The sequence below is a fragment of the Acinetobacter legionensis genome, assembly GCF_048551735.1.
Taxonomy (GTDB): Bacteria; Pseudomonadota; Gammaproteobacteria; order Pseudomonadales; family Moraxellaceae; genus Acinetobacter.
Window position 1 is genome coordinate 1 of the sequence record NZ_JBIMBV010000013.1, and the last position, 57671, is coordinate 57671.

The 57671-nt window shown below is 36.7% G+C and carries 49 protein-coding genes (1 of these 49 running past the window's edge); 18 read left to right on the forward strand and 31 right to left on the reverse strand.

The genetic code is table 11. From position 1 onward, the window contains the following. Positions 1–300 precede the first annotated feature (300 nt). The 4 genes from ACG9ZL_RS12690 to ACG9ZL_RS12705 form a co-directional block, all read right to left on the reverse strand. The gene (locus ACG9ZL_RS12690) at positions 301–621 is read right to left on the reverse strand and encodes a nucleoside triphosphate pyrophosphohydrolase family protein (RefSeq protein WP_419360286.1); all 321 of its coding nucleotides are present in this window, start codon (positions 619–621) and stop codon (positions 301–303) included. 165 nt (positions 622–786) lie between these two features. Beyond that, positions 787–1422, reverse strand: a complete 636-nt coding sequence (locus ACG9ZL_RS12695; protein ID WP_419360288.1) for an SMI1/KNR4 family protein — start codon at positions 1420–1422, stop codon at positions 787–789. Between the two features lie 386 nt (positions 1423–1808). Further along, complete coding sequence (locus ACG9ZL_RS12700) at positions 1809–2903, reverse strand: fatty acid desaturase family protein (protein WP_336954690.1); 1095 nt, start codon at positions 2901–2903, stop codon at positions 1809–1811. 12 nt (positions 2904–2915) lie between these two features. Next, the gene (locus ACG9ZL_RS12705; protein ID WP_419360289.1) at positions 2916–3983 is read right to left on the reverse strand and encodes a ferredoxin reductase; all 1068 of its coding nucleotides are present in this window, start codon (positions 3981–3983) and stop codon (positions 2916–2918) included. A gap of 142 nt (positions 3984–4125) precedes the next feature. On the opposite strand from ACG9ZL_RS12705, the gene fabR reads away from it, so the two are divergent. The 3 genes from fabR to ACG9ZL_RS12720 all read left to right on the forward strand — a co-directional run bounded on the left by fabR (position 4126) and on the right by ACG9ZL_RS12720 (position 6972). Next, entirely contained in the window at positions 4126–4821 is a 696-nt protein-coding gene (gene fabR, locus ACG9ZL_RS12710; protein WP_004721706.1) for an HTH-type transcriptional repressor FabR, read from the forward strand. Positions 4822–4865: 44 nt separating this feature from the next. Then, positions 4866–5696, forward strand: coding sequence for a 4-hydroxy-tetrahydrodipicolinate reductase (dapB, locus tag ACG9ZL_RS12715; protein WP_419360290.1), 831 nt, complete (start codon positions 4866–4868; stop codon positions 5694–5696). A 259-nt stretch (positions 5697–5955) separates the two neighbouring features. After that, a complete protein-coding gene (locus ACG9ZL_RS12720; protein ID WP_419360292.1) occupies positions 5956–6972 on the forward strand; it encodes an AI-2E family transporter in 1017 nt (338 codons plus the stop codon). A 145-nt stretch (positions 6973–7117) separates the two neighbouring features. Here the strand turns inward: ACG9ZL_RS12720 and ACG9ZL_RS12725 are convergent, their stop codons facing one another. The 3 genes from ACG9ZL_RS12725 to ACG9ZL_RS12735 all read right to left on the reverse strand — a co-directional run bounded on the left by ACG9ZL_RS12725 (position 7118) and on the right by ACG9ZL_RS12735 (position 12909). Beyond that, complete coding sequence (locus ACG9ZL_RS12725) at positions 7118–8812, reverse strand: AMP-binding protein (RefSeq protein WP_336954694.1); 1695 nt, start codon at positions 8810–8812, stop codon at positions 7118–7120. Positions 8813–9287: 475 nt separating this feature from the next. Continuing rightward, a complete protein-coding gene (rapA, locus tag ACG9ZL_RS12730; RefSeq protein ID WP_419360295.1) occupies positions 9288–12125 on the reverse strand; it encodes an RNA polymerase-associated protein RapA in 2838 nt (945 codons plus the stop codon). A 139-nt stretch (positions 12126–12264) separates the two neighbouring features. Further along, on the reverse strand, positions 12265–12909 hold the full coding sequence (locus ACG9ZL_RS12735; protein WP_419360297.1) for an RluA family pseudouridine synthase: 645 nt from the start codon (positions 12907–12909) through the stop codon (positions 12265–12267). A 307-nt stretch (positions 12910–13216) separates the two neighbouring features. Here ACG9ZL_RS12735 and ACG9ZL_RS12740 point away from each other — a divergent pair, with 307 nt between their 5' ends. Both ACG9ZL_RS12740 and ACG9ZL_RS12745 read left to right on the forward strand, forming a co-directional pair. After that, positions 13217–13918 (forward strand): YidX family protein, encoded by a 702-nt coding sequence (locus ACG9ZL_RS12740; RefSeq protein WP_336954697.1) that lies wholly within the window; start codon positions 13217–13219, stop codon positions 13916–13918. 357 nt (positions 13919–14275) lie between these two features. Continuing rightward, a complete protein-coding gene (locus tag ACG9ZL_RS12745) occupies positions 14276–15004 on the forward strand; it encodes a hypothetical protein (protein ID WP_336954698.1) in 729 nt (242 codons plus the stop codon). Between the two features lie 617 nt (positions 15005–15621). Here ACG9ZL_RS12745 and ACG9ZL_RS12750 read toward each other — a convergent pair. Then, on the reverse strand, positions 15622–16203 hold the full coding sequence (locus ACG9ZL_RS12750) for a TetR/AcrR family transcriptional regulator (RefSeq protein WP_419360298.1): 582 nt from the start codon (positions 16201–16203) through the stop codon (positions 15622–15624). A 261-nt stretch (positions 16204–16464) separates the two neighbouring features. Here ACG9ZL_RS12750 and ACG9ZL_RS12755 point away from each other — a divergent pair, with 261 nt between their 5' ends. Next, positions 16465–17313: a hypothetical protein gene (locus ACG9ZL_RS12755; protein ID WP_333667007.1), complete on the forward strand. Its 849-nt coding sequence runs from the start codon at positions 16465–16467 to the stop codon at positions 17311–17313. A 72-nt stretch (positions 17314–17385) separates the two neighbouring features. Here ACG9ZL_RS12755 and ACG9ZL_RS12760 read toward each other — a convergent pair whose 3' ends face one another. Continuing rightward, positions 17386–18021, reverse strand: coding sequence for a cation efflux transmembrane domain-containing protein (locus ACG9ZL_RS12760; RefSeq protein ID WP_105714259.1), 636 nt, complete (start codon positions 18019–18021; stop codon positions 17386–17388). A gap of 169 nt (positions 18022–18190) precedes the next feature. On the opposite strand from ACG9ZL_RS12760, the gene ACG9ZL_RS12765 reads away from it, so the two are divergent. Then, the gene (locus ACG9ZL_RS12765) at positions 18191–18595 is read left to right on the forward strand and encodes a Cd(II)/Pb(II)-responsive transcriptional regulator (protein WP_004721728.1); all 405 of its coding nucleotides are present in this window, start codon (positions 18191–18193) and stop codon (positions 18593–18595) included. 477 nt (positions 18596–19072) lie between these two features. On the opposite strand, the gene arsB is transcribed toward ACG9ZL_RS12765, so the two are convergent. Both arsB and ACG9ZL_RS12775 read right to left on the reverse strand, forming a co-directional pair. After that, the gene (gene arsB, locus ACG9ZL_RS12770) at positions 19073–20119 is read right to left on the reverse strand and encodes an ACR3 family arsenite efflux transporter (RefSeq protein ID WP_419328941.1); all 1047 of its coding nucleotides are present in this window, start codon (positions 20117–20119) and stop codon (positions 19073–19075) included. Positions 20120–20125: 6 nt separating this feature from the next. Beyond that, complete coding sequence (locus ACG9ZL_RS12775) at positions 20126–20449, reverse strand: ArsR/SmtB family transcription factor (protein WP_419360301.1); 324 nt, start codon at positions 20447–20449, stop codon at positions 20126–20128. Between the two features lie 98 nt (positions 20450–20547). On the opposite strand from ACG9ZL_RS12775, the gene arsC reads away from it, so the two are divergent. The 3 genes from arsC (at position 20548) to ACG9ZL_RS12790 (ending at position 22802) form a co-directional block, all read left to right on the forward strand. Then, complete coding sequence (arsC, locus tag ACG9ZL_RS12780) at positions 20548–20958, forward strand: arsenate reductase (glutaredoxin) (RefSeq protein WP_419360303.1); 411 nt, start codon at positions 20548–20550, stop codon at positions 20956–20958. 182 nt (positions 20959–21140) lie between these two features. Then, positions 21141–22541 (forward strand): prephenate-dependent tRNA uridine(34) hydroxylase TrhP, encoded by a 1401-nt coding sequence (gene trhP, locus ACG9ZL_RS12785; RefSeq protein WP_419360305.1) that lies wholly within the window; start codon positions 21141–21143, stop codon positions 22539–22541. A 9-nt stretch (positions 22542–22550) separates the two neighbouring features. Further along, positions 22551–22802 (forward strand): YfhL family 4Fe-4S dicluster ferredoxin, encoded by a 252-nt coding sequence (locus tag ACG9ZL_RS12790; RefSeq protein ID WP_004721738.1) that lies wholly within the window; start codon positions 22551–22553, stop codon positions 22800–22802. 273 nt (positions 22803–23075) lie between these two features. Here the strand turns inward: ACG9ZL_RS12790 and ACG9ZL_RS12795 are convergent, their stop codons facing one another. Beyond that, positions 23076–23933: a LysR substrate-binding domain-containing protein gene (locus tag ACG9ZL_RS12795; protein ID WP_419328935.1), complete on the reverse strand. Its 858-nt coding sequence runs from the start codon at positions 23931–23933 to the stop codon at positions 23076–23078. A gap of 153 nt (positions 23934–24086) precedes the next feature. Here ACG9ZL_RS12795 and ACG9ZL_RS12800 point away from each other — a divergent pair, with 153 nt between their 5' ends. Next, positions 24087–24743: an FMN-dependent NADH-azoreductase gene (locus tag ACG9ZL_RS12800; RefSeq protein WP_336954710.1), complete on the forward strand. Its 657-nt coding sequence runs from the start codon at positions 24087–24089 to the stop codon at positions 24741–24743. 176 nt (positions 24744–24919) lie between these two features. Here ACG9ZL_RS12800 and ahpF read toward each other — a convergent pair whose 3' ends face one another. Continuing rightward, a complete protein-coding gene (gene ahpF / locus ACG9ZL_RS12805) occupies positions 24920–26485 on the reverse strand; it encodes an alkyl hydroperoxide reductase subunit F (RefSeq protein ID WP_336954712.1) in 1566 nt (521 codons plus the stop codon). A gap of 406 nt (positions 26486–26891) precedes the next feature. Between ahpF and ACG9ZL_RS12810 the strand changes: the two genes are divergently transcribed. Next, a complete protein-coding gene (locus ACG9ZL_RS12810; RefSeq protein WP_336954714.1) occupies positions 26892–27512 on the forward strand; it encodes a DsbA family oxidoreductase in 621 nt (206 codons plus the stop codon). Positions 27513–27611: 99 nt separating this feature from the next. Here the strand turns inward: ACG9ZL_RS12810 and ACG9ZL_RS12815 are convergent, their stop codons facing one another. The 7 genes from ACG9ZL_RS12815 to cxpE all read right to left on the reverse strand — a co-directional run bounded on the left by ACG9ZL_RS12815 (position 27612) and on the right by cxpE (position 37061). Further along, positions 27612–28529 (reverse strand): hypothetical protein, encoded by a 918-nt coding sequence (locus tag ACG9ZL_RS12815; RefSeq protein WP_419360308.1) that lies wholly within the window; start codon positions 28527–28529, stop codon positions 27612–27614. Positions 28530–28574: 45 nt separating this feature from the next. Beyond that, positions 28575–29699: a toxic anion resistance protein gene (locus tag ACG9ZL_RS12820; protein WP_419328929.1), complete on the reverse strand. Its 1125-nt coding sequence runs from the start codon at positions 29697–29699 to the stop codon at positions 28575–28577. Positions 29700–29708: 9 nt separating this feature from the next. Then, positions 29709–30491 carry a tellurium resistance protein gene (locus tag ACG9ZL_RS12825; protein ID WP_336954717.1) on the reverse strand — a complete coding sequence of 261 codons (783 nt, stop codon included), beginning with the start codon at positions 30489–30491 and terminating at the stop codon, positions 29709–29711. 221 nt (positions 30492–30712) lie between these two features. Continuing rightward, a complete protein-coding gene (locus ACG9ZL_RS12830; protein WP_419360310.1) occupies positions 30713–33142 on the reverse strand; it encodes a CSLREA domain-containing protein in 2430 nt (809 codons plus the stop codon). Between the two features lie 10 nt (positions 33143–33152). Next, the gene (gene rbtA, locus ACG9ZL_RS12835; protein WP_419328926.1) at positions 33153–34964 is read right to left on the reverse strand and encodes a rhombotarget A; all 1812 of its coding nucleotides are present in this window, start codon (positions 34962–34964) and stop codon (positions 33153–33155) included. 171 nt (positions 34965–35135) lie between these two features. After that, positions 35136–35843, reverse strand: coding sequence for a DnaA regulatory inactivator Hda (hda, locus tag ACG9ZL_RS12840; protein ID WP_336954720.1), 708 nt, complete (start codon positions 35841–35843; stop codon positions 35136–35138). Between the two features lie 15 nt (positions 35844–35858). Then, a complete protein-coding gene (gene cxpE, locus ACG9ZL_RS12845; protein ID WP_336954722.1) occupies positions 35859–37061 on the reverse strand; it encodes a chloramphenicol efflux transporter CxpE in 1203 nt (400 codons plus the stop codon). Between the two features lie 135 nt (positions 37062–37196). Here cxpE and purM point away from each other — a divergent pair, with 135 nt between their 5' ends. Further along, a complete protein-coding gene (purM, locus tag ACG9ZL_RS12850; protein WP_336954723.1) occupies positions 37197–38267 on the forward strand; it encodes a phosphoribosylformylglycinamidine cyclo-ligase in 1071 nt (356 codons plus the stop codon). Between the two features lie 9 nt (positions 38268–38276). Continuing rightward, complete coding sequence (gene purN / locus ACG9ZL_RS12855) at positions 38277–38909, forward strand: phosphoribosylglycinamide formyltransferase (protein ID WP_336954724.1); 633 nt, start codon at positions 38277–38279, stop codon at positions 38907–38909. Between the two features lie 687 nt (positions 38910–39596). On the opposite strand, the gene ACG9ZL_RS12860 is transcribed toward purN, so the two are convergent. Both ACG9ZL_RS12860 and sppA read right to left on the reverse strand, forming a co-directional pair. Beyond that, positions 39597–40409 carry an alpha/beta fold hydrolase gene (locus tag ACG9ZL_RS12860; RefSeq protein WP_419360312.1) on the reverse strand — a complete coding sequence of 271 codons (813 nt, stop codon included), beginning with the start codon at positions 40407–40409 and terminating at the stop codon, positions 39597–39599. Between the two features lie 316 nt (positions 40410–40725). Next, entirely contained in the window at positions 40726–41757 is a 1032-nt protein-coding gene (sppA, locus tag ACG9ZL_RS12865) for a signal peptide peptidase SppA (protein WP_419328865.1), read from the reverse strand. Between the two features lie 137 nt (positions 41758–41894). On the opposite strand from sppA, the gene ACG9ZL_RS12870 reads away from it, so the two are divergent. Next, positions 41895–42845, forward strand: coding sequence for a lysophospholipid acyltransferase family protein (locus ACG9ZL_RS12870; protein ID WP_336954760.1), 951 nt, complete (start codon positions 41895–41897; stop codon positions 42843–42845). Here the strand turns inward: ACG9ZL_RS12870 and ACG9ZL_RS12875 are convergent. The 3 genes from ACG9ZL_RS12875 to ACG9ZL_RS12885 form a co-directional block, all read right to left on the reverse strand. After that, positions 42804–45278: a DNA internalization-related competence protein ComEC/Rec2 gene (locus ACG9ZL_RS12875; RefSeq protein ID WP_419360314.1), complete on the reverse strand. Its 2475-nt coding sequence runs from the start codon at positions 45276–45278 to the stop codon at positions 42804–42806. The two genes, ACG9ZL_RS12870 and ACG9ZL_RS12875, sit on opposite strands and share 42 nt — an antisense overlap. 114 nt (positions 45279–45392) lie before the next feature. Further along, on the reverse strand, positions 45393–46091 hold the full coding sequence (gene lolD / locus ACG9ZL_RS12880; RefSeq protein WP_419360315.1) for a lipoprotein-releasing ABC transporter ATP-binding protein LolD: 699 nt from the start codon (positions 46089–46091) through the stop codon (positions 45393–45395). Next, on the reverse strand, positions 46084–47319 hold the full coding sequence (locus tag ACG9ZL_RS12885; protein ID WP_336954758.1) for a lipoprotein-releasing ABC transporter permease subunit: 1236 nt from the start codon (positions 47317–47319) through the stop codon (positions 46084–46086). The genes lolD and ACG9ZL_RS12885 overlap by 8 nt, the downstream gene beginning before the upstream one ends. 23 nt (positions 47320–47342) lie before the next feature. On the opposite strand from ACG9ZL_RS12885, the gene ACG9ZL_RS12890 reads away from it, so the two are divergent. Together ACG9ZL_RS12890 and ACG9ZL_RS12895 are read left to right on the forward strand one after the other, a co-directional pair. Next, the gene (locus tag ACG9ZL_RS12890; RefSeq protein ID WP_004721776.1) at positions 47343–47918 is read left to right on the forward strand and encodes a PilZ domain-containing protein; all 576 of its coding nucleotides are present in this window, start codon (positions 47343–47345) and stop codon (positions 47916–47918) included. A gap of 10 nt (positions 47919–47928) precedes the next feature. Next, positions 47929–48552: a LysE family translocator gene (locus ACG9ZL_RS12895; protein ID WP_336954757.1), complete on the forward strand. Its 624-nt coding sequence runs from the start codon at positions 47929–47931 to the stop codon at positions 48550–48552. Positions 48553–49150: 598 nt separating this feature from the next. Here ACG9ZL_RS12895 and ACG9ZL_RS12900 read toward each other — a convergent pair. Together ACG9ZL_RS12900 and ACG9ZL_RS12905 are read right to left on the reverse strand one after the other, a co-directional pair. Then, a complete protein-coding gene (locus tag ACG9ZL_RS12900; protein ID WP_419360316.1) occupies positions 49151–49987 on the reverse strand; it encodes an SDR family oxidoreductase in 837 nt (278 codons plus the stop codon). Between the two features lie 87 nt (positions 49988–50074). Then, entirely contained in the window at positions 50075–51595 is a 1521-nt protein-coding gene (locus ACG9ZL_RS12905; RefSeq protein ID WP_419360317.1) for a flavin-containing monooxygenase, read from the reverse strand. Between the two features lie 110 nt (positions 51596–51705). Here ACG9ZL_RS12905 and ACG9ZL_RS12910 point away from each other — a divergent pair, with 110 nt between their 5' ends. Then, the gene (locus tag ACG9ZL_RS12910; RefSeq protein WP_336954753.1) at positions 51706–52344 is read left to right on the forward strand and encodes a TetR/AcrR family transcriptional regulator; all 639 of its coding nucleotides are present in this window, start codon (positions 51706–51708) and stop codon (positions 52342–52344) included. A gap of 507 nt (positions 52345–52851) precedes the next feature. Here ACG9ZL_RS12910 and ACG9ZL_RS12915 read toward each other — a convergent pair. From ACG9ZL_RS12915 to ACG9ZL_RS12930, 4 genes are all read right to left on the reverse strand, one after another. Continuing rightward, on the reverse strand, positions 52852–54429 hold the full coding sequence (locus tag ACG9ZL_RS12915; protein ID WP_336954752.1) for a sensor domain-containing diguanylate cyclase: 1578 nt from the start codon (positions 54427–54429) through the stop codon (positions 52852–52854). A 675-nt stretch (positions 54430–55104) separates the two neighbouring features. Continuing rightward, positions 55105–55620: a hypothetical protein gene (locus ACG9ZL_RS12920; RefSeq protein WP_419328853.1), complete on the reverse strand. Its 516-nt coding sequence runs from the start codon at positions 55618–55620 to the stop codon at positions 55105–55107. A 105-nt stretch (positions 55621–55725) separates the two neighbouring features. Beyond that, a complete protein-coding gene (locus tag ACG9ZL_RS12925) occupies positions 55726–56151 on the reverse strand; it encodes a lysozyme inhibitor LprI family protein (RefSeq protein WP_419360320.1) in 426 nt (141 codons plus the stop codon). 536 nt (positions 56152–56687) lie between these two features. Beyond that, positions 56688–57671 carry the 3' portion of a Glu/Leu/Phe/Val family dehydrogenase gene (locus ACG9ZL_RS12930; protein WP_336954749.1) on the reverse strand. It continues 288 nt past the right edge of the window, so the window shows 984 of its 1272 coding nt (coding positions 289–1272); its start codon lies beyond the right edge, outside the window; it ends in the stop codon at positions 56688–56690.

Sequence of the window (57671 nt, forward strand, 5' to 3'; positions counted from 1 at the left end):
TATCAGGCAAATTATAAGGCATGAATCCTTAAATAATTTGCTTGACAGTTAAGACGGTATCTTTTCATCTCTGAAAAGTGAGGCATCGCCTACGCAATGGTATTTAAACTTTGAATTTAAGGTATGGCATTGCAAGCTTTTTATAATCAAACAATTTATTTTTCCATGCAATTGATTTAATTTAAAATATTAATTAAGAAGAATTATATTCTTGTGTCTGAGTTTTTGACAGGTTGACTATATAATTAATGATCAAATGCTTGGTCATAAAAAATGTTCAATAAACATTTTTCCAAAAATTTAAATCTTTTCAGCTTTATCTAAAAAGTATTGTGTGGCTTCAGTTAAATCCATATCTAATTCATTGGCAATAATGGCTAACCACCAGACACATTCACCTAACTTATGCTGCAACTCTTGCTGAGCATCGCCTTTGTGTAACCACTTCCCCGTCTGCGCCATCACTAATCTCCCAACCAATCCAGCATCAGATAAAAATGCCAACGCATCCTCTTGCACTGTCCATTCAGCATGATGATTTATTCGCTCTAGCTCATGATAACGTTCTCTGATTTTTACTGAACGTGCTACAACCTCACCAACCGTTATTTTATGATCCATCATTTTGCTCGTTTAAAAATTAGAGCTTACTTGATTTTGTAAAATTGATTCGATTAGAAATGTAATGCGTTCAAAATTGAGTGTGTAGCAATAATCGCCATTGATACACTTTTTACTAGTAAAGCTTTCAAACATAATTTTATAAAATGATTTTTCTAAAAAAAGCTAAGTAAAATCAGGACGCGCCCAGCGTTCACTCATATGCCAATTGACCAGATCAATAGCTGCATCACTTTCTAAAAACTCATTTTCATCTTCTAAAGAATCTTCATTCAACTGATACAAGTCATTATTTAAATCATCTGAAAATTGTTGAAGAAAATTGGTAATCGAGTTAGCGACCAAAATCCCAACATCATATTCATGATCAATAAAAATCACTTGCCCAATTTGACCTACGGCGGTGGGTGCTAAATCCATATACAAACCCGTCCGCCCACCATCGTGCGCAAACTGAACCCAATCATGATGGTGAGCATTGGTTGGATTGATTTGTGGGTCAGCATGTTGAAGTATAAACAACTCATCAACGAGATCCGCAAGATCGTCGCGTTTAGTTTCAATATTAGTGAGCGATAAAAATTCCATGCCATAAAATAAACTGCCTAAATTTTCCTCTTCATTCATCCCATTATGCCAACAGTATAACTGTTTAAAATCATCAGGTAAGTGTTTAGAAAGCCTTTGTTCAAATTGTTCTATATCAGCAATACTTGCCGCGGGATTAAGTGATTGATTTGCAATCTTTGCCGCATGTTGCACTAACCAATTTTGTATATTTTCTAATTGTTTTTGAATCATGTTCTTCTCATTTATCTTAGGGTCTGTTGACATTTCATAAATGGCTTGCGTTGTAGGCTAAAATTGAGCAGGCAAGGCATGAAACGAAGAGAATAGCGAGACTATTTTCGAGTTTCATAACACAGGCTGAGATAATTTTAGCCACAACCCTTCGGGACTAGAGTGTTTTTTGCCGTTACGAGTTACCTTGCGAAACGTTGTTTCTCATCATTTAGAATGACTAAATTTCATACTCCGCGCCTAGTATCGCCTAAAAAACACTCGCAGTCGCAAACGTAGACGAATTGTCAACAAACCCTTATAACAGTCAAATAAACTTTACTGAAAAACCCAATCATTAACAATAAAAAAGCCACTTAAAAGTGGCTTTGGCTTTAGGAAATCAACTACTTTTTAAATGGAAATGCATATTTCACAATACGTCCAAGGACTTGACCATACTGCTTAAACAAACTTGCATTGTTGTAGTTTAAACCATACTTTTTACATACCGCTTCAACTTTGGGCGCCATTTTGCGATAGCGACGAGCAGGCACTTCGGGGAATAAATGATGCTCGATTTGATGGCTTAAATGTCCGGTCAAAATATGAAATGCTTCTGAACCGGTTAAATTCGAAGAACCGCGAATTTGGCGCATATACCAATGTCCACGACTTTCATCCTGTAAAACAGTTTTAGGGAATACTTCAACATCTTTGGTAAAGTGACCACAGAAAATGATACTAAATGTCCAAATATTACGGATACCGTTGGCGACTAAATTACCTGTAAATACAGGTAAAGCTGCGGGGCCAGCAATCAGAGGGAAGAACAGATAATCTTTAAAAAATTGTCTACCAATTTTCTTCTGGGTCGGCTTCCACTCTTCTTTAAACTGCGCCCAAGTTTTGCGTTTATAAACCAATTTACCAATTTCAAGATTTTGAATCGCAACGCCCCATTGGAACAATAGACAGAACGGAATTGCATATAAAGGCTGCAATAAAAAACCCGGTTTCCAGCGTTGTTCTGGGAATAAACGCAATAAACCATAGCCGATATCATCATCCATCCCTTTGATATTGGTATAGGTATGATGCTTATAATTATGGGTCTGGCGCCAGTTGTCAGAGGTTCCAACAATGTCCCATTCGTAAGTTGTACCTTTAAAGCGTGGATCATTCATCCAATCATATTGCCCATGCATAACATTATGACCGAGTTCCATGTTTTCCATGATCTTGGCAAAGCTTAGTAAGCCTGTACCAAGTAACCATGCAGGTGGAAACCAACCCGCAAATAAGCATGCTCGGCCTAAAATACTGCTATAACGAATCGCGGCATATACTTTTTTGATATATTTGGCATCTTTTTCGCCAATATCATCTAACACTTCTTGCTTAATTGCATCCAACTCACGCGCTAAAGCATCCAGCTCAGTCTGGGTCAGTTCACGGTTTTTGGTGTTTTTAAAATATTGAATTTTAACTGGCATATTCATGATAAAACTCGCTTAAAGATCAATAACTAAATCAGTTTTGGCAGTATTCACACAAATTCTCAGTAAATTATTCGGTTCAAAATTTTCTTGACCATTGACTAAGTTTTTTGTGGCACCCTGTGCTTTATTACACGCGCATTTATTGCAAATCCCCATTCTGCAACCATGTTCTGGTTTGATATTTTGTTGTTCTAAGCCAACTAAAATGGCTTGACCTTTAGGGATTACAACCACTTTATTGGATTTGGTTAAAGTGACATTGATAAAGCCTGTGTCATCAGAAATCGCTGGACTTAGACTAAATGCTTCGCTTTTAAGTACTTTGGCCTGTTGAAACAATTGTTCAGCTGTTGCTACAAAACCTGAAGGGCCACATACATACACTGTGCTTTGCTCAAGATTTTTAATAATATGTAAATATTCATTATTTAAACGTGCATCCGCAGGTACTTCTTGGGTATAAAATACATCAAATTTAAAATCGGGATGTTGTTGGGCTAATTGCTCAAACTGTTGTTTAAAGGCAACGTCTGCATTTTTTTTAACCCAATACATTAAATGTACTGGTTGACGATCAAGCTGCTGGTTCGCTGCCAATGCCTGAATCAAACTATACATCGGTGTAATACCGCTGCCCGCAGCGACCAGAATCAATGGACTGACAACTTGAGGCAATAACATATCACCATAAGGTCGGCCAAATTCAATCACCTCACCCACTTGGGCATGTTCAAATAACCAGTTACTCACAACGCCTTTTTCTACTTTTTTTGCCGTGAGTAATACATGTTGCGTATCTAATTGAGTCAGACTATAGGTACGTTCATAACGACGACCATTGATTTCGACAGTGATCGGATGATGTTGCCCTGCTAACCCCATTTCAAACAAGCGGTTAATTTTGATGGTTAAGCTGATCGTATCTGCAGCGGATTGTTCTTTTTCAACAATTTTCCCCAAAGCTTGTTGAACTGACCATAATGGATTAATTTTCTGTAGCCAAAAATTAGTCGCATTATTACCTAACACCATATCAAATATAGTGTTTACGGGAGATTTTTGCTTTTCAATAGCGTGCATACTAGGCTCACCATCTGAGTGATTTTTAATTATTATACACATGTATATATATTTGTATATACGTGTGTATTGTATCTAGACATTTCATTTATGTAATGACAAAGGCTATAATGAAAAAAATATTTTAACTATTTGATACTTTATGAATCCAACGTCCGTATTACCTCAGAACCCAGCTACCCTTCAAGATCAAATTCATGAGCTTGAAAAAGTTTCTGTACGTACTGTTGGACGCAAAGCGACTATTACTAAAGAAGAATTATTCCAAGCTGCCTTAAATCTGATTGGACCGCAAAAAAGTATTTCCTCTTTAAGTTTAAGAGAAGTTGCCCGTGAAGCTGGGATTGCGCCAAATAGTTTTTATCGTCACTTTAAAGATATTGATGAGTTGGCGATTGAACTGATTGATCGTTCAGGTGTGGTGCTCCGTCAAATTTTGCATGAAGCTCGAATTAAGGCAATCAGACAAAGCAGTATTATTCGTAGTTCAGTTGAAGTATTTATTGAACAACTCGATGCCGATGAAGGTAATTTGAGCTTACTCCTGCGTGAAGGTTATACAGGATCAAAACAATATAAACTTGCTGTAGACAAACAACTTAATTATTTCCAACAAGAACTCCAAGAAGATTTGATTCGAATAGAACGCATCAATCACAGTAAATTAACCCATCCTGATTTAGTCGCCAAAGCTATTACTCAGTTGGTATTTAATATGGGTGCCAAGGTGATTGATTTGCCGATTGCTGAACGTAAAGAAGTCGCTGAACAAACCATGGTGATGATTCGTATGTTACTCGAAGGCTCACGTCATTTAGACGAAGCGCAAATTAAATAATACCTATTCTTTCATAGCCTATTAAATACAAGTATCAGTACCCTATGATCAATCACAATCAACAAAACATTCGTGTAGGCATACTTGGTGTGACTGGTCGCATGGGACAAATGCTGGTTCAGGCCTGTCTCAATGCAGGACTAAACATTACTGTTGCTACAGCAAGAGTTGCAAGTGTAGCGATTGGTCATGAACTAGGTCAGTATCTCAATCTAGCACCATTAAATGTGCTTATTTCAGGTCGTTTGGAAGACATCATTCAGCATTGTGATGTGGTGATTGATTTCACTACAGCAAAGGCATTATCGCAACATTTAAAAATTTGCCAGCACGCTAAAAAACCGATGATTATTGGTATCACTGGTTTATCTGAGCAATTAAATCAACACATTGCTCAAGCCGCGCAAGATATTGCTATCGTTCATTCAGGCAATTATTCCATTGGCGTCAATCTCAGTGTTGATCTTGTTCGAGTTGCTACCCAATTATTAGGTGCAGGATTTGAAGCTGAAATCATCGAAGCACACCATCGACAAAAAGTAGATGCGCCATCAGGCACTGCATTGATGTATGCAGAAGCGATTGCTCAAGTCAGAGCGCAATTGCTCAGTAATTTAGCGGTCTATCAACGCCATGCTGTGGTAGCTGAGCGAGTACCCCAACAGATCGGTTTACAAGCTATACGTGGTGGTGACATTGTTGGTGAACATAACACGATATTTTATGGTCATGGGGAACAGGTCGAAATCAAACATATTGCAAGCAATCGGATGAACTTTGCGACTGGTGCAATTCGTGCCGCAATGTGGTGTATTTCTCAACCCGCTGGCTTATATAACATGCATGATGTGATTCATTTGAACCACTCACTTTAATAGCGTTCTATGTACTATTCAATATACTGCTCAATGTACGCAGCATTGAAATTTTTCTGATCAATCTCACGATAGTGATCTTTTATCTTTATAACGTTTTTTAAAGACTTTTCACCCAGTATTCAGGCCAAATATTTTCACATTGAATTAAGCTTTGTATTTAAAAATAGCTATCTCGCCGCGAGTTAGAGTGATATAAATCTAACTTGGTATTTTTATATTCCCCTATACATCAATTGTATAATTGAGCTCTATTCACATGAAACTGTTAAATGATCGTCAAAGTATTATTGCAAGTTACTTAATCATGCTGATCTTTTTGTCTTTACTGATTCCCTTGCATCTTTTAGCGTCATTTTTTGCAGGTTTTGTTGTTTTTGAAATTATCAATAGTTTAGGTAGCATTACGGAGAGATATATTGATGGTCAAAGAGCTCGCTTGACCATCAGTATTATTCTAGCCATCTTTATTATTTCTTTGATTGTGCTCAGCATCACAGGCTTAATCAGCTTTGTTCAACATGATTTGCAAGGTGCGGGAATCAATGCCATCAGTGACCAAGTCGATAAAACCTTACAAAAGCTACAACTTGAAGTGGCACAATATATTCCCGGATTTATTCCTTATTCACTCACTGAATTAAAAGATCAAACTTTTGACTTAATCAAAGATAATTTATCAACCTTAAAAAGTACCGGAACAGGCTTTTTACATAATTTAGCCACCATGTTGATTGGTATGATTGTGGGGATCCTTGTCTCATTAAACCAACTGCGCCCACAGCCGGATCAGCCAGAATTTAAACGTGCCATGATCACACGTATTGAAAATCTTTCGTCATCTTTTAAAAATGTGGTGTTTGCTCAGTTTAAAATTTCTTTAATCAATACATTTTTATTTTTGATTTTCTCTCACCTGATCCTCCCTGTTTTTGATATACATTTACCTTTTGCCAATACCTTAGTGATCCTGACTTTTATTTTTGGATTAATTCCAATTGTCGGAAACTTACTCTCCAATACTATTATTGTTATGGCAGGTTTAACCATTTCAGTATCTACCGCAGGTATCGCATTACTTTATCTAATTTTTATCCATAAACTAGAATACTTTATTAATGCCAAAATTATTGGCACAAAAATCCATGCAGCATCATGGGAAGTCTTATTGGCAATGTTAGTCTTTGAGTCGTTCTTTGGCTTAGCGGGTTTAATTGTTGCACCCATTTTCTATGCCTATATCAAGTTAGAACTTAAACAAGCCGAAATGATTTAAAGCGCAATTCACTTGTGTCATCAAGAACCCCTTCTTTTAAAGGTGTGCAGTATTAATTTGTAAAAGAAGAGAATTAAAAAGCCTGAACTGATCAACGTTACAATTCAGGCTTTTTTCCTAATAATACGAATGCAGTTAAAAACTTTTATTCCCAGACCACTTCTCGTTTCTGTTGTGCCCAAGCATCTAAAAATGGCTCATAACGACTTTCAATTTTATTACGTTTAATTTTCATCGTTGGGGTAAGTAAATCATTTTCCATGGTCCATGGTTCATTGACTACGACAAAGAAGCTGATTTTTGCATGGGGCTCAAGTTCTTCATTGATCTTCACTCTTAATGCTTTTAAGGTGTTTTCAATTTCATCTCGCTTCGGGTTCTGCTTCAGACTGTTACGAATATCTTCAGCCAACATAATAAAGGCAACTGGTTGTGGTTGGCTTGAACCACCAATACATACAGATTCAATTAATGCCTGATTGCCGATTTTTTGCTCAGTCGGAACTGGCATGATGTATTTGCCTTTGCTTGTTTTAAAAATATCTTTAATTCGACCAGTAATTTTTAACCGCCCTTCTGCATCGATCTCGCCCAAATCCCCAGTACGTAAAAATCCATCTTCGGTCATATCTTCTGCAGTTTTTTCAGGATTTTTATAATAGCCCAACATAGTTCCTGGGCTTTTTACCAGAATTTCACCATTTTCATCAATTTTACACTCCACTTTAGGTTGGGCATGCCCCACATAACCACTGGCAAACTGCCCCACACGTGTCACATGCGAATAACCACAATTTTCAGTCATACCATAGACTTCAAGTAACTCTAAACCTAAATTTCGATACCATAAAATAATATCTGTAGGTAATGGTGCAGCAGCAGTAAATGCATAACGGACATGATTTAGCCCGAGCTTGGTAAGTAATTTCTTTTTAACCAATTTACCCAACACAGGTATTTTAAATAAAATCTTTTGTATATGGAGCGGTATTTTTTCATTAACGCCCAAATAGAACTTGGTCCATAAGCGTGGTACCGAAAAGAATAGTGTGGGTTTGGCACGATTCAAATCTTCGACAAAGGTTTCAATTGAATTTGCAAAATACACGGTAAAACCGCAAACCATCAGTGAAGATTGAATAAAAATACGCTCAGCAACATGTGCAAGTGGTAAATAAGATAAGGCCCGATCAGATGTTGTCACTTGATAAGTCAATCTGAGTTCACGAGCGCCAGATAAAAGCGTCGCAAAACTTTGCATAACCCCTTTAGGTACACCAGTACTGCCAGACGTATAAACGATGGTCGCTAAATCATTTTTATTGGGTAATACTGGGTTTTCTAGTGGCGCAACAGATTGCACAATATCATTCCATTGCGGTGCGTCGAATTCAGGTGATAATGCCAAACGCACACAAGCTAAATCTTGTGGAATGATTGTTTTTACCTCATTCCAGCTATCCGCTTTACCGTCCAATTTTCCAATAAATAAGAGTTTTGCTTCACTGTGGTTGAGTACATAAGCTGAACCTTCCGCATTGAGTGTTGGATAGAGTGGGACTGAGATATGACCTGACATCCAGATCGCTAAATCTGCCATAAGCCAATGCGCACTATTTTTACCATAAATTGCGATCGCACTCTTTTCAGGCAAGTTTAAAGACTGTAAATAACTCGCCATACTGCGAACTTGTTGTGCAACTTCCGACCATGTGTAATGCACCACATTGCCATTGGCCAATGGTTGTACAAACACATCTTTTTGCGGTAATTGCTTTTCCCAATGAAGTAGATAGTGCACATGGGTATCATGAAACTCAACAAAATCCTTGTTTTCCATATCATTTCTTCCATTATTTTAAGTTTTTATCTTGGCTATAGACGGTTGCTTTCGAACTTGTCTATTTGGATACACAATACTAAATGATCAAATTACATGGGTGAGTAAACTTTATCTCTAAGGAACAAATCGAGATCAAAGTACACTATTTTAATAGCATAAAAACGGTTGCGATGTATACAACAAACTCCCTGTAAATCCTTCATTGATTATTGTTGTAAAGTAGATCTCATCCAATGATACATGGCGTTTCTATCGCGTGGTGACATTGATGCATGGTCTATAGCCCTTCATACAAGAAATGACCATATAAATGGTGCAATAATAGGAATTAGTTTTTATAAATGGTTATAACTTTTACATTTAAAATCAAAAAATAAAAATAACCCAATAATTGATTATTTAAATATGCATAACATATACATCAAAAAAGCTCCCAAAGGAGCTTTTAGAATCTAGATAAAATTACACTAAATTAAGGTTTAACCACAACCAATACCTGAATCGCTTCTGGCGTCACAGAAATACCTTCCAATAGACTTAAACCTTCTTTCTGGAATTTCTGTAAACGTTCAATTTCATCTGCACGAATACTTGGATTAAATTGCTTTAAGTAGCTTAAACGATCAATTTCATATTGCCATTTGCTACCGTAAATTTCTTTAGCTTGCTCTTTTAACTGCGGTAAAACACCTTTAGCAATATCTAAAGCTTGTGCATAGCGTTCTTCAATCACTTCACGACGTGCTTTCACCACTTGACGACAGCTATTGCTATCTAAATGATGTAAATACGGCTTAATAATTTCTGGATTAAGCTTGGCAGTAATATCTTGGCCCGTTTCAGTCAATAACACTCGAACCAATTGTGTTGGTAAGCTAGAAGGTAAATTTAATGCTTTAGGCGCAACCACATCCACTTTAAACCAAACTTCCAACAAAATCGTGCCTTGTTTAAGTGCATTGGTTTTTAGAATCGCAACATTGGTACTACCAAAAGATTGGGTACGGATAATTTCCATCACACTTTCAGTAAACGGATGTTCAAGTGTTAAATATTGCGCGTCTTCACGGATCTGTGCCTGATCACGATAGAAGGTTGCAGTCATACCCTCTTCGTCAATATCCAAGCCTTGCACTTGCATTTGATCTGTTGGTTTAATAATCACCGTACCATTACTTTGCTCATCAAAGTCAATGTTGGTTGATGCCATAAATCGCTTCATAAACATTGGCAATAAGGTATTGTCATCATAGTCTTCAAGCGCTGTAACAATTTCTTGTGCCACAATCGGACGACATGAATTGTATTCCAATAAACGATCACGACCATCTTGTAATTCAACTTCGAGTGCTTGACGCTGTACATTGACCGCTTCAAGAAGCTCTTCAAAAACTTGCCCTTTATCGTCCAATAAGCAATCTTTTAAATCGACGATAAAGTTTTCTTGTAAGGTTTGTGCTGTAGGCGAAATATTACTGAAAATATTCAGCGCTTCATTATACCAACGGAACATACGCTCTTGCGCTGTACCTACAAGGTAAGGCACATGAATTTGAATACGATTTTCCTGACCAATACGGTCTAAACGACCAATACGTTGTTCAAGTACATCTGGATTTGCAGGCAAATCAAACAACACAAGGTCAGAAGCAAACTGGAAGTTACGCCCTTCTGAACCAATTTCAGAACACAGTAAAATCTGTGCGCCATAAGAATCTTCTGCAAAATAAGCCGCTGCTTGGTCACGTTCTAACAAGCTCATGCCTTCATGAAACATTGCGGTACGGATACCAGCGTGAATACGTAAAGCATTTTCAAGTGCTTCAACTACTGGACCACTACGTGCAATCAGCAATACTTTTTTATGTTTTAAATCAGAACGTAATCGTTCCATCAACCACATCACACGCGGGTCTGTTTCCATCCATGCGCCATCAAGTTGCAGTTCTTCTGGCCACATTTGCTCACGTAATTTTCCATCCTTAGACCAATTTTCTGGTGCTGGTAATGGTGCTGGTTGGCAATCACGTCCAGGGAAACCTTGAATTGCTTCACGGGTATTGCGGAACAAGATACGACCTGTACCATGACGGTCTAAAAGCTCATGAATTGCACGGAAACGATGTTCAGGCTGATCTTCAATCGGATGACCTAATAATTTTTCAACTGCTGCCAAATGTTCCGCTTCAAGTGGCAAATCTGACATCAACACTTCAGCAATTTTAGCAGTGTGATGATATTGCTCTTCTTCATCAAGGAAACGATCAAGCGAACTAAAACGTTGTGGATCAAGTAAACGTAAACGGGCAAAATGGCTTTCTACACCTAACTGTTCAGGTGTTGCAGTTAAAAGTAGCACACCTTCAGTTTTTTCAGCAAGCTCTTCAACAAGGTCATAACGGTCATTACCGCCTTCCTCTTCACTCCACATCAAATGATGCGCTTCATCGACCACCAGCAGATCAAAACCAGCTTCAATGGCTTGCTCACGCAAATCATCATGGTCAATCATCAAATCTACTGAAGCAATGATACATTGTTCAGTCAGGAATGGATTGAGTTCAGGATCATGCTCTTTGATTGAAGCTGTACGAGTAAGATCAAACAATGAGAAATTCAAATTGAAACGGCGACGCATTTCAATCATCCATTGATATTGTAATGAATCTGGTACAAGAATCAGAATTCGCTCAGAACGACCCGTTTTAAGTTGTTGATGGATGATGAGTCCCGCTTCGATTGTTTTACCTAAGCCAACTTCATCAGCAAGTAATACACGAGGTGCAAATCGTTTACCCACTTCATGTGCAATATACAACTGGTGTGGAATCAATCCTACACGCGCACCGACCAAACCACGTAATGGTGACGTTTGCATATTGGCTTGCATTTGCATCGCTTCAATACGTAAGTCATACCATTCTTTATAGTCAATTTGACTTGCCAATAAACGCTCTAAAGGCTTTGATAATTGGATTTGTGCGCCAATACGCGTTTCGTTTAGCGCTTTTTTCTCTTGTTCGCCACTGTCCAATGTACGAATAACATTGTAACGAATTACTCCACTGCGATCATCTAAAGACTCAACAATCCACTTGATGCCTTCTTGGTCTTGAACTTCATCATTGATATTAAAAACAATACGAGATAATGGTGCATTATTACGTGCATAGACACGAGTTTCGTCACTTTTTGGAAAAAGAATACTGATTGAACGTTCATCGACATCAATCAGTACACCTAAACCTAACTCAGTTTCTGTGTCCGATAACCAACGTTGACCTATAGCAAATTGTTGCAATTTTTCCACCTTTATCTCATGTTAGGGCTAAAACATGGTTGCTCAAATCAGGAGAATATTTGAACAAAGTTTATACCCATTACGCAATACTTTTTGACATAAAGCTCATTAAATTTTGAGCCACTTAATTTCAACTTAAAAATCTAAACTAAAACGGAACTGGACAATCAAATTGTACAAGCTCCTCTGTTTTAGGATGATGAAAACTCAATTGTTGTGCATGTAAACAAAGTCTTGGCATAAGTTGCTGTTGCTCTACAGTGGCATATAAAGTATCACCAATAATTGGATGACCTAAATATTGCATATGCACACGTAACTGATGTGACCGCCCAGTAACTGGTGTTAACTCAACACGAGTCACCGCCTGTCCTAGAATTTGAAAATGTTGAATTGCTTTCCAATGCGTTAATGCAGGCTTGTTATGCTCTGGAGCTGCAATATGTAATGGAGGGTGTTCTGGATCATAAATCACAGGCACATCTACTGTACCTTCACCCTGTAAAGTTCCAGCAACAACAGCTTGGTAGGTTTTAGAGGTTTGACGTTCTTGAAACTGTCTAGAAATACTTTTTTGTCCCCATTTACTCAAGCCAAATACCAAAATGCCAGAGGTATCACGATCTAAACGATGAATGAGTAAAGTCTTAGGCTCGATTTTTAATAATCTGTTGATAACACAATCTTGTAAATCTACTGTTTTTCCTGGAACTGTGAGTATACCTGCTGGCTTATGGATCACCATAAAATCATCATCACGATGGATCAGGTGTTCGGTTAGAAAATTACTCAAAGTTCAGTTCCAATGATCACGCAAACAAGCAGGCAATTCTAAGAATCTTGGAATGAAATTACAATCAAAATTATCTGATTTATTCGATTATTCTAAAGAAAGAATAATAAATAGTACAATTGCTTTAAATTCATTGGCAATTTACAAGACAATCAAAAACTTTAGATACATTTTGCCAATCAATTGTGGGGAAAGTGGATTAATTCATTGAAAAAATAAATTATTGTCTATTTTTTGGTAAGTTAAAAACTTAACACCCTATTTTTTTAATGGTATAAACAATACCTTAAGATTAAATGAGCAAAATATGAATAAATTAAATTATAAATCTACATTGTCCATTTGTATTATTTCCGCATTTGCCATGACCGGCTGTGCAACTTCAACCCTTTTAAAGAAAGACAATGGTGTTCGTACCCGTAATGTTCAAACCGTATTGGTCAATGATACGGTTTTAGCATTTGGCAAACCATCACAAGCAATTTCGGCCCTACCTTCTGACAGCATTGTCATTGCAGGGCAAAAAAATAGTTATGTCATCACCAGGGGTGGTGCTCGATTTGTCAAAGTGATCACAGGACTTGATCCAAAATTTATTCAAATTGATAAAGCGCTGACCTTCAATTCAGAAAAAAATGATGGGCATTTTTCAGGAACCCTACCACTCAAATATGTCAAACTTTCTGAAGATGTCACTAAACAAGATCGTGCATTCTTTATTGAAAATGGTGCAGAAGAATGCACCACCTCAAGTGATCAACGTCTAAAAGCGCAACGTTTCTGTTTTAACATTACCTTATCTGGTCTGGTTTACCCTTCTGCTTCTAATATTTCATCACTAAAAGCACTGAGTAAACCCTATCAAGTCAGTATCTATAGCACCCAAGAGGTAAAAGATTACTCAAAGGCTGGCAGTAAAACTGCAGATAAACTGGTGTTATTCCCTTTTGCTGTCGCTTTTGATGTAGTGACGTTACCGTTCCAAGCGCTTCATAAGATTTTTGATTGATTGAAAATAATTCAGGATATTGCATACAATATCCTGAATCTTAGTAAATATAAAAATACGATTCTCAATAGCATGATTCCACTTTCTTTTAACTATCTTTGGATTTTCTTTGTCGCTGGCTTTGGGACCATTATTTTTAGCCTATTTGCGATTGGATTAATATTTAGCTCAAAATTCAGAAATACACTTAGGCATGGCAATATTTTTATTCAGTCTCTATTTGTCTGTAGTGTACTCTGCGTTTTTTTGAGCTTGATACTTTATTTCCTTGTTCTATTTACAAAAAATGAGATTGAAAAAGAGCATCATTCCATACATAAAACATTAAGTTCGCCTGAGAAAATTTTAGGCATTCAAATGCCACAAGGGACTGAACTTGAATTATTTGCACCCGATCAATTGACCTCATTGAGACAAGCCAAATTTCCCCAACCCGTATTATTTGGAAAGCTGCAAATTAACAGCATGAAAATTCCTCGTGGTATTGATTTGGAACTTTTTGATGATCGTTCAACCACATTAATGGGTACAGGTAAGGATACGATCGAAGGTTGGAATTGTCAGCTGATGAGCTATATTCAAGTCTATTTAGATGATGCTGGCAACATCATTGGTTTAGAGCACTGTAATCTTGCTCAAGATACGCAGCTAGAAAATATTATACTTGTGGCACAGGCAGATATTGAACGTTCTAAATATCAAAAATATCCAGACAACTTTGTTTCTACAGATTACTGGCGGATTCACAATCCTCTCACCCAATACAAAGCTGTTTCCCTACAATGGGCAAATGTCTATTTGGATCAAAATAAACAACTCATCGGAATTGAAAATGGCACACTGACAGAAAAATTAACCTTAGGCGATATTCAATATCCAGCAAATACTGAATTCAATTTATTGGTTCATCCTTTAACACAAAATGAAACTTGGTTATTTACCCCGCCCAATGATCAAAATGCGGTTGCTCGCAATGGCAAAGTCTATACGCATGATCAAACGATTCTTCAGCGCCCTAATGGCAAAATTGAACAAATCCTCAATAGCAATGATCCTAGAATTTTACCCCGAAGAATGAATCACTAATGCTTAAATATTGATATTCCCAACAGTATAGGCATTTTTCAAGGTCTTTTATTTTTATCTCTAATATTTATTTACAATTATTCATTTCAATTTTCAAATTCTTGACCACACGCTTCGTGTATAACAACTCACTGCCATTTAAAGATAAATAGAAGTCTGCTAGTCTCATCAATAAAGTCAAAAATAGACTTTTAGACAAGGCGAGCCACGATAAAATTAAACGCAAAGTACCAAAAATTAGATATTTTTTTTAACTTTTAAGCTGTTTGATAAAAAAACAAACAAATTCACAAAGATTCTGTTGTAAAAAGCAACAAAATCTTTATAATCCAACTAAACAGACAAGTCTGTATAATTTGCTGAAAAAAACGAATGACCAGTGCATTCAGAGGGTATAAGAATAAATATAAGAAGATGCTTCAAGCATCTCTTTACCTAACGATTTATTGTTATGACAATAAATCGTTAGGTATATAAAAAACTTATCAGCAAAGCGCGATTCACTTCAAGTGGTCGCGCTTTTTTATTTTCAAGTTTAAGTAGTAAATTAAACAGATCAGCAAGCGCAAATCAATATTGCTTACGCTTGCAACCTAAGATTTCAACAAACTTAAAGGTTAAACTGAACTCGGTTGAGCTAAAGCCAATTCCATCTGAATCAGGGTTTCTACCCGTCTCCAATAATCATCCAAACACACTTGCTGAGGATCTATTTGCGCCTGAATCGTCATTCCGTCAAGAAGACTCGACAAGAAAGAAGCAAGTTGAATATCTTGTTTAACACCTAAATGACGCAACGCATTACTCAAATGCCCTTTTAACCACTCTTTATAGTCAGTTGCAGGTTGGAGTGATGACGGATAAACTTTTGAAATTTCTTCTACGGCTTTTTGGAACATACAACCATTAAAATCTTCGCTATGAAACCATGCGTTGTACCATGTGAAAATGGCTTTAATATGAGATAAATAATCTTGTAGATCACATTTAGCGATTGCAGCATCTAATGATTCTTGCAAATTGAGATTTCTCGTGACCAAACATTCTTCAATCAATTTGGCTTTAGATGGAAAATATTTATAAAAAGTCATTTTTGCAACGCCAGACTCACTAATAATTCGGTCTATACCGATAGAATTATAACTATATGTATTAAAGAGATTCAACGCTGTATTAATGATGTCCTCTTTTTTTGACATTTGTTTTTACCTGATGTACAAAAATTTAAGATTAAAATTAAAGCATTAGCTTATAAGAACAGCACATAAATACGAATTACTTCAAGTGTATGCTAAGAATTATATCTTAAATTCATATGAATACTGAGTTTTTATAAAAAAACATCAAGACTACAAAGGCAAGTATATGAAATATAAAATATTAAACCTGTATAAATACTAGCAAAACAAATTGTTTTTTACTATTATAAAAACGGCAAAATTAAAATTTTAATGCAGCATATGAGCATATTATCTTTCACGCAATCTGAACATACTCGTTTCGAGTTGCTGCATTTCATTCAAAATTCCTTGCAACCTGAATTATGGCAGCAAAATACTCAAGCTATCGCAAACTTAAAACGGCAAACACACTGTCATGTTTTATTTAAGCATCCCATATTAGTCCAGTTGAATCAAAGCCAGCTGACGCTTGAACAGCTTAAATTTATTCATATTAATTATTTTACGGCGATTGTTAAAAATTTTACAGATGCACTTAGCATGGTAATTTATCAAGCCGTTAGCCTCGAAAAAAATCATAATATTCATCCAGAAAATAGGATTGCAGCTAAAATATATGCACGCTACTTACTGTCGCTAAACTTAATTGATGAACTGGGTTTCAATACACACCAACTCGAAAAAAGCGCTGCATCCAAATCACATCTGGTTTATTTTTTAAAATTGATGCAGCAGTTGGAATTAGATCCATTAGATCAGCAACAGACTGAAATAGAAGCTTTCGCATTGGCTCAATTTATTCACCAACATATCAATTCTTATACAGAATTATTGCTCATTTTGGCTTGTACAGAATTGCAAGTCATAAAGTTTAGTGAAGCACTCCGCAACAACATGTCCATTTACAACAGTAAATTTATTGAAGGTTATTATGCTTGTCATGGGCTGGCTGATCAGAATGACGCGACCCTTGCCAATGATGACAACCACCAAGATGACATTTGGACCCTACTGATACAATGCTATGATCAAAACAACCAACAGTATTTGGACCAAGTCCAGTCTGAGTATTTAGAACTCTGGAATAATTTTTGGAGCAAAATGGCAACACGTATAGTTGAAATTTAAGTACTTGCTTCATGATGATTTTTTGATCCCATTGCTGAGATCAAAAATACCTTATTGTGGTTTAGATGAGCGTCATTGTAGTACTTGTTGAGTCGGCATATTTTGTTTACGTTCTTGTAATGCTTTCTTCATCACCTGATAACCGCCTGTTAAGCCTAAAGTCGCCATAATCACAGCCACAATAATATCTGGCAACATGCTTCCTGTACCAAACACCCCAATTGCTGCAAAGATTACTGCGACATTTCCAATCGCATCATTACGACTACACAGCCAAACAGACTGCATATTGGAATCCCCATCTCTAAAAGCGTAAAGCACAAGGGCTGAAATCACATTGGCGATTAAAGCCAATACACCAATCGCTCCCATGGTAATCGCTTCTGGAGGGATCCCTTTCGTATAGGCATAAATCGTTTTGCCAATCACGACAAAACCAAAAATTGCCATGATTGCCCCTTTGAATAAGGCAACGGTCGCGCGCCAGTACAGACTTGCGCCTAACACCGCTAAAGAGACGGCATAATTGACCGAGTCACCAAAAAAATCCAGAGAATCCGCCCAAAGTGCAGAAGAATGTGCATACGCCCCACCAATCAATTCAACAAAAAACATGGCAAGGTTAATAAACAGTGCAATCCACAAAGCCGTTCTAAACTTGCTATTCGGTTTCTGTGGTGCAGGTTCATGACTACACGTACACGCCATGACACTTCTCCTTGATTCAATATAAATGGACTTATCTGCTTATTTTTCAGTCAAGTTGGCGTTTTAAAGAAAATCAGCACATGCGTCAAAAATGATGAAAAAATCAGCTATACTGCTATTTAAAACTATGGAGTTAGTCCAAGGTCAAGTTGATTCAGGAAAATAAGCCATGCAGCAATACTTAATTAGTGACCTCGCTAAAAAAACTCAGCTGTCGACGGATACTGTGCGTTTTTATGAGAAAAAAAATTTGATCAGATCCAGTTACCGTGCAGATAATAATTATAAATATTATGATGATGAAACATTAAAGCGGCTTATTTTTATTAAACGTTGCCGCGCATTAGATATGACCTTACATGAAATTACTCAACTTTTAGAGCATCTACAACATCCTGAACAAGGTTGTAAAATCATTGACCAATTGATTGAAGAACATATTCGACATGTAGAAACTCGAATATATGAATTACAGCATTTTAAATCGCAACTGCATGAATTACGTCAATCCTGCTCTTCGAACACCACCATTGATCATTGTCAGATTGTCAAAAAACTTGAAGCATCGGAATAATTTATAGTTAAATCAACCAATTATTCATATAAGTGATTTAAATCAAATCATGGATCATCAATAAAGCGTATATTTTTAAATGAACTTTTAAAAACCATTAGTTATTAACTCATTTTTCCTTTTAAATCATACAAGGTGCAGCTATCACATGACGACATGGATATCGACATTGAGTGGGGGGATATAGGATGTCCCTCTCGCTCAGCATGAGCAAACACAAAGCAAGGTTTTGTTTGCAGCGCAAGGTTTGTCATCCCCTAAGAAAAGGGAGACATTGTCTTCGCAAAGTTATTTAAATTTTGAATAAATGGTGCGGCATTGCAAGCTTTAAAACCTAAAACCCCCCATACAATTGATTTAACTAAAAATATTTATTAATAAAAATAATATTCTTGTACCTAATTTTTTGACAGTTTGACTTTACATTGTGTTAAATAAGTCTTTCGACTATTTCTGTTACTGATTGTGCCAATACATTTATCTAAAAACAGTTTTACGCAGCCATAGCGATACACTGACCAAGGCAATCAATATGGGAACTTCAACCAAAGGACCAATAATCGTGGTAAATGCGACAGGTGAAGCCAATCCAAATGTTGCAATCGCGACAGCAAGCGCCAATTCAAAGTTATTTCCTGCTGCAGTAAAAGAAATCGCTGTGGTTTTAGGATAATCATTGCCCATCCATTTGCTCATAAAAAAGCTCAGGAAAAACATCACCACAAAATACAGGGTTAATGGGATGGCAATTCGCAGTACATCGAATGGTAAGCTAACTACATCCGCCCCTTTTAAACTAAACATCGCCACAATGGTAAATAACAATGCCAATAAACTCAGCGGACTGACTTTAGCGATAAACGTATGTTGATACCAATCTAATCCTTTACGTTTAACTAGAATGATCCGGCTTAGAAAGCCCAATAAAAATGGGATACCTAGATAGATTAAAACCGCATGTGTAATCGTCCAGAAGCTAACATCAATAACTTTTCCTGCTACACCAAAATACGGTGGTAGAACTGTTAAAAACAACCAAGCATAAGTACTAAAAAAGACAATTTGGAAAATACTATTAAAAGCAACCAAAGCTGCGACATATTGGTTATCACCACATGCTAAATTATTCCATACCAATACCATCGCAATACAACGTGCTAAACCAATAAGAATTAAACCCGTCATATATTCAGGATAAGCATGTAAAAACACAATCGCTAAGGCAAACATCAGGCACGGCGCGATTAACCAGTTTTGTAGCAAAGATAAAGTCAGCGTTCGTTTATCTTTGAAGACTTGCGCTAAGGTCGCATAATCCACTTTGGCAAGTGGCGGATACATCATCAAAATTAAACCTATCGCAATGGGTATATTGACTGAATCTAGGCTTAAACGATTTAAAGCCACCGAAGCCTGCGGGAAATATACGCTGATGCAGATCCCCAATCCCATCGCAATAAAGATCCACAAAGTTAAATTCCGATCTAAGAAAGAAAGCCGCGAAGTTGGCTGATTTGAGTTCATAACAGCTTACTCACAACAACTGTTGATTTGGATCAAGTCTGAACGACCCACAACTGAATTCGCAGTTTGCGCAGCAATTATGTTTAATACTGCATTGGCCCATTCTGGTAATTCAGGATTTAAACGGTAATACACCCATTGGCCTTTACGTTGATCAAGTAAAATGGACAAATTCCTCAACAAGGCCAAGTGTCTAGAAATTTTTGGCTGGCTTAAATTTAAGGCTTCGGTGATTTCACAAACACAAACGTTCCTCTGTGCCAAGACAATTTTTAAAATATCCAAACGAGTTGGATCTGATAAACACTTAAAGAAATCGGGTTGATCCATCACAATTACTCAATTTTATGGTTTAGTATATTCACTATTGCGAATATACGCATATCCATATATAAATGCAATATTGCTTTTTAACAGAGAGTCGATCGATGTCATCTCAAATTAAGATTTATCATAATCCTGCCTGTGGGACTTCACGCAATACCCTTGCACTCATTCGAAATGCAGGTATCGAACCTGAAGTGATCGAATATTTACAGTATCCACCTAACAAAACTCAGCTCATCGATTTAATTCAGCAATCTGCTTTGTCGGTACGAGATGCACTACGTAAAAATGTTGATGTTTATAAAGCTTTAAAACTAGATCAAGCAGAGTGGACTGACGATCAACTGATTAATTTTATGTTGCAATACCCGATTTTAATCAACCGCCCTTTTGTGGTGACTGAATTGGGTGTTCGTTTATGTCGACCCTCTGAATTGGTTTTAGATCTCTTATCTACACCACAGCGTACTTCTTTTAGTAAAGAAGATGGCGAAATTATTATCGATCAGTAATTAAAAAGGTTTAAATAATTTATTGGTGTTTTTAAAAAACTCTATTAATTAAACATAAGATATTGAATACTAGATATTTTAATACAAATTAACCTAATTAATCCTGAGTGTTTTACTAGGTTGAATCTTATTTTTAAACCCTTACAATAAAACCATATTTTTAGTATGCCTTTTAAATTTATATGAGCATCTCACATATTACTGAACTCTTATCACCAGCAGGATCATTGAAGAATATGCGTTATGCATTTGCTTACGGTGCCGATGCGGTGTATGCAGGTCAACCTCGCTATAGCTTACGAGTTCGTAATAATGAGTTTGATCATGATCATTTAAAAATGGGTATTGCTGAAGCGCATGCCTTAGGCAAAAAATTTTATGTAGTGGTGAATATTCAACCGCATAATGCTAAATTAAAAAATTTTATTCGCGATCTTGAACCTGTGGTCGCCATGCAACCTGATGCACTGATCATGTCAGATCCTGGCTTGATCATGCTGGTTCGAGAAAACTTCCCACAAATATCCATCCATCTGTCTGTACAGGCAAATGCGGTCAATTGGGCAACCGTAAAATTTTGGAAAAATATGGGACTCACTCGTGTCATTTTGTCACGTGAGTTATCTATCGAGGAAATTGAAGAAATTAAACAGAATGTACCCGATATGGAAATCGAAGTTTTCGTACACGGTGCACTCTGTATGGCTTATTCCGGTCGTTGCTTACTTTCAGGCTATATGAATAAACGTGATGCAAATCAAGGCGCTTGCACCAATGCATGTCGCTGGGAATACAATATTCACGAAGCAACAGAAGATGCATTTGGGGATGTCATTCCAGTCCAACAACTGGAGACAGCATCAGACTGTTGCAACAATAAAGATGCCGACGAGCAACACGCCATACAACAACATCAATTTGGCGAACCGGTTTTATTACAACGTCATAAAGAAGACATGTTTGCTGCTGAAGAAGACGAACATGGCACTTACTTTATGAACTCTAAAGACTTACGTGCAGTTCAGCACGTAGATCGTTTAACCAAGATGGGCATTCATTCCTTAAAAATCGAAGGACGCACCAAATCTTACTTTTATTGCGCTAGAACAGCACAAATTTATCGCAAAGCGATTGATGATGCTCTACAGGGAAAACCTTTTGATCGGGCGTTAATGTCACAACTCGAAGGTTTAGCCAATCGAGGTTATACCGAAGGTTTCTTACGTCGCCATGTCCATACCGAATATCAAAACTATGCAACTGGCTCTTCTCAGTTTGACCATCAACAATTTGTTGGTGAAGTACTTGAACGCAATGATGATTACATCAAAATTGAGGTAAAGAATCGTTTTGTTGTGGGTGACTCTATGGAACTCATGACCACATCTGGCAACATCACATTTATTCTTTATGAAATTTTAGATAAAAACAGACAACCGATCATAGAGGCAAAAGGCTCAGGATATATTGTAGAAATTCCAATTCCGGCCGATATTGACATGAAATATGCCTTATTAATTAGAAACTTAACAAATTCGACTACTGATATTTCAGCATCATCATTGGCTTACCAAGCAGTTTAGGATATCGAAATGGCTTTAATGATTACAGACCAGTGCATCAATTGTGATATGTGTGTACCAGAATGCCCCAATCAGGCAATTTTTGAGGGAGAAAAGTTCTATGAAATTGATACACAGCGTTGTACTGAATGTGTCGGGTTCTATGAACATCAAACCTGTGTGGATGTCTGTCCAATTGAATGTATTGTTCAAAATCCACAACATATAGAAAGCAAAGCGCAATTATTAAATCGCTTTCATTATCTAAGTTTGTTTGGCTAAGACAAAATCCGACACCAATTCTAATCTTGGAACGTATTTTGCTTAGTTAACGCATTGGTCCAAATAACAATAACAATAAAGAAAATGGAGCTGAGCTGTATGGCAACACAGCTCATAAAAAGGGGAAAACAACAATATTAGGGAAAAGCCAAGGTGTATTTGGGGAACACTTTGGCTTTTTTCTTATTGAAAAAAATCATGTTTGATTTAAATTTTAATTTCAAGATAGGTAATATAAGCAAAAAGCTAAGCTACGAAAAAACTCATAGATCTTCATTCATGGGCAAAATTTTGCGAAAACTTCTCCTTACACCACTGTTTGACTTCATTTACAATAAAATCAGCATCTGGCAAAGTTAAAAAATAGTAATTCCATGCAGTTTCAACACATGGAGATACAATTTTCAGCCGCCCTTGTTGTAAATCATTGGCAATTGAAATGCGGCTTAATAATGCAATACCCTGCCCAGACAATACAGCCTGAATTGCATGACTTTCTTGTGTATAAAATACCTGCGCTTGCCCTGCTTGAATATGTAAGCCTTGTTTTTCAAACCATTTCTGCCAATTGACTCGATTTGGACAGTATTCGTCTCCCCAGGTAAAGTGAATCAATGGCACAGTCGTCCAGTTCATAGTTGCAATATCCAAAGAAGGATGCCCGACTGCAACATATTCATCAACTGCTAATAATTCCGCATCAACATCTTGATAGCCCCCTGAACCATACCGAATCGCCAAATCATAGAGACCTGAAGTCATATTAACGAGGTCATAACTTGCATGTACCCGAAACATAATATTGGGAAAGCGACTTTGTAACTCTGGCAAATAAGGAATAATCCACTCACTTGCAAAGGATGGTGTTGTGGTAATGGTCAATAATCTTTGTTTATTTTGCTCAAGTTGAAACAAAGCCGTTTGAATCTGCCCAAAACCTGACTGTACATGCTTAAGTAAATACTCTCCTTCTGGCGTTAGGCTGATCGAGCGTGTACGTCGTTCGAATAATTGAATATTCAATTGCTGTTCCAGCTTCTTAATACGATGACTTAAGGCGGTAGGTGTTAAAAACAATTGGTCTGCTGCTTTTTTAAAGCTGAGTTGTTCAGCGACATGCTGAAAAGCCAACAATTGCTCCAAGGAATTATGCAAAATCACAGAAGATCACCGCGCAAAATATAAATGAATTGGATTCAGTTATAACATGTATTTTTATCGTTTGTTGTTTTTTTCATATTCTATAAAAATCAATTTGAACAAACAACAAATTGAGTAACAATCATGGCAAATATACTAAAAATAGATACTAGTTTAAGAACAGGTATCTCAGGTACGCACCCCCATGGTTCTTTAAGCCGACGCTTAACCGAATTATTTATTGATCAATGGAATGAAATTGATTCATCTGTACAAGTTAAACATCGTGATTTAGGTCGAAATCCACCCCCTTATATTGATGAAGAGTGGATCATTTCTGAATTTGGCTATGCAGAATCTGAAGAAAAGGCACAACAACGCCTACAACTGAGTAATGAGTTTATCGAAGAATTATATTGGGCAGATATTATTGTGCTTGGCGTACCGATGTATAACTTTGGGACACCTGCTCATCTAAAAGCCTATATTGATCACATCGTGAGAATGAATAAAACCTACTCATTTGATCTTAGCAAAGAGCAACCGTACTCAGGGCTTTTGGATCATCAAAAAACTATGATTATCCTTTCTGCCCGTGGTGGGCATGACTTTGATTCAGCTGATGCGCCATTTCCCAATCATGCTGAACCCGCAATAAAAACAGCATTCAATTTTATAGGTATCGAAAAATTTCATGAAATCGCAATTGAATATCAGGAATTTGGTGGCGAGTTGTTAGCGCAATCGATCCAAGCCGCAGAACGAAAAACCATTGCGCTTGTTCAAGATTTACAACATTAACAAAGCTTATTTTCGTAAGCTCTATTCAATAGTATTCAACCTTCAACACAAAAAAGGAATTGAGCTGTTAGCAACTCAATTCCTATTAAGGGTAAAATATGGGATAAATGTTAAGGCAAGCCAAAGTTGTCATTACGGCACTTTGGCTTGCTTTTCAACGTGTAATCATTGAAAGATTATTGACCTGAACGAATGATGTAATCGAATGCAGATAAAGACGCTTTTGCACCCTCACCAGCTGCAATTATGATTTGTTTATAAGGTACTGTTGTACAGTCACCCGCAGCAAATACGCCTTTTACATTGGTTTCATTACGATCATTTACCACAATTTCATTCCGGTTTGAAAGCTCTACAGCAGTTGCTTTTAAGAAATCTGTGTTTGGCAATAAACCAATTTGTACAAAGATTCCCGCAAGTTCAATGGTATGCAATTCGTCTGTTGCACGGTCTTTATACTTCAACCCTGTCACAATCGAACCATCACCAATCACTTCTGTAGATAGTGCATTCAAAATCACAGTGGTATTTGGCAAACTATTCAATTTATCTTGAAGCACTTGGTCAGCCCGAAGTTGAGTATCAAACTCGATCAATGTGACATGTTCAACAATACCAGCAAGATCAATTGCGGCCTCTACACCTGAGTTACCCCCACCAATCACGGCAACCTTCTTGCCTTTAAATAATGGACCATCACAGTGTGGGCAATACGCAACACCACGTGTTTTGTACTCTTTCTCACCAGGTACATTCATCTCTCTCCAACGTGCACCTGTAGATAAGATGACCGTTTTTGATTCAAGTTTTGCACCATTTTCCAATTCAACTTCAACTAAACCATTAGTTGTTTGATCAGCACCAACAATGTTTTTCACTTTTTGTAAATTCATAATGTCCACACCGTACTCACGAACATGTGCTTCCATATCTGAACCAAACTTAGGGCCTTGTGTTTTTTGTACTGAGATAAAGTTTTCAATATCCATAGTGTCCATGACCTGACCACCGAAACGCTCAGAAACAATACCTGTCCGAATCCCTTTACGTGCAGCATATACCGCAGATGTTGCACCAGCAGGTCCACCACCAATCACCAATACATCAAACGCTTCTTTAGCATTCAGCTTTTCAGCATCTTTAGCCGCAGCACCACTGTCCAATTTCGCAACGATTTCTTCCAAAGTCATACGACCTTGACCAATATGTTCACCATTTTGGAAAACCATAGGTACAGCCAAGATTTTTCGCTCTTCAACTTCATCTTGGAAGAATGCACCATCAATCATGGTTGCCGTAGTACCAGGATTATTAATTGCAATCAAGTTAAGTGCTTGAACAACATCTGGACAGTTATGGCAACTTAAAGAAACGAATACATCAAAATTCGCAGTCAAATTTAAACCTTTGACTTGAGACAAGATTTCATCAGAAACTTTTGGCGCATAACCTGATACTTGTAATAAAGCTAAAATTAATGAGGTAAACTCATGCCCCATCGGTAAACCAGCAAAGAATACACGAGGTTGTTCACCTACTTTTGCAATACCAAAGCTCGGTTTACGATCATTCTGACCATCGTAACGGGCAGTAACTTGATCTGACAGTGCAGCAATTTCGGTCACCAATTCTTTAATTTTGTCTGACTTATCAGAACCATTTAAAGAAGCAACAATTTCAATTGGGCTTTCAAGGCGCTCTAACAAGGTTTTTAATTGAGCAGAAGTATTTGTATCTAACATGCTAACAATCTCCAAGGGAGTAAATTTCTTTCGTTGAATGTATATTACGTCTATTTAAAAAATAGATAAAACAGTTTGTTTTTATTAAATCAATCGGTTTTTTAGTTTAACAAAAATCAGCCACCTTCTCATCAGCATATCCCCCTATTTTCAAATTTAAATTCTCTAATGCTGGTATATATGGGCATTGGCAAGAAAATCAATAGACATCACCGACTTCCTCGAAACTTAAAATTAGATTAATTTTCAACAAAAATAATATTTTCTTCGACCATCTCTCTACAAAAAATCATGCGCAGCTAAGCCACAAAGTTTTAAGCTAAATTTATGTTGTGGTTTCTCCAATTAAGTACAACAAGGTGTAATTATTCACAATTCCTGTATAAATAAGTGAAGAGGTAAAACAATGAAAATAGAGTTCGTATTCGATATCGTCTATCCAATGAGTTATGTGGCGTTTGAAAAACTCAAACAACATTGGAATCAACCGATGGCGAAAAAAATCGAATTATTACCTGTGCAAGTTTTACCCGAAATTCCAGAACAAGGCTTAGATGTTTATCAATACCTGACTGAAAGATATGGAACCAAAGAAGCCAATCGTAAACTTGATATGGCAAAATTTGCTGCTTATAGTCAAGATTTAACCGTGGATATTGAGCATATGAAGCGTATGCCCAATAGCCGTTTAGCCCATCAGGCGATATTGGCTTTAGACAATATCTTTGACCAATTCGCATTAACGCAGGCTTTATTCCACGCCATATTCGCCCATGGTAAAGACATTGCCAACCCAGAAGTTCTGAAACAAATCATTGAAGGTATGGGCTTGGATGGCACGAAAGTTCTACGTTCTATTCAACATAAGGAAATCGCAGACAAACAAACTGAGATTACCCAGTATGTACAAGGTTTCGGCAAACATCCTACTCCCTACTATATTGTAGATGGTGAAATTTGGGATAAAACCTTTGACACCTTAGAACTGAAAGACCTGATTACCAACCGAGCGAAAGATGTCGCTTAGTACAACGAGATTTAATTTTCGAACAATAAAAAGTACTTTTGTGATCAGCAAAAGTGCTTTTTATCAAGATTTTTACAAAGTATAAGCTTTGTGGCTACATTAACCGATGCGATGGCCAATTCGATGTAAACGTTTCGCAATTCGACTTGCCACCCAATAAATCATCAAGCTAAAAAATAAACTGAGTGCTGAAATTCCCCATAAAACCTTTTCAACAATGTTCGACCAGAAGCTTGCACGATTCACTTGCGCTTCAACACCTTGCGCAATCGGGGAAAGCGCTCGATTAAATACCTGATGTTGAATTGTCCATAATTGCTCCGGTTTAAAGCCGTATTCTAAAAAGCGGGAATCAAATTGCTCAGCTTTAATTAATTTTTCTGCGTAAACCGTAGCCACAACCTTATCAATAGGTTTATGCATCAAGGCGGTTTGTGCCAATAAATAACTTTGTACTGTATCAGGCGCATCCGATCTTTGCAGATATTGATAAATGTCGCTTTGCTGAATGTTTTGATCATACTTTATAAATGATTTTAACTCTTTATCTTCATCATCTTTTAGATCATATTGCACATAAGTCAAACCAGACCATAGCACAATCAAGGATAAAAGCCATGCAACAAATTTAAGGATAAAAGATTGCAAGCGCACCTTAAAAAAGCGAATTTTTCTTAATATACCAACAATAATAAATGCACCAATAAAAGATACAATTAATTTTAAGATCAGCCAACCAAACCATGACAATGCATTCATAAGATAGTCTGGTTGATGGATATATTCTCTTAATTGCTGATCTAGAATATATGGCAAATGTAACTGATGAACCTGTTGTGCCACACCGAACAAGTTAAAAACCAATTCCTGTTGAAAAAAAACAGAAACAAAACTTGCGATACCGACAGAGGATAAAACCACAGCAGAAACCATCAAATTCCGTTTTCGATGCTGAAGTATTTTTAGTCCGTGTTCGATCTGTTGAATATCTACAGGATATTGCGTTTTTTCAGTCAACCTTTACACCTTTAGATGAGATTGTGCCAAGATTTAAAATTTGGCTTAGGATTGATGCGTACTGGTATCTAATACCAACTGTTGCAAATTCGATTGAAGCGCTTTAATCCGAGTCGAAGCCTCTTCACGTTTTTGCATACCCTCTTTCTGAATTTGAATAACATCATTTACAGTTTTAATCAGGGTATTTTGAACATGTTCAAGCGTTTCAATATCAATCACTGAACGTTGATTGGCTTTGGCAGTATCCACAGAATTTTGATGAAGTAAATCTGCATTGCGTTTTAATAGCTCATTGGTTGCATCATCAATCGTGTTGGCAAGCTGCACACTATTTCGTTGTTCATTTAAAGAAATCGCTAAGCTGATCTGGTTTTTCCATGCAGGTAAAGTAATATTTTTTATGGCATAAAATTTATCGACCAACATCATATTATTGGATTGAATAATACGAATCATCGGTAAGGTTTGCATTGCAGATTGTTGCAAGACTTGTAAATCACTCACCCGCTTTTCTAGATTGTTGGCTAAATGGTTAAGGTCATAAACACGCTGATTGATTTTAGGATCTTGCTCTTGCTGAGATAAAGTCGCAATTTCTTGCTGCACTTCTACTTGCTTAATTCGACCTGCGGCAATATAAACACCCAGCTGTCGATATTCCTCTTGAACACCATTAAACATACGATCTAATGTTTCTACCCGTGCTTTTAAACCTGTTTGTGATGTTTCAATTTCTTTGACCAATGAATCTATTTGCTCTTTGGTGGTATTAAAATGTTGATCGAAACTTTGTTTAGCACCTTTAAACTTACTGAGTATGCTTCCAATAAATCCTGAATTTTTTGATTGATTTAAAATACTCGATGTATTTAATTGCTGAGCAACTTGAACGACTTCATTTAATTTTTGCCCAGTGACATCTAAGTCTTTATTTTTGACTAAGTTGAGTAATTCATCAGTATATGAAGATGTTTTGGTCGCAATATTTTTACCGTATTCAGCAACGGAAGCATGATTAATATTGGCCAAGTCTTTATGCGCATTTACAACCTCATTAAAATCTTCAGTATTTAAACCTATTTCTTTCAAATTCAATTGTTCAAACTTTTGTAATTCCAATGGCGTATTGGATTGTGCGCTTAATGCTTGATAATTCGAATCGCTCATACATGTATCCTATTTATTTTCTAATGATTTCTTTAATGATTGAATTAATTTATCACGACTTTTATCAAGTTCTTCCGTCATTGTAAAAGAATTCTGGGTACTGCTCTGTTTTACATGATACTGCCATGCAGGAATCAGAACATTTTGGGCTTCATTAAATCGATCAAGTAAGCTCAAGGAAAGCTGTTGTGTTAACTGCATTTGTGCTAACGCAATATCATTACTGGATTGTAGCGTTTGTAACGTGTTGACTTTTTTAGACAGCCGATCAGAAAAATTATCTAAAGGATGGCGATGGTGTATAAAATCAGGATATTCATGTAAAAATTCCTGAGCGGCGCGAATATATTTCGCCATTTGCTCTCTTAAGCCATTGGCTTGTTGAAATCTTGCTTCCGACTTTTGAATTTCCACTTGTAATCTTTGACTCAAATGCTTTGCTTCATCAATTAAACTTTCTAATTCATGTAAATATTTGACTTGTCCAACGCTAAACTCTAAATCTAAACCTAACCATTTTTGTATAGCATTAAATTTACGTTGATTGAGTTTTTTTTTGGATGTAGATAATTGATGAATGATTTGTGCAATAATTTGACTCAGTTTTTGCGTTAAACTTGGATCAATAGCTTTTAACAGAACCGATTGTGCTTGAATTAACTGATCAGCATATAAATTCAGTCGTGTTTGATTGTCGAGTAATGGAACCAAATCATTTCTTTTAATCGAAAGTAATTCATCAGAACTACATGGGATCTTTTCAAGGGGTGTAAGTACAGTAAATTGTTTCATATCAGTTCAAAATGAATAACTTTTCAATGATTTAAGGGAAATCAATTAACAAACCCTTCCTATTTAAAACTTATAATACAAATTATGAAGAAAGCCTATATAAATAGCAAAAAACATACAGATACAAAAAAACCAGTTTCTAAAAACTGGTTTTTTTGTACACACTAAGTTGTAAAATTCATTAATTTGCCAGTTTATTTATTTGCCTATTATTGCTTTGGTTATCTATTTGTTTGATAGCGGCGATATCCTGTCAACCCTAACAGTCCAAGAAGACTGAGCCAACCCAATGCACCACCACCACTTGTACGCGTACTTCCGGGCGCTGTACCTGAGTTTTCTAATTTTACCGTCGCAGTATTGGAAATTACACCATCTGCATCATACACATAGTAGGTAAATTTGTAGCTAAATGGGTCCAGTGTGTTTCTGAGTTGGATATGAATTTTGCCACCATAGCAGGTATATTTACTATCAACACCTGGGCAAGGACCACTACGATCTGCAGTAATAACTATTGGGTCAATATTTGTACCTATTCGGATAGGTAATTCAACACCATCTGCATTGATATAAAATTTTGGTTTATTGGGTTTTGCAGTTAAAGCTGCTGCATTACCATCACCATCATCATTGGCATATTGGAGTAAATCTACATCAATTGCTTTAGTTGAACCATATTCAACTTTAAAACTACTATCCTCTACGATGGGTGCAATGTTAGCAAAGGTTCCAATCACATAAGCTGAAGATGTAATATTTGGTTCAGATTTTAACTGTAGTTGATAACTACAGAATTCATTATCACCTGATGGGGTTATGCTGTCGTCTATACGCCATAACATAATTCTTTTTAAGTTGGCATTCCATTCACACTTAAAGTTTGGATCTTCCTTACCCGCAAAGACCTTATCGCTATTCAATAAACCCACACCAAGTGGCTTAACAATCACATCATAATTGTCAACGCTTAGATGTTTTACAACCCTAATATCTTTGCCATCCTGCCCTTTAGTAATGATTTCTGCTGGCAGATTGGCAGCAAAAGGGTCAACAAAGATGGTGCGATATTTCTGATCTGATTTGGTGTATTTTATTAGATTACTATATAACTCTGATTGAAATTTATAAAAAGGAATAAAGTCTTGGTTGGTTGCTGGGTCAGCAATCAACTTATTATAATTATCCAATATGTTCTGATAATTGCTAAGTGCAGCAACCACTGATGCATTGGTCGAGCTTAAGTTATTTGCTGTAAGACGTAAAACCTCTGTAGAACCGATATCACATGAGTTCGCTACATCATTTTGACCATTCGAGTTTTCCGCAACCACTCGGGTGACACCTCGCTGATCAGATCCACTACACCCAGTATAACCAATATCAACTAAATCTTTATCTGTGCCTAAGTTTTTAGGAAAATACATCGGCATAAAACCAGTGGATTCACTCGGTGGCTCTAAGTCATTTAAAATAGATGAGAACTCAATATTACTTACATCAAATGAATGGTCTTTACCCTCTTTAGTCACTGCCTCTGCAACTTCACACTGATCATTACCAGCAGTAAGCTTTAAAGCATTATAGCCCAGCACTACACCTGAGCCTTCAACTTTACTGACATCACCATCTGCATAACGACAAGATTTCCCATTATTATAAGCCAGTATATTATTGCTTAAAGTTTTTAAACCATTGTATCCATATAATAGTGTTGCCCAAGCATCATTCTTTACAATAGTATTGCTGAGCAGTGATAAAGAAGAACTATCACTAAAATTAACCTTTCCTTGTGGTGTTAATTGGCTAAATTGAATGATGCTCCCTTGACTCATACTTGCAGTATTCTTTGTCAATGTATTTGCAGTAAATGTCACAGAAGGCTGTCCACAAAAACTAAACATACTTAAGCTATTTGCAGATCCATTATTAATGAAAGTTGTGCCATTCACTGCGATACTTCGTGTTGTAAAAACCAAATTATCAGAGCATGTCATTCCAAGTACACTACCTTGATCAGCTTTATTTGCGTCAAACACGCCATAGTTGACTGTAAGTGAACTTGAAGCATCATTTAGATAAATTGCACCACCAGTTTTCGCATTTGAATTGATAATTGTTACATTGGTTAAGGTTGTTGCACCGCCTGCATAAATCGCTCCGCCCACGCTGCTATTGGTGTCATTCAAGCTAGAGCCATCTTTTAAAATCACATCTTTCAGCGTTAAACTTGGCTTATTTTCATAAATGGTATTGAAAATACGCGAGGTCCCTTGGCCTGAAATTGTAGTTTTTAATGGCGTTGAAGCAGGGAAATTATTAGTTAATACATCTGGCCGACTATAATCACCAGGTTCTTTACCAACAATGGAAATATCTGAATTAGGTCTTAACTCTTTCGTCAGCTTATATTCACCCGCTTCTAATTGAATCACATTGGGCACTGTCGAATAAACTTGTCCTGCACTGCAACCACCATAAGCTTTATGTGTAGCAGCAGCTCGTAAGGCTTCTCTGATTGAACACTTGTCAGGATTTGTTCCATCCTCATCTTCAAAGGTAGTCACATAAATTGTTTTATCTTCTGCCGCCATCAGAGACATGGTCGACAAAATAACAAGTGTTAGAAATCCCTTTTTATAATTTTTCATATCCGATCCTTTACTTATATTTTATCCGTCGATAGCCTGCTAAACCGACCAGTCCAATGATTGAAAGAAACCCTAAACTTCCACCTGAAGTCTTTACTTTAGAGTTCTTAAAATCATCTGGCTTTCTTTGTACAATTCGTGCGGGGATCGTAATATAAGGATTATCTGATTTATTAAAACTTGTGGTTGAGGTCACCACATTGATTTTAAATTCATCTGAACCTTGCCAACGACTATTTGGGGTATACACAATATCACCAGCCTGGTTTATCGACATTGTTCCTTTAGATGGGGTATTTGTTTGGATGACTTTTAAACAGCCAATTTGCCAAGGCTTACCATTGTCATCCAACTCTCGATTAAAAATCTGCTTACACTTTTCAACACTAACCAACTCACCATCTTGTAATTGATCTGCGATTGAAAACTTAGCTGTTTCACCATATAAAATATCTTGCCCCACAGTTGTAACATCTGTGGTGTTAATCACCAATTCAATCGCACCACGATCACATAATTGTGAATTAACATCTCGATTTTTACCACGCTGATCAACTGATGAACATGCCAATATTTTATCTTGTACTTCTGGACCATGGTTAATAATCAGTGAATCTTCAGCTGAATTATAACTTGCTAAAATTCTTGGTAAAAAATAACCTAAAGCTACAGTAGGTGCCTCTGTAAATGGACATAAAATTCCATCGGTACTATAGTCACACTTGCCTTCCGTGGTATTCCCAGCAATTAGTTGTACATTGCCTAATGCTGTAGATTTAAAACCACTACAGCCTGATGAATAGAGGTTATTACTGATCTGTTCCGCTTCTCCGCCAGCCACAATCGTACAATCTTGTGTACCATTTTTAGCAATAATACTATTTGCAACATAACCTTTCTTTTGGGGCGCGTTTACAATAAGTCCCATAGTATTGAGAATCATGGTGACATTGTTGATTTGCATGGCATCGTAAATCTTGACTACATAGCCTTTATTGCTAAAGATCGTACTATTCATAATTCCAAAAGGAATTGAGGAGCCAATTGTTTTTAAAGCCTCTTCTGAAAATTGATTTTTTGTTTCAAAATTTGAACTTGCTGAATTTGTAACTTCATTATCTCGAATTAATGACTGTGTAATAACAAATGTTGGTAGTTCGGTATAAACAACACCTCCTTCTACTGCTGTATTACCTTTCATTAAGGTCTTGTTTATAGAAACAGAACTTAATGAAGTATTCGCAACATACACACCCGCATTGTAAATTGCGCCACCTTGTCTTGCATGACCATTTAAAAGCTGGCTATTACTTATACCTAAAGACTCTTTGTTATAGATTAAACCACCTTGATCAGCACATACCGCTTCATTACACCCTTTTAAGGTAATTTCATTAAATGAAACTTTGAGCATTGCAGGTGGTGTCTCTACTGCCGAATCTATGATTTTTTCAATCTGAAATAAACGTTCTTTTCCAACCATTTTAATAATGGCATTGTTTTTACCTATAAGCGTTTGTGTATTATTTACGTTGCTTTCATAAGTCGAACCAAACGTCACATCTTTGAGTATCCTGATTTGGCTATTCAGTGAATACTCTTTATTCCCTTGTAATATGATATTTGCAGTAACCTCTTTACCACCACCACAACCATTATAGCCAGCCTCAGGCATTCCCTGATTGACATATTCGACTGCTTCTCTTAATGAACACTGATCATCAGCTTTTACAATATCATCTGTCGTTGTCACAGTAATATTTGCACTAAATGCTTGACCGGTAATACATAATAATCCTAAGCCTATGCCCCGTTTGAGCATTATAGTCTCCTTGATTTCTTTTAATTATTTCTTATTAGCCAGCATTACGCTTTGCTATCAGTCCTTTTTGCGTACTTTGTCACACGCGATAAAAATTCTCAAGAATTTTTATCGATGAATCGATTAACTTCATCTATTTGTGTTACGCGCACTCAACAACAGTAAAAAAAACTATTGTCTATATTCATCAATCAATGCATAGATCTGTCTTAAAGTTGCGTGAGATAATTTAGTTTTCTCACCCTTCAATAACTTTTCTAGCTGTTCAACAGATTGAAGTAGTGTACTCGTTTGATGTGGGCCATGTAATAGCAAATATTCCGTTATTTGTGGGTCAAAATGTACACCCCGACGTTCTAAGACTGAATGCAATAAAGCATGCCGATCAGCATAGGAGTGCCCACTGGGTACTTTTACACTGACAGCCTGTGTAAGTCGAGATTGTAGGTCAGGGAGTTCTAATTTTAATTCAATAGGCGCAAATCGTGATGAAAATACCAACTGCCCGCCATCTTCATTATTATTATTAATAAGATGGAATACCGCTTTTTGCCAATGCGGTACGCCACTAATTGCTTCAATATCATCTAAGGCAACTAAGTCATAGCTTTCTAAGGATGTGATCGCTTCTATAGGCGCATCTAACAATTCCAATAAAGATACTTTTATCGCAGATTTACCAATTTCTAAATAAGAATCACAAATCGCAGTGAGTAAATGGCTTTTACCAGTTCCAGCGCTACCATAGATATAGAAACGATTCATCAGGCCTGCATGAAGCTGACGCACAGCATCAATTACAGGTCCCCAACCTGGTCCAGAAAAATCACTAATTCTGGCATCCAGTTGTGGTTCTATATCCAACTGCAATTGACGCATATATTCAAATCATTCCTAAAGTGGATTTTGATCATTTTTAATCGATTGATCAGTATCTTGCGTGTTTTTAACTTCAATATCAAGATCAACTTGGTCGCTTTCGACTGAAATTGTTTCAGTGGTACCATGATTTTGTACAGTCACCAAAGTATCATTGGCCTTAAAAAACTGACTTTCTTGATATAACTCTTTGAGATGCTTGAGTAAAACCACGATAACAGCTGCAACTGGAAGTGCAATCAACATTCCAACAAATCCCCCCAACTGCGCACCTGCAAGTACTGCGAATACTACGGCTACAGGAGATAAACCAATTTTATCACCCAATAAGAAAGGTTGAAGGATATATCCCTCTATGAGTTGCCCTACACCAAATACAGCTAAAACCATCAATAAATGCTTTGGATCTAGACCAAACTGGAAAAAACAGGCAATGACAGCAGCTATAATACCAACACCAAAGCCAAGATAAGGAATAATACTGCACAATCCTGCGATCATACCAATAATTAATCCAACTTCTAGACCAACCAATTGCAAGCCCACAGCATAGACAATTCCCAATAAAATCATCACAAGGAATTGCCCTTTGACAAAAGCACCTAAAACACTATGGCATTCACCAACAATTTTAAGCACATTACTTTCATATTGGCGTGGGATAAAACTTTTTAAATGCTCCAACATCCGATTCCAATCAAGTAAGAAATAGAACGCAATAATTGGAATTAAAACAATTGTTCCACCGATCGAAATAAAACTCAGTCCAGATTGGGCAATTTTTAATGCCATCGATTGGATACTATCCGCACTATAGTTGGTCTGAACATACTCCATCACTACTTTAGATATTTGATCTGTATCCAACTCCATATGTTCAACATTGAAATTGTTGGATAACCACGGTAAAAAAGTAGAATTCACCCAATGGATTCCCGCGGGAATACTGTCACGCGCATAGATTAATTGTTTCCAAACCAAGGGTACAACAAACCAAGTCGCCCAAGTCAGTAATACACCTATTCCAATAAATACCACTGAAATAGATAACCACCTTGGCAAAAATTTAGACAGCTTATCTACCACTGGACTAAATAAATAGGCAACGAGAAAAGCTGCGACAAAAGGAATCACTACGGGTTTTAATAAATATAAAATCCATAAAACTAAAGCAATTCCAGCAAGGATAAAAATTCGTTTTAAAGTCCGATCGTGCATTGAATCACGCCTATTTCAAATTTATTCGTTATAGAGGGGAAAATATTTTAATAAAGATAGCATTTTAGTGCAGAAATAACATAAGAGTTTCGTATATTCGGGTATAATCCCCGCGCGAATGCGGAGACTTCAATTATGAGCAACTCAACTTCTACCCCAAACACTGGTTTAAGCTATAAAGACGCTGGTGTCGATATTGAAGCGGGCGACGCACTTGTCGATCGAATCAAATCTGTCGCTAAACGTACCACACGCCCTGAAGTGATGGGTGGTTTAGGCGGCTTCGGTGCACTTTGCAGAATCCCTAAAGGTTATGAAGAACCTGTTCTTGTATCTGGTACAGATGGTGTCGGTACAAAATTACGTTTAGCATTGAACTTAAACCGTCATGACACAATTGGTCAAGATTTGGTTGCAATGTGTGTAAACGATCTTCTTGTATGTGGTGCTGAACCTCTATTCTTCCTCGATTATTATGCAACTGGACATTTAAATGTTGATGTTGCTGCAAATGTTGTGACTGGGATAGGTAAAGGTTGTGAACTTGCAGGCTGCGCATTGGTCGGTGGTGAAACTGCTGAAATGCCAGGGATGTATGAAGGTGAAGACTATGACTTAGCAGGTTTTTCTGTGGGTGTGGTTGAAGCAAGTAAAATCATTGATGGTTCTAAAGTAAAAGCAGGTGATGTTCTCATCGGTTTAGCATCTTCTGGTGCACACTCAAACGGTTACTCTTTACTTCGTAAAATCTTAGACGTGAAAAACGTTGATTTAACTCAGATAGTAGATGGTCGTCCGCTTGCAGATGTTGCAATGGAACCAACACGTATTTATGTAAAACCAGTACTTGAGCTATGCAAACAAGTTGATGTTCATGCAATGGCACATATCACAGGTGGTGGTTTACCAGGCAATCTACCTCGCGTACTTCCAAATGGTGCTCAAGCTGTGATTAATGAATCATCGTGGGAATGGCCTGAATTGTTCAAACTTTTACAACGTGAAGGTGCTGTAGAACAATTTGAAATGTACCGTACATTTAACTGTGGTGTGGGTATGGTCATTGCAGTTGACGTTGCTGATGCTGACAAAACCATTGAAGTTTTAACTGCTCAAGGCGAAAAAGCATGGACCATTGGTCATATCCAAGAAAATGCTGCTTCAATTGAAGGCGCAGACGAAAAAATTCGTGTGATTTTTGCATAAGCTCCCCACATGATTAAAATTGCTGTACTCGTTTCAGGCAATGGAAGCAACCTTCAAGCCTTGATTGATGCCAATCTTTCAGGGCAAATCGTGGGGGTTATTTCCAACAAACCTGAAGCATTTGCCATAGAACGTGCTACAAAAGCAGGCATTGCAACGACTGTGATTGAGCATAAACACTACCCTAATCGTGAAGCTTTTGATGATGTTATGCATCAACAATTACAGGATTGGAATGTTGACTTAGTCATTCTTGCTGGTTTTATGCGAATTCTCAGTGCAAAGTTTGTGCAAGCATGGGAAGGAAAAATGGTGAATATCCACCCTTCTCTATTGCCAAATTACAAAGGCATGCATACTCATCAACGTGTTTTAAATACAGGTGATGTTTTGCATGGCTGTACTGTGCATTTTGTTACTGCTGAATTAGACGCTGGTCAAGCTTTGACTCAGGGTATTTTAAAAGTTACTTTGCATGATACTGTGCAATCGCTTGCAGCACGAGTCCATGTACTTGAGCATTTAATTTATCCTCAAGCGGTTGAATGGATCTGTAATGGCACCATTCAACACTTGGAAAATGGTCAGGTTTTATATAAGGGACAAGCACTTAAACAGCCAATTCAATTTTGCCAACTTTAAGATTTGCTTGATTTAAAATACTGTCAAAAAATGCATCTAAGGATGCATTTTTTATATCTAATATAAAATTCGCCCGTTTAGTGACCTTAGATAACAATAGGTTTATAGCAAAGTCGCTTGAACTGCTACATTTTACATAAAAAGATTGAAATCAATTTATGGGAAAAACAGCGGACTTTTTAACGATAGGCCGTAACAAAAACCTTTACTTATAATCAAATCCCCTAATTATTCATACAAGTGATTTCCATCAATTTATTGATCATAAATGTAGCCTATATTTTTGTTTGAACTTATAGAAACTATTGGTTATCAAACCATTTTTTGTACTTTTCAATCCTAGATGGTTATCCTATCACAGGAAGACAGGGATGTCGCCCAATGTATGTAGGAATGTGGGGTACAGGACATACCCCTCGTCCAACAAAAGATTTTTGTCATCTTTTCATTTGAGCAAGAACAAAGCACTGGTTTTTGTCGTGCAAAAATGAGGCAGCGCCTACGCAAAGATATTTAAACTTTGAATGTAAGATTTTGTATTGCAAACTTTTTACAATCAAATAATTTATCTTTCCATATAATAGATTTAATTAAAAATATTAATTAAATCTATTATATTCTTGTGTCCGAGTTTTTTGACAGGTTGACTATAGAAAGAGGTACAATCTGTAACCCATTCAACACTGATTAATGGGTATTAGATAAATTTTGTTGAATCAACTTTTTAATTAAGTTAACAGTTTCAACTGGATGTTCTAAAGGAAACATATGTCCTCCAGCCGTCAGAGTAAAAGGAATATTAAATTTCTTTTTGGTAATTTGTGGAAATTTACGTTTTAGAAAAGGGCTCTCAGAACCAATAACTAAATCTACTGGAACTTGTGGTTGTGGATGAGGTAACCACCAATAAGAAGGACCAGTTCTAAAAATTGCAACTTCAACATCCTTAGGAATGGTCAAGGTCACGCCACCACGAACATGATCTTCTGTTAGTGCATAATCGATATAAGCCTTAAAACAATCTGCGTCAAAATGCTGATAAAATCCCTTTGGACGTAACAACTCTGCGGCTTGTTGACGCGATTCCCAATGATCTCGACGGCGTAAGCTGAGGTGAGCTGGTGTCATCGCATCGATTTTTTGAGGATAAAATTTCTTTGCAAGATTAAAGACAAAGGATGCGGTTCCCATAATCAATGGAGGATCCAATAAAATTGCTTGTTCAAATAAATCTGGACGTTTAAACGACGCTAAAAAAGTTGCAACAGCGCCTAATGAATGACCTAAGCCTATGACTTTACGTCCATTAGATTGTTGCACAATACTATCAATCACTTGATCCGCAAAATTCGACCAATTGTTATCAATAGGATAACGTTGATCTGTGCCTAATAAAGAAACATAAATCACATCATACTGATCTTTCAATAAATCAAATAGTTTCATATAGACTTTAGATGGCACACCATTGGCATGGGCAAAATGAATAACAGGTTTCATGTGAGATAGACTAACCATGTCTTGTGTTACACTCTGAATATGAAGAATTCCAAATACTGTAGCTGATAAATTGGATTCAGTTAAATATTTTAAGTGAACTCACTGCTATTGTTTTACAATAAGCGATGTCATTCAAATGACTTAAACAGGTTTAAACCAGCTAAAATGGCATAAAGTAAGAAGAAAATAGAGCTTTAGAATCGTGTTGGACTTATTTTTGCATCTTCTTTTTTCATATTTTTGTTTTTTATCCTGTATGGCTCAGTAAAGAACAAGAATACAATATATTGTTCTTTACTGATCTACCAGACTTGAACTATTGCATTTTCACATCTTGATTCATACCAAGTTTCTGGCTCACGGCTGTACCTAAACCATGACCCATTTCTGAACCTAAACGGCCTAGAACTGAGTCAAATGGGCTACGTTCAACCGTATAATTAACTGTCTTTTTCACTTTTAATTCGCGTTTTAATGTTTCCATATTCCCTGCTTTATCTGCGATACCCAATTTAATTGCTTGGTCACCCGTCCAGAATAAACCAGAGAAGATCGCTGGATCTTGCGATTTCAGCTTTTCACCACGGCCTTTTTTCACAGCATCGATAAAGTGATCATGTACATTGTCCAATAAAGCTTGAATATGCGCGCGTTGTTCTGGATTAATCGGTTTCGTCATACTCAGTATGTCTTTATTACTTCCCGAAGTCATCGTTCGGTCTTCAACACCTAATTTTTGCGCTAAACCATTTACCCCATAGTTCGGCATAATCACACCAATTGATCCCACCAAACTCGATGGATTTACCCAAATTTCGTCTGCTGCTGATGCAATATAATAAGCACCTGAAGCTCCCATATCACCAATCACAGCATATACTTTTTTCTCTGGATTTTGTTTTTTGAGGTACTGAATCTCTTGCCAAATATCATCAGACTGAACTGGTGATCCACCTGGGGAATTCACATTCAATACTACAGCTTGAGCAGACTTTGCTTGAAATGCTTTCTTTAATGATTTAATCGTATCGGTACTATTTACACCTTGACTACTTGAATCAATTGTACCAACGATATTGACAACCCCTAAATGATTCTCTGAAGTTATTGTTCCATCATCTGACCCTGATAATGAACAACTCTTACCCAGTGCAACTAAGACAAAGAGAATATAAAGAAAAGTGAGTATTTTAAAAAAGATCCCCCAGCGACGAGTACGGCGTTGCTCTTCAACTGAAGCAAGAACAGCTTTCTCTAAGATCTTCCATTCCTGTCCTGTAGGCTGTTGACCCGCAGAGGAATTCAAATTTGTATTGTCATTTTGAGGTTTCGGCGGCCAATCTGACATTTATACCATCCAAATTAATTATTCATGCTTCATTATATACACGGAATCCGTATAATCTATTTAATCATTACGATTTAACTTATAATAATTTGCTAAATCTCACTATTACTTAACCTGCGCTTTAATTTTAGATCCGGATGACTGATAAAACCTCAACTTCGCGACTTCTCAATTTTTTCAGTCGACTGCCGATCCCAATCGCACGTTTTATCGCGCGCATTTTGGCTGGACTTGTCAACTTATTACGTATCACCAAAACCTCTGAAACCATTCGTTTAAATATTGAAATTTGCTTTCCAGACCTAGATAAATCCAAACGCGAAAGAATTACAGAGCATGCAATTCGCAATGAATTACAGTCTTATATGGAGTTTTTTACGGTTTGGGGAAGTTCAAATCAAGTAAATATCGACCGTATTCACCATATTGAAGGTGAGCACCATTTCCATGAAGCAATTGCGGAAAAAAAAGGCCTTGTACTGGTCGTGCCTCATTTCGGTACTTGGGAAATTATGAACGCATGGTTTGCCCAATATACGCAAATGACCATTATGTATGAACCAATTAAAGATGAAAGTGCAGATCGTTTCGTACGTGCTGCGCGAGGTCGCGAAAATGCCACACTGGTTCCAACAGATGAATCTGGCGTCCGGCAAATATTTAGAGCTTTAAAACAAGGAGGTACCACCGTTATTTTGCCTGACCATTCGCCACATCAAGGGGGAGAACTTATTGAGTATTTTGGGATTCCACTCTTTTCAAGTAATTTAAGTGCAAAGCTGATCCAAAAGACCAAATCCAAAGCACTCTTGCTATATGCTATTAGAAACGAAAATCAGGGTTTTGATATGGTCGTTCAACCTATTGATGAAAATATCTATCAGGTCGATGCAAATCAGGGCACACATATTATTTACACTGCGCTCGAAAAATTAATCTGCCAATACCCAGAACATTATCACTGGAGTTATAAACGTTTTAAAGCTCACCCAAAACTAAAACAGATTTATAATGTTCCCAATAAAGAAGCGATGGAAATGATCAATTCAATCCGCAATGAGACGATCATGGGAAGCGAGCCACTTTAAGTTTTGCCGATAACCTATCAACTCCATCTGCCCTTGCGAATTTAGCTTAAATTGAATAGAACCTTGTTCAATAGTGGTTTTGACTGGAATATTCAAAGCCTCTAGCCGTTTCAATACAATCGGATGTGGATGACCATAGCGATTGGCATATCCAGCCGATACAATCGCAAGTTTAGGTTGTAATTGCTTTAAAAAGTCGTATGAAGAACTATTTTTGCTACCATGATGACCTAGCACTAAGACATCTACTTTTAAATCTGGATATTGTGCTAATAGATTATATTCCGTTTCCCACCCAGCATCCCCCATCAATAAAAAATTTTGATGTGATTTCGACTGAGGAACTTGAATATAAATGATGCATGAGAGTCCATTTCTGTCATACCGAGCTTTGCTTAGGCTATTTTTAGCAGGCGCCAAAACAGAAATCCGAACATCTTCATATTGCCAATATTGCCCTTGATGACAATACTCAAATTTATGCTGATTAAGCAGCTCATCTATTTCATTTGAATAAACTTTGTCAATTTTGACGACCTTCTCTATTTCTGCAAATGCACCACTATGGTCTTGATCTAAATGGGTCAGAATCACTTGATCCAATTGAGCAATGCCTTGTCGCATAAGATATGGAATAATGACTTTTTTACCAATACTGAATTGCTCTTCATCAAATGTGCCACCTGTATCAATCAGCATTTTATGTTCAGGCAAATTTAAAAAAATTGCCTGTCCTTGCCCAACATCTATGACATCAAGTTGGAATCTTGAAGATTTTTTATGTGATATTACTAACGGTGCTAAGCAGAGTATTGCCCAAAATTTGGGAAGCACACCTTTGGGCAGAAAGATAATAAACACAGTCAAAGCAATGCAAATAATTTGCAAAGAATTGAATGCCCACCAATTCAATTTAAAATTGAGAAACTGATCTAACTTTTCCAGTAAATACAAAAATATAGACAAAAAAATATCAGAAACTTTAAAGAGTACTCCACCTAAAGGATCAAAAAGTGTACTCATGCATGCCGCCATGACTTCAATAGGAACAATTATTGCACCAATCATTGGAATTGCGATCAAATTGCTCAAGGGTGTGATCCATGAAAATTGTTGAAATATCCACAGCACCACTGGTAATAATGCAATAAATATTTTCCATTGCGAATCAATTAATACTCGTATAAATAGTTTAGTCTTAGTTTTCCATGTCTCTACAGTTTGATTCGAATGTTGCTGAACAGTCTGATAGACACGAATCAAAATAAAACATGAACCAAAGGATAACCAAAAAGCAGAAGATAGAATACTAAAAGGATCAATTACTAATAAAATACTGGCTGTCAATAATAGATGCTTAAGAGGTTGAATTTTTTGCTTGAATAAAATAATAAAAATCAAAATTGTGACTGTCAGCATGGTTCTTAACGCGGGAATTTCAAAACCAACAAAAGCGCTATAAAACACCACACAGGCTAAAAAAGGAAAGATCAATAAATAAGGTTGTGGAATTCTCAAAAAAATCTGTGGATAAGCTTTTTTAATGATTGAATTAAACAAAAAACAAAACAAACTTGCAAAAATTAATACGTGCGGTCCAGAGATTGCAAGTAAATGAGAGATGCCCAATTTTTTAAATAACTCATGTGTTTCATTCGCCAATAAGCTTTCATCACCGGTTAATAAGGCCAAGAGCAATCCCTTATTATGTAATGATGAAACTGCAATCCAATGGCGAAATTTTAGACGTAACTTTTCGATACTGAGTTGAGCTCTATATAGCAAGGTATTCTGTTGACGAATAAAGGATGTATAACCCAACTGTTTCACTTGAATTTCATCGATATGTTCAAATGAGTGAGCCTTGAATACACCGAGAATGTTTTGTTGTAGAAACCATTTTTCTTTATCAAAAGCACCAGCGACAGCATAACCGTGAATTGGTTTGATTTGCCCTCTTACTCGATAATATTGGCCTAGTTGGATCATTTCAGACTGTGAATCATCCAGATACATTAACATTTGTGTGGCTTGTTTTAGTCCGAGTAACAATACTTTTTGTTGAATACGCTGTTGAGTACGGGGGAGTTGGGAACTAAAGGATGAGTTGGTTTGCTTAATCGTATTTATGCTAGAAATATAAATAATTTTTTCAATTTGATGAGCTGATGTATCACGTAAGCTTAATCTTTTTTCGAGTGCTGAATCTGCATAATGCCAACCGATTAGACCACATGATATACCGACTAAGCTTAAATAGATCAGTTTAAATACCAAGGAATTAATCAATCTATACTTCGACCGATAAAATTTAAATAGCAAAAGACTTAAGGCTAAGCTAATCCATACCAAGAGAGTTAAAGAAGCTGGTGAATGGTATCCCATAAAAGAGATACCCAATATCCATCCAATTAAAGCAATATATATATACATAGTTTTTCTATTTATTGTTTTCAGTGTTTTATTGATTAAGCCCAATCAGTTATTGGGCTTAAGTTTAAAAAATATACCTCACTTTAGAATGATATCATCAAATGAGTGCTAAAATTAGCCATCAATCCAGACACCATCTTGCATATGTAGGATTTTATCTGCTGATTTTGCCAGTTGCTCATCGTGCGTCACAATCAACATTGCCATATTGAACTCCTCACGTAAATCACGCAGTAATTCAAAAATAGATTTTGCTGTTTTGCGATCTAGATTCCCTGTCGGCTCATCGGCTAACATTAACTTCGGTTGTGTCACCAAAGCACGTGCTAAAGCTACACGTTGACGTTCACCACCTGATAACTCACCAGGTTGATGCGTTAAACGATGCGATAATCCAACACGTTCAAGTAAATATTCAGCACGTTCTTTAACCTTTTTATACTCCGCATCTTTTCTTAACATCAACGGCATTGCGACATTTTCAAGTGCAGTAAATTCAGGCAATAAATGATGAAACTGATAGACAAAGCCTAAATGTTCATTACGTAAAAAACCACGTTCAGCTTCACCCAAGTTATCAAAACGTCTGCCATTTAAATTTACCAGACCTTGGGTAGGGCGATCTAGCCCTCCCAAAATATGTAATAGCGTACTTTTACCTGACCCACTTGAACCCACAATGGAGACAAACTCACCTTGCGTTACTTGTAAGGATAAGCCTGTAATCACGTCTACATGTGACTTACCATCAGTAAACGATTTATAGATATTTTGTGCCTCTAAAACTACTGGACTTTGTGTAGCACTATTCATAACGAAGCGCCTCCGCAGGCTGAATTTTAGCTGCTCGCAATGCTGGGTAAATGGTTGCAATAAAGCTGAGGCCCAAGGACAAGCTCACAATCACCACGACATCTTGCCATCTTAAATAAGAAGGTAAGTAGTTGATAAAATAAGCATCGAATAAATGTAATCCAAATGCAGTATTCAACCAGCCAATAAAGTTACTAATTCCTAAGGCAGAGATAATCCCCAAGATTGCACCAGCGACAGTTCCAACCACACCAATCACAGTACCTTGCACCATAAAAATGCGGGTAATTGTTGCAGGTGATGCGCCTAATGTTCTCAAAATTGCGATGTCTGATTTTTTATCCGTCACAACCATGACCAATGAAGAGACAATATTAAATGCAGCAACAAGTACGATTAGGAATAACAGTAGACTGACCATTGCCTTTTCCATTTGGATTGCGCTGAATAAATTACCATGCGTATAGGTCCAATCTGAGGCATAGAAACCGTTTGGTAACTCACGAACAATTTCATTGGCAACCTGTGGCGCTTGGAAAATATCATCCAGTTTCATACGCACACCTTGCGCACCGTCAGGTAGACGTAATAGCGTAGATGCATCATTGAGTGCGATGTAACCTAAACTCGAATCAACTTCCGCACCTATACTAAAAATACCCACAATTTTAAAACGTTTAAAACGTGGCACAACCCCTGCTGGCGAAGGGGTTGCTTCAGGTAAAACCAAGGTGACATTGTCATTTAGACCAAGGCCTAACGCATCAGTCATTTGTTTGCCTAGAACAATGCCATATTCACCTTTTTTTAGTTGATCTATGCTACCTTCCACCATATGATTTTGGATAATTGAAACCTTCTTTTCATATTGAGGTTCAATACCAGTCACCATGATGCCGGCGACCTGTCCTTGTGCAGTAAGCATACCTTGTAGTTGGGTAAATGGAGCAACACCAGTCACATGCTTATGTTGTTCAATTTTCTTTGCAAGTACAGGCCAGTCTGTTAGAATTTGTGTTGAAGAAACAGTGGCTTGAGGTATCATACCTAAAACACGGTTCTTTAACTCTCGGTCAAAACCATTCATAACAGATAAAACTGTAATCAGTACAGCAACCCCTAAGGTTAGACCGATCATGGAAACCAAAGCGATAAAAGAAATAAAGTGATTACTACGCCGTGCGCGAGTGTATCTCAACCCTATATACAGCGAGATTGGTTTAAACATACCATTCTAGTCCGAGGTGTTTTATGGAAGCGTTACAGCATCAAAATGAAGCAAATGAACGTCGTGTCATGTCACGAATCGATGCTGCGTTAAGGATCAACTATCAAATCATTTCTGAAGAAGTTGCGCTGAACGATCCATATGATGCTAATTTTGTATTACCGCGCTATTTTCTACTACTTGCAGAATTAGATCAATTTGATCATGCACTTCACTACGAATTAGAACAATTAAATGAAAAAGATCAACAAATTGCTCGAATCTTATCCTTATTCAACCAAAAGTTAAACCTTATTACTGGTTCTCTTTACGATTCTATTGTACAAACCATGTTACCAACGCCACAAAAAGTCAATTTTTCTGAAAGTGGCTTTAGTTTTACCAGCCAACAATACCTGAAACAAGGTAGCTTTATTCATGTCACCCTGAGCCATCCTGAAAATTTCTTCCATATTGCAGCAACGGCACAAATTGCGTACTCTGAACCTGCTGAAAACGAGCAATATCGTGTAGGTGCCTACTTCATTACCTTGCATCCTCAAGATAAAGTCAAACTCGCAGAATGTATCCAACAAAACATCACCCTACAGAATAATTGATATTGAACATATGGATTCTACTTTATTTGCTTTTGCCTTGATTGCCCTAGGTATGGCTCTCACCCCTGGTCCAAATATGATTTATCTGGTCTCAAGGTCCTTGTGTCAGGGCAAAACTGCGGGGATGGTTTCATTGGGAGGCACAGCACTCGGTTTTGTATTTTATATGCTATGTGCTGCTTTTGGAATTACTGCTTTATTAATGACGATTCCAGTTGCATACGATATTTTAAAAATTGCTGGCGCGTTCTACCTGATTTATCTTGGCTGGAAAACCATTCAATCACCTCACTCGCCTTTTGAGATTACCAGCAACCAATCTTATTCAAATTCAAAACTATTTTTGATGGGCTTTTTGACTAATCTACTGAATCCTAAAATTGCGATGATGTACTTAGCTTTGCTGCCACAATTTATCAAACCACATCAAGGCGATGTTTTAGTGCAAACGCTTAGTTTGGGTATTGTCCAAATTGTGATTAGTCTATTCATCAACATGTTGTTTATTTTTTCTGCCAGTTCTTTTACCCAACTTTTAAATCGTCATGCGCTTTGGTTAAAAATGCAAAAATGGTTTATGGGTACAGTATTTTTTGGCTTAGCAACACAAATCATGCTGAGCTCCAAAAAATAATACAAATCAATCTAATAGAAACTTAAACGTTCCTAGTAAGATATGGTAGTACCAGCTTTACAGTAATACGCATTCAGGTATAGTCAACCCATCTAATTATTCATACAAATAACCTCTATCAAGTCATTGATCATAAATGACGCTTATAGTTACGTATAAACTTTTTGAAACTGTTGGCTATTCATTCGTTTTTGTACTTTTGAATCCTAGATAGTGATCCTAACATGGATGTCGCCGTTGGGCGGGGGTACAGCACGTACCCCTCGCACATGAGTAAAAACAAAGCACAGCTTTGTTTGCAGCGCAAAGTTTGACATCCCCTACGAAAAGTGATGCATCGCCTACGCAAAGGTATTTAAACTTTCAATGTAAGGTGTGGCATTGCAATTTTTTTATAAACAAAAAATTTTCTTCCATATAGTTAATTTAATTAATAATATTGATTAAATCAATTCTACTCTTGTGTCTGAGTTTTTTGACAGATTGAATATAGATGCAATGATATCCATCTTAGCCACACCCATAAAAAATGGCTCAAAGTGGAGTATTTACTTTGAGCCAAATGAACTGATTTAAAAAGTTTCTTTTTAATAAGCAATTATTCTGCCAACTTATGAATTCGCTTGGCATAACTTGAATGGGCAGAATGATCAAGTTTAGTCAAGATACCATTATCCCCCAAGATACGACGTGCGCCTGTTTGCGCCCATTGCGGCAATAAGGCATAAGCACTATGTACTGTTTGTAAGTAATCAGGTACTGCAATAAATAATCGAGGCTTAATCAAAGCACTCAAAACTGCATTGGCAACATCTTGTGATGTCACAACTGGAATCGTTTTTGCAGCATTTTCAGTTCCAGCGGTGAGCTCTGTCAGCACTTTACTGGGTAAAATTGCAGTGAACTGAATAGCTGAATCACGAAACTCACCTGCAACTGCTTCAGTGAGACCAATCACAGCAAATTTAGTTCCAGAATAAACCGCTGAACCTGGCAAAGCAAAACGGCCTGCAAGTGAAGCGATATTCACAATATGCCCTTGTTTATATTTGAGCAATTCGGGAAGTGCCAATTGCATGCCAATGATGACACCACGAAAGTTAATATCAATTTGTGCATCTGCTAAAGCGGGATCTTCATCCAGAAAAGCCCCCATCGGCATAATCCCAGCATTATTCACTAAACCATAAAAACTGCCATAATGTTGAATGGTGTTTTGAATAAATTGGGCAAATGATTTACGATCACGCACATCCACTTTAAAAGCTTTTGCGCCAATACGCTGTGCTTCTTTTTCAGCAAGTGCTAAATCAAGATCACCAATACTGACTTTTGCACCTTGTGCAATTAAGGCTTCCGCGGTTGCTAAACCGATGCCACGTGCGGCACCAGTAATCGCAATCACTTTGCCTTTTAATTTTTGTTTTTTAAACATTACTTTATCCTTTATTTAAAATCTTGGTACATTTCACATCTATCCTTTTTTATAGGCTTGAATAGAATGAAGATTAAAATCCCTTTTTCATACAATATCTTCTTGCTTTAACACTGGGCTTGGTTCAGGTTGATGATTAATCAAATACTCAGCTAAATTAAAATGTTTCATCTTTGCTCGGAGTTTATAGGTTGACCACGGCCAAACTGTACTGTTGCGCCCATTGCGATCAATAAAATAGCTTTGACATCCCCCCTTGTTCCATACCGTAGTTTGCAAAGCTGCTTGGACTTTTTCATTAAAGACTTTTGTAATTTTTGGATTTGGTTCAATAGTCTTGATGCCCAATTGAATTGCCTGTTTCAAAGCATCAATAATATAATCAAGCTGAGCTTCAATGATAATAAATGCTGAGGAACTCACAGCGACATTTGGACCAAACATCAGAAAGCCGTTTGGACAATTTTCTATCATTGTTCCCATATAGCCCTCAGGGCTCCCCTGCCAAACATCTGACATCCGCTGTCCAAAACGGTTATAGACACGATTGGCGATTGGCGGTTCTGCAATTTCAAACCCCGTACCAAGAATAATTATGTCTGCTTCACAACGTTCACCATTACTTGCAATTAAAGTATTACCATTTATTTCAGATAAACCGCTGGCAATCACCTCTACATTATTTTTTGCTAAAGCGGGATACCAATTGTTAGATTGCAAAATACGTTTACAACCCATAATAAAATTTGGGGTTAATTTTTCTCGTAGTTGTGGATTTTTAATATGGTAATTTAAATGCCATTTGGCTAATTTTTGGAATTGATTCATTGCCGCAGGACTTTGAATTCCACCATTTATCGTTTCAAAAATTCCATACACTGAACCTCGCATCAGCTGTTGAGTCAGCGGTAACAGCTTAAACATGGCACGAATGGGCGCAAGTAATGGCATGTCTGACTTGGGCAAAATCCATTGTGCAGTACGTTGAAAGATCGTCAGTTGTTTAACTTGTGGTTGAATCTGCGGTACAAACTGGATGGCCGAAGCACCTGTTCCAATCACCGCAACTCGTTGAGCGGTTAAGTCTAAATCATGCCGCCATTGTGAAGAATGAAAAATTTCCCCTTTAAAGGTTTCAATACCTTTAACATCAGGCAATACAGGTTCATGCATAGGACCACAAGCAAGAATTGCAAATTCAGAGCGCAACTCACCCTGTTCGGTTTGGATATTCCAGCACTTTTCTACATCTGACCACTGTGCTTTTAAAGCTTCACGATTCAAATGCACATGTGGCATGACCTTGTACTTATCTACCACATCAAATAAATATTGTTTAATTTCTTTTTGCTGTGCAAATACCCGTGACCATGCATGGTTTTGTTCAAATGAGTATGAATAAAGTGCGGATGGTACATCACAAGCGCAGCCTGGATAAGTATTTTCACGCCAGACCCCGCCCATTTCAGCAGCCTTTTCCAGCAATATGAAATCTTCAATCCCTGCTTGTTTTAATCTGATCGCAGCACCAAGACCAGCAAAACCGCCACCCACGATAATCACTTTGTAAAAGTTTTCATCCTTTGTATTTTTTTTCATTTTTTCCATGTTGAAAATCGCTTAGAATATAAACACCAGGAACACAATGTCAAAAACGGAATAACTTGTCAATTTCCATTGTTTAACAATTTTGAATATTTATTTGGTATTCTTTGCCTATGAATGAACCAACAACTTTACGTCGTGCAGAACGTCAACGTATCCAATTACAAGCCGATATTTTAGAAGCTGCGTTTTTAGAATTTTCTGAGCGTGGGTACCATCAAACAGCCATTTCAGATATTGCCAAACGCTTAGGCATTGGTCATGGTACTTTCTATCGCCATTTTGAAAATAAACGCAATATTTTGCAGCATGTTATTTCGGATACTATGCAAAAAATCATGGCATTGCTTACTGGTGAAAATGCCCCTCAGGCGGTGAATAATATTGAAGAATACCGTGAACAGTGTCAGCGAATTTCTGAACGTTTGCGTCTTTTTGCACAAGAGAATCCTCTAACTCTAAAATTATTATTACTTGAAGCAACTTCGATAGATGCTGAAATGACCAGATTTATTCAAAACTTGATGCAAATGGCGGGTATTTTTACTGCTAACTATTTAAAGCATGGGGTAGATTCTGGTTTTTTTCGTGAGAATTTAGATTGTGAAAATACTGGACATAATATCATTGGGATGATTACCAATGGGGCTCTACGTTTTTTAGCCAATCCTGAAGATATCAAGGGTTTAAAAAAATATGGCGATTCAATTATTGAATTAATCGTAGCTGGAGTTGCTAAAGCATCAACCTGATTTATGCCAATCAACATAATAAACTGAGTATAAATTAACATGAGTACAATATAAAATTCTTGAAAAAATAGGGTATTCAGAAATGTCATCCACAACTGTCTGAGGCTATTTCTACGACTCATTACATGGCTTGCTGACGGTCGAGAGTTTTGCGGTGAGCCTAGCTACACAAGAAGATTATTCTTTAGAAGCTTAGCTCCTCATTACGAAAAAAAGTAAGTCAAGCAATATTCTGAAATTGAATATAATTTCAGCAACACTCCACCAACATCATTGTTTTTCAATAAGTTAAAAATATATTTAGGTTAAGCATACCTTAAATTAAACTGTCTTTCTTTTTTCTCATACAAGCCTACGGATTATTGTTATCTTGTAGAGATCTGAAAAGTCACCCTTAGACGCAGATCTAGTCCCAACACACTGTTACATTTCATCCTAAGATTGAAATAGTACGTAAATTAACTCAAAAAATGCATTTATCTTGAAGATAAATTGTCGTTTTTAAAACTATTTTTTATAACGAATACAATTACGTCCATCCTTCTTTGCCAAATATAAATATTCATCAGCTGCTTTAAACACCTTATGGATGTCTGTAGAAATTTCAGGCCAATGCGCTATCCCTATCGACACAGTAATCGCGGGTATTTCTCCGATTGGCGTTACTTCTAATGCCTGTCGAACCCTCTCTGCAATATTAATACTTAAATTTTGACTATCGATAGGACTCAGAATCACAAACTCTTCTCCTCCAATCCGACAACAAACATCAATACTCCTGACACAATCCTTAATATTTTGTGCAGTTTTTGTCAGGACTAAATCTCCTTTTTCATGCCCATATTGGTCATTAATTTTTTTAAAATAATCGATATCAACGGCGATAATTGCAAACGCTGCTTCATTTTTCATTAAGCGTTCAATATGTAATTCCATTCCTCTGCGATTATAAAGTCCTGTTAACGGATCTGTATTTACATAGTGATTGAGTGTAGATATTTTTTTCTTAAAATTTGAAGAGCTCTGTAACAGTGAGCGTTTAAAATTTCTTACCTCATAATATAAAGCATCCACATTTTTAATTTGAGTTGCAGTCTCTGGGTTATTGAGATGACTCGCCATTGTTGCTAAGCGATTTAATGGTGCTGAGATATAATAGGATATTTTCCAGATGATCAGAAAGATTAAAATATAAAAAACAAGCATATAAGCAATAATTTTATAAATCAGATAAGGAACTTTTTCTAAAAGCTTATGAGTCGGTTGTTGGGAAACGATGATCCAATTGGTATGACTTACTCTTGCAAAGCCTGCTAAATTATCGACCCCTTTGCTATTGACGAGCCTTATTTTTCCGATCATATGACTTGTCATATAATTGAGACCCGTATTATCTGTTGCAAGAGAGCCTATTCGACTTGCATCAGGATGAAAAATGATTTTTCTATTACTATCTAATACATACATATAACTATCTTTATAGTTAAAGCTTAGGGTTAGTAACTCATTAATAATATTTTTTTCTTTTAAATAAATTGCACCACCAATAAAGCCCAGATAATTTTTGTTTTTATCAAAAATAGGCTGAGAAATAAAAACAATTAAATTATTTTTAATTGAATAATATGGGCTTGTGATTACGGTCTTTTGAGTTTTAAGGGATTGTTTAAATCCCAGTGTGGAATTCACTACATTTTTATTAATGGCAATTTTTGAAGGTGAGAAATTGAGCACATGCCCATATTTATCTGAAATGATTACACTATCAAAGTAATTAGATTGAAATTTAAGTCGATCAACTTCTGATTGTTTAAATTGCTCATCACTAAATGAATTACCCAGTAAAGACGCACTATAATTTAACTGTTTTAGCACAGTCTGAATTTGAGAATCAGTTTTTTGGGCTATTTTTGTGGCATATTCCATATTGAACGAAAGCGAAGTATCTAATAGTTCTTTTTTTTGGATAGAATAATTCACAAAAAGCGAAGCAATAAATAAAATAGCGATGCTGAATATTGCTAAAAATAGAATAAGTTTTCTCAGATTTAACTTTAGACAAAATATGAGTTTTTTCAGTTTCATGAGGTCATGTGCAAACAGCATTTGATTGAATTTTATTCTTTTTCTCTAAGTATTACTACAATATTTTTATGATTGTTTAATTTATTTTCATGATTTTTAAATGATTTCCCATAATATACTTTATACCAAATTCATAGAGAATATCTAGCTTTGGTGAATGGAGTTTAGCCACTTCAAAGGTGCCTATCAATGATGAAAACGAAAGCAAATGAATAATATATTAATTAATAAAAATAAAGGAAATTAGCTAAAAATAACAGGAAAAATACTGCAATTACTTTATTTTGCATAGATATATGCTTTGAGATAGATACTACTCATATGATAAGACCAATAAAAATTGATCGGAGTTAGGCTTCATTTTTAGCATGTTACTGTAATTTTAATTTCGATTTGGTTGAATAATTAAAATGGCTAGAATCCTCTAAGCACTGTGAATTACTCACTGAACCTTCCTTATTTTAACTTACTTGGTATAGCGATAGCGAAGGGGTAAAATTAAAATAGGAAAGTGAAATTGGCAAAAAATATTTTGCTAAATTGAAGCTAGAGAGTTTGGATAAAATATTTTGATCTAGGTGATTTTCTGTAAGTGTGTCTTCTTATTAACGCTATCTGACAGATATCCACTTATGGGCAATCTGTCAGATTAAATCTGTAGTTTGGTTTTGATGATCACAAACCATCTTTGCTCTGCTTACATCCAATCACTAAAATACTCGTTATAATATCACCTGGACCTGTCAATGCCGTGATATTACACAGATACTGAGCACGCTCTTGTACCGCATTTTGATAATATCCAGTCGGGCGATATTGATTTTCATAAATAGCACCAACAACACCTTGCCCACCAGTTTGTCCAACAACACGCTGCCCTGCATATTCAGTTCCTGTTTGCACAAACTGTTGTACAACATGTTGGGAAACAACCGAATTTTCCCACATTGCAGAGCCACCATTATTACTTGCAGGAACGCGATAAGTGGGTGATCCAAAGATACCAATCGCTTTATTTACATGTTGCCCCACCAATTTATCAGCTGCTTGTTGCACAGGATTAGGTGTTGAAACACAGGCTGTTAGTGACAAACCTAGTGTTAATACAGCTAAAACGCTCAAAGCCCTAAATTTACGTCCATCCATTTGGTGTTGTGGATTATTGGTTGTCAATTGCTGTTTGCTGATCATAAGAAGGTTTCCTTTTCCTTACGCTGGTTATTTATCTTCACTAAAATGAACAAATACTTTTTTATAAAACATTTCGATGAGTTAAACATCGTGAGAAATCGTAAATTATGGATCAAGATAATATTCGGCCCGCACATTGCCTTGTTCCAACTCATTAGCGCGTTCAACCACCCGTTCAAGCGACTGTCGGTCACAATCTAGTGCTGTCATATTTTTACCTGAAGATTTAGCTGCATTTTCATCATCAAATGCGGCTTGATCACATTGATCATCTTTAAAATTTTGAAAAGATCGCCACTCTACTTGAGCATCGGTCAATCTACTTTGTTCATATGCTGAGAGCTTAGATGTCAGGTTTTTTACTGCCAAGTTTAATCTTTCATTCTGACGTAAATGCTCTGCACTAATGCATAATTGCTTGTTTGCTGTGGTTTTTGCTGTATTTATACAGCTTTGGTAGGTTTTTAAGTATTGTAATGTCGGTGCAGCTGCTAACAAAGTCGTAAAGCCACATACACTAACAATGCTCAAAACATAGATGCATTTTGAGTATATTTTATTCATATTATTAACTACTTTCTAAAAAGGTTTATAGCAGAAGTGTCTATAATTTATTCACACACTAAATATACTTTATAATTTAATTCATGTGAAATTAAAACCATAAAAAGGCAAATACTACACAAAATTTAAGACATTTTATTCAGGGTATATTTAGGTTTATTCTTACAATTCAGTCTAATAATTTTTATCGCATTGCATACTAAGTAAAAACAAAGCACTACTTTGCTTGTAGTATCAGGTGTCGCGTAAGATCAATGTATTGATACTCTTTAACTAACTGCTCAAATCTATATGCAAAATAAAGCAGTAAAAAATCTACAGTAAAATAAATTAAGGTTTATGTAATGTTATTTGTAGATAATACCAAGATTCTGGTAAGGCATTTATAATTCAATAGATTCTATAAATTCGCTGTTTAAATAGTCTGTCAAAATGCGCTTTAAACAGATAAAATAAAAATGACCTTAGCAGAGATCTGCTAAGGTCACGCTTACAACAAAAAATTAGCCTGGGAAAATACCGCGTTCCATACGAGCTTTTAAGATACGCTCACAACCTAAAATAAAGGCAGCCGTTCTTAAACTACATACTTTGTCATTTGAAGTCTGCCATACATCATTAATCGCTTGAACCATCAATTTATCGAGTCTTTGGTTAATTTCTTCTTCCGACCAGAAGTAGCTTGACATATCTTGAACCCATTCAAAATAACTTACAGTTACACCGCCTGCATTACAAATCACATCAGGTACAACGGTAATACCACGTTGGATTAAGATATCATCTGCTTCTGGGTAAGTTGGACCGTTTGCCCCTTCGAGTACCAATTTCGCTGTTAATTTCTGCGCACGTTCAACCGTGATTTGACCTTCCAATGCAGCCGGAATCAAAATATCCATTTCGACATCCCAGAAATCTTCATCACTAATTGCTTGAGCGCCAGCAAATCCCCCCACGCCCTGATTGCTCTCTAAATAAGTCTTTAAAGCAGCTAAATCAATACCTTGAGGATTATAAATCGTCCCTGTATGGTCTTGAATTGTTACAATAATAGATTTCGAATCTGCAAATAGATATGCAGCTTCACTACCAACATTACCAAAACCTTGAACAGCAACTCTTGCGCCATCTAAAGAAAGTTTAATTTTTGCTGCAACTTGTTGGCCTGTAATAAATACTCCACGCCCAGTTGCTTTAATTCGACCTAAAGAGCCGCCCAAATGAATCGGCTTACCCGTCACAACACCTGTTACTGTATGGCCTTGACCCGATGAATATGTATCCATAATCCAACCCATAACATTGGGATTGGTACCAACATCAGGTGCTGGAATATCTTTTTGAGGGCCAATAATATGGCTAATTTCACTGGTATAACGACGTGTTAAACGTTCTAATTCACGTGGGGAAAGTTGACGAGGATCGACACGAACACCACCTTTTGCACCACCAAAAGGTAGATTTAAAACCGCAGTTTTAATAGTCAT

What these genes read in the sequence shown, in the direction of transcription:
- dapB (WP_419360290.1), top strand. Translation starts at nt 4,866, where the DNA reads ATGATCAATCACAATCAACAAAACATTCGTGTAGGCATACTTGGTGTG.
- purM (WP_336954723.1), top strand. Translation starts at nt 37,197, where the DNA reads ATGAGCAACTCAACTTCTACCCCAAACACTGGTTTAAGCTATAAAGAC.
- ACG9ZL_RS12705 (WP_419360289.1), bottom strand. Translation starts at nt 3,983, where the DNA reads ATGCACGCTATTGAAAAGCAAAAATCTCCCGTAAACACTATATTTGAT.
- ACG9ZL_RS12860 (WP_419360312.1), bottom strand. Translation starts at nt 40,409, where the DNA reads ATGAAACCTGTTATTCATTTTGCCCATGCCAATGGTGTGCCATCTAAA.
- cxpE (WP_336954722.1), bottom strand. Translation starts at nt 37,061, where the DNA reads ATGCACGATCGGACTTTAAAACGAATTTTTATCCTTGCTGGAATTGCT.
- ACG9ZL_RS12915 (WP_336954752.1), bottom strand. Translation starts at nt 54,429, where the DNA reads ATGAAACTGAAAAAACTCATATTTTGTCTAAAGTTAAATCTGAGAAAA.
- ACG9ZL_RS12760 (WP_105714259.1), bottom strand. Translation starts at nt 18,021, where the DNA reads ATGGCGTGTACGTGTAGTCATGAACCTGCACCACAGAAACCGAATAGC.
- ACG9ZL_RS12895 (WP_336954757.1), top strand. Translation starts at nt 47,929, where the DNA reads ATGGATTCTACTTTATTTGCTTTTGCCTTGATTGCCCTAGGTATGGCT.
- ACG9ZL_RS12875 (WP_419360314.1), bottom strand. Translation starts at nt 45,278, where the DNA reads ATGTATATATATATTGCTTTAATTGGATGGATATTGGGTATCTCTTTT.
- ACG9ZL_RS12750 (WP_419360298.1), bottom strand. Translation starts at nt 16,203, where the DNA reads ATGTCAAAAAAAGAGGACATCATTAATACAGCGTTGAATCTCTTTAAT.
- ACG9ZL_RS12745 (WP_336954698.1), top strand. Translation starts at nt 14,276, where the DNA reads ATGCCACAAGGGACTGAACTTGAATTATTTGCACCCGATCAATTGACC.
- ACG9ZL_RS12890 (WP_004721776.1), top strand. Translation starts at nt 47,343, where the DNA reads ATGGAAGCGTTACAGCATCAAAATGAAGCAAATGAACGTCGTGTCATG.
- ACG9ZL_RS12885 (WP_336954758.1), bottom strand. Translation starts at nt 47,319, where the DNA reads ATGTTTAAACCAATCTCGCTGTATATAGGGTTGAGATACACTCGCGCA.
- fabR (WP_004721706.1), top strand. Translation starts at nt 4,126, where the DNA reads ATGAATCCAACGTCCGTATTACCTCAGAACCCAGCTACCCTTCAAGAT.
- ACG9ZL_RS12910 (WP_336954753.1), top strand. Translation starts at nt 51,706, where the DNA reads ATGAATGAACCAACAACTTTACGTCGTGCAGAACGTCAACGTATCCAA.
- ACG9ZL_RS12765 (WP_004721728.1), top strand. Translation starts at nt 18,191, where the DNA reads ATGCAGCAATACTTAATTAGTGACCTCGCTAAAAAAACTCAGCTGTCG.
- trhP (WP_419360305.1), top strand. Translation starts at nt 21,141, where the DNA reads ATGAGCATCTCACATATTACTGAACTCTTATCACCAGCAGGATCATTG.
- purN (WP_336954724.1), top strand. Translation starts at nt 38,277, where the DNA reads ATGATTAAAATTGCTGTACTCGTTTCAGGCAATGGAAGCAACCTTCAA.
- ACG9ZL_RS12870 (WP_336954760.1), top strand. Translation starts at nt 41,895, where the DNA reads ATGACTGATAAAACCTCAACTTCGCGACTTCTCAATTTTTTCAGTCGA.
- ACG9ZL_RS12775 (WP_419360301.1), bottom strand. Translation starts at nt 20,449, where the DNA reads ATGGATCAACCCGATTTCTTTAAGTGTTTATCAGATCCAACTCGTTTG.
- ACG9ZL_RS12905 (WP_419360317.1), bottom strand. Translation starts at nt 51,595, where the DNA reads ATGGAAAAAATGAAAAAAAATACAAAGGATGAAAACTTTTACAAAGTG.
- ACG9ZL_RS12800 (WP_336954710.1), top strand. Translation starts at nt 24,087, where the DNA reads ATGGCAAATATACTAAAAATAGATACTAGTTTAAGAACAGGTATCTCA.
- ACG9ZL_RS12720 (WP_419360292.1), top strand. Translation starts at nt 5,956, where the DNA reads ATGAAACTGTTAAATGATCGTCAAAGTATTATTGCAAGTTACTTAATC.
- arsC (WP_419360303.1), top strand. Translation starts at nt 20,548, where the DNA reads ATGTCATCTCAAATTAAGATTTATCATAATCCTGCCTGTGGGACTTCA.
- ACG9ZL_RS12700 (WP_336954690.1), bottom strand. Translation starts at nt 2,903, where the DNA reads ATGAATATGCCAGTTAAAATTCAATATTTTAAAAACACCAAAAACCGT.
- ACG9ZL_RS12830 (WP_419360310.1), bottom strand. Translation starts at nt 33,142, where the DNA reads ATGAAAAATTATAAAAAGGGATTTCTAACACTTGTTATTTTGTCGACC.
- hda (WP_336954720.1), bottom strand. Translation starts at nt 35,843, where the DNA reads ATGCGTCAATTGCAGTTGGATATAGAACCACAACTGGATGCCAGAATT.
- sppA (WP_419328865.1), bottom strand. Translation starts at nt 41,757, where the DNA reads ATGTCAGATTGGCCGCCGAAACCTCAAAATGACAATACAAATTTGAAT.
- ACG9ZL_RS12820 (WP_419328929.1), bottom strand. Translation starts at nt 29,699, where the DNA reads ATGAGCGATTCGAATTATCAAGCATTAAGCGCACAATCCAATACGCCA.
- ACG9ZL_RS12695 (WP_419360288.1), bottom strand. Translation starts at nt 1,422, where the DNA reads ATGATTCAAAAACAATTAGAAAATATACAAAATTGGTTAGTGCAACAT.
- ACG9ZL_RS12755 (WP_333667007.1), top strand. Translation starts at nt 16,465, where the DNA reads ATGAGCATATTATCTTTCACGCAATCTGAACATACTCGTTTCGAGTTG.
- ACG9ZL_RS12790 (WP_004721738.1), top strand. Translation starts at nt 22,551, where the DNA reads ATGGCTTTAATGATTACAGACCAGTGCATCAATTGTGATATGTGTGTA.
- ACG9ZL_RS12690 (WP_419360286.1), bottom strand. Translation starts at nt 621, where the DNA reads ATGGATCATAAAATAACGGTTGGTGAGGTTGTAGCACGTTCAGTAAAA.
- ACG9ZL_RS12920 (WP_419328853.1), bottom strand. Translation starts at nt 55,620, where the DNA reads ATGATCAGCAAACAGCAATTGACAACCAATAATCCACAACACCAAATG.
- ACG9ZL_RS12725 (WP_336954694.1), bottom strand. Translation starts at nt 8,812, where the DNA reads ATGGAAAACAAGGATTTTGTTGAGTTTCATGATACCCATGTGCACTAT.
- ACG9ZL_RS12825 (WP_336954717.1), bottom strand. Translation starts at nt 30,491, where the DNA reads ATGAAACAATTTACTGTACTTACACCCCTTGAAAAGATCCCATGTAGT.
- ACG9ZL_RS12740 (WP_336954697.1), top strand. Translation starts at nt 13,217, where the DNA reads ATGAATAAATTAAATTATAAATCTACATTGTCCATTTGTATTATTTCC.
- lolD (WP_419360315.1), bottom strand. Translation starts at nt 46,091, where the DNA reads ATGAATAGTGCTACACAAAGTCCAGTAGTTTTAGAGGCACAAAATATC.
- arsB (WP_419328941.1), bottom strand. Translation starts at nt 20,119, where the DNA reads ATGAACTCAAATCAGCCAACTTCGCGGCTTTCTTTCTTAGATCGGAAT.
- ACG9ZL_RS12810 (WP_336954714.1), top strand. Translation starts at nt 26,892, where the DNA reads ATGAAAATAGAGTTCGTATTCGATATCGTCTATCCAATGAGTTATGTG.
- ACG9ZL_RS12900 (WP_419360316.1), bottom strand. Translation starts at nt 49,987, where the DNA reads ATGTTTAAAAAACAAAAATTAAAAGGCAAAGTGATTGCGATTACTGGT.
- ahpF (WP_336954712.1), bottom strand. Translation starts at nt 26,485, where the DNA reads ATGTTAGATACAAATACTTCTGCTCAATTAAAAACCTTGTTAGAGCGC.
- rbtA (WP_419328926.1), bottom strand. Translation starts at nt 34,964, where the DNA reads ATGCTCAAACGGGGCATAGGCTTAGGATTATTATGTATTACCGGTCAA.